General features: G+C 68.4%; 52 protein-coding genes, 2 tRNA genes and 1 pseudogene (1 of these 55 only partly in view). 22 read left to right on the top strand and 33 right to left on the bottom strand.

Annotated elements, in window-relative coordinates:
* The 3 genes in view from ACK4I0_RS04485 to glpK are tightly spaced (each overlapping or abutting the next) and all read right to left on the bottom strand, a layout consistent with a single transcriptional unit that may run on beyond the window.
* Positions 1 to 177, bottom strand: the beginning of a protein-coding gene (locus ACK4I0_RS04485; protein WP_409608402.1) for an esterase-like activity of phytase family protein. It extends 801 nt beyond the left edge of the window; only the first 177 of its 978 coding nucleotides appear in the window; the start codon lies at positions 175 to 177; its stop codon lies beyond the left edge, outside the window.
* Positions 174 to 1,250 carry a phosphotransferase family protein gene (locus ACK4I0_RS04480; protein WP_409608400.1) on the bottom strand — a complete coding sequence of 359 codons (1,077 nt, stop codon included), beginning with the start codon at positions 1,248 to 1,250 and terminating at the stop codon, positions 174 to 176. The genes ACK4I0_RS04485 and ACK4I0_RS04480 overlap by 4 nt, the downstream gene beginning before the upstream one ends.
* Positions 1,247 to 2,752, bottom strand: coding sequence for a glycerol kinase GlpK (gene glpK, locus ACK4I0_RS04475; RefSeq protein WP_409608398.1), 1,506 nt, complete (start codon positions 2,750 to 2,752; stop codon positions 1,247 to 1,249). The genes ACK4I0_RS04480 and glpK overlap by 4 nt, the downstream gene beginning before the upstream one ends.
* Positions 2,753 to 2,797: 45 nt before the next feature.
* Here glpK and ACK4I0_RS04470 point away from each other — a divergent pair, with 45 nt between their 5' ends.
* The 3 genes from ACK4I0_RS04470 (at position 2,798) to ACK4I0_RS04460 (ending at position 6,873) form a co-directional block, all read left to right on the top strand.
* On the top strand, positions 2,798 to 3,790 hold the full coding sequence (locus tag ACK4I0_RS04470) for a threonine/serine dehydratase (RefSeq protein ID WP_409608396.1): 993 nt from the start codon (positions 2,798 to 2,800) through the stop codon (positions 3,788 to 3,790).
* Positions 3,791 to 3,801: 11 nt separating this feature from the next.
* A complete protein-coding gene (locus ACK4I0_RS04465) occupies positions 3,802 to 4,263 on the top strand; it encodes a MaoC family dehydratase (RefSeq protein WP_409608394.1) in 462 nt (153 codons plus the stop codon).
* 99 nt (positions 4,264 to 4,362) lie between these two features.
* Complete coding sequence (locus tag ACK4I0_RS04460; protein WP_409608392.1) at positions 4,363 to 6,873, top strand: glycosyltransferase; 2,511 nt, start codon at positions 4,363 to 4,365, stop codon at positions 6,871 to 6,873.
* Here ACK4I0_RS04460 and ACK4I0_RS04455 read toward each other — a convergent pair.
* Positions 6,858 to 8,468 (bottom strand): AbgT family transporter, encoded by a 1,611-nt coding sequence (locus ACK4I0_RS04455; RefSeq protein WP_409608390.1) that lies wholly within the window; start codon positions 8,466 to 8,468, stop codon positions 6,858 to 6,860. The two genes, ACK4I0_RS04460 and ACK4I0_RS04455, sit on opposite strands and share 16 nt — an antisense overlap.
* Positions 8,469 to 8,652: 184 nt before the next feature.
* Here ACK4I0_RS04455 and ACK4I0_RS04450 point away from each other — a divergent pair, with 184 nt between their 5' ends.
* A complete protein-coding gene (locus ACK4I0_RS04450; RefSeq protein ID WP_409608388.1) occupies positions 8,653 to 9,291 on the top strand; it encodes a Crp/Fnr family transcriptional regulator in 639 nt (212 codons plus the stop codon).
* Between the two features lie 7 nt (positions 9,292 to 9,298).
* Here the strand turns inward: ACK4I0_RS04450 and ACK4I0_RS04445 are convergent, their stop codons facing one another.
* Positions 9,299 to 9,994 carry a Crp/Fnr family transcriptional regulator gene (locus tag ACK4I0_RS04445; protein WP_409608386.1) on the bottom strand — a complete coding sequence of 232 codons (696 nt, stop codon included), beginning with the start codon at positions 9,992 to 9,994 and terminating at the stop codon, positions 9,299 to 9,301.
* Positions 9,995 to 10,227: 233 nt separating this feature from the next.
* Positions 10,228 to 10,419, bottom strand: coding sequence for a hypothetical protein (locus tag ACK4I0_RS04440; RefSeq protein WP_409608384.1), 192 nt, complete (start codon positions 10,417 to 10,419; stop codon positions 10,228 to 10,230).
* A 335-nt stretch (positions 10,420 to 10,754) separates the two neighbouring features.
* Between ACK4I0_RS04440 and ACK4I0_RS04435 the strand changes: the two genes are divergently transcribed.
* Positions 10,755 to 11,228 carry a hypothetical protein gene (locus ACK4I0_RS04435; RefSeq protein WP_409608382.1) on the top strand — a complete coding sequence of 158 codons (474 nt, stop codon included), beginning with the start codon at positions 10,755 to 10,757 and terminating at the stop codon, positions 11,226 to 11,228.
* A 475-nt stretch (positions 11,229 to 11,703) separates the two neighbouring features.
* On the opposite strand, the gene ACK4I0_RS04430 is transcribed toward ACK4I0_RS04435, so the two are convergent.
* Positions 11,704 to 12,027 (bottom strand): hypothetical protein, encoded by a 324-nt coding sequence (locus tag ACK4I0_RS04430; RefSeq protein ID WP_409608380.1) that lies wholly within the window; start codon positions 12,025 to 12,027, stop codon positions 11,704 to 11,706.
* 266 nt (positions 12,028 to 12,293) lie between these two features.
* On the opposite strand from ACK4I0_RS04430, the gene ACK4I0_RS04425 reads away from it, so the two are divergent.
* Entirely contained in the window at positions 12,294 to 15,146 is a 2,853-nt protein-coding gene (locus tag ACK4I0_RS04425; RefSeq protein ID WP_409608378.1) for a TonB-dependent receptor, read from the top strand.
* Positions 15,147 to 15,169: 23 nt separating this feature from the next.
* Entirely contained in the window at positions 15,170 to 16,624 is a 1,455-nt protein-coding gene (locus ACK4I0_RS04420; protein WP_409608376.1) for a fibronectin type III domain-containing protein, read from the top strand.
* Positions 16,625 to 16,872: 248 nt separating this feature from the next.
* Here ACK4I0_RS04420 and ACK4I0_RS04415 read toward each other — a convergent pair.
* From ACK4I0_RS04415 to hemC, 3 genes are all read right to left on the bottom strand, one after another.
* A tRNA-Thr gene (locus ACK4I0_RS04415) sits at positions 16,873 to 16,948 on the bottom strand.
* 38 nt (positions 16,949 to 16,986) lie between these two features.
* The gene (locus tag ACK4I0_RS04410) at positions 16,987 to 17,649 is read right to left on the bottom strand and encodes a uroporphyrinogen-III synthase (RefSeq protein WP_409608466.1); all 663 of its coding nucleotides are present in this window, start codon (positions 17,647 to 17,649) and stop codon (positions 16,987 to 16,989) included.
* A 20-nt stretch (positions 17,650 to 17,669) separates the two neighbouring features.
* Positions 17,670 to 18,611 (bottom strand): hydroxymethylbilane synthase, encoded by a 942-nt coding sequence (gene hemC / locus ACK4I0_RS04405; protein WP_409608374.1) that lies wholly within the window; start codon positions 18,609 to 18,611, stop codon positions 17,670 to 17,672.
* 55 nt (positions 18,612 to 18,666) lie between these two features.
* On the opposite strand from hemC, the gene tsaD reads away from it, so the two are divergent.
* Genes tsaD through ACK4I0_RS04390 form a run of 3 tightly spaced genes read left to right on the top strand, consistent with a single transcriptional unit; the run spans position 18,667 to position 21,187 of the window.
* Positions 18,667 to 19,803: a tRNA (adenosine(37)-N6)-threonylcarbamoyltransferase complex transferase subunit TsaD gene (gene tsaD / locus ACK4I0_RS04400; protein ID WP_409608464.1), complete on the top strand. Its 1,137-nt coding sequence runs from the start codon at positions 18,667 to 18,669 to the stop codon at positions 19,801 to 19,803.
* 11 nt (positions 19,804 to 19,814) lie between these two features.
* A complete protein-coding gene (locus ACK4I0_RS04395; protein WP_409608462.1) occupies positions 19,815 to 20,813 on the top strand; it encodes an NAD(P)H-dependent glycerol-3-phosphate dehydrogenase in 999 nt (332 codons plus the stop codon).
* Positions 20,810 to 21,187 carry a Rieske (2Fe-2S) protein gene (locus ACK4I0_RS04390; RefSeq protein WP_409608372.1) on the top strand — a complete coding sequence of 126 codons (378 nt, stop codon included), beginning with the start codon at positions 20,810 to 20,812 and terminating at the stop codon, positions 21,185 to 21,187. Before ACK4I0_RS04395 ends, ACK4I0_RS04390 begins: the two co-directional genes overlap by 4 nt.
* On the opposite strand, the gene ACK4I0_RS04385 is transcribed toward ACK4I0_RS04390, so the two are convergent.
* Complete coding sequence (locus ACK4I0_RS04385; RefSeq protein WP_409608370.1) at positions 21,184 to 21,687, bottom strand: phasin family protein; 504 nt, start codon at positions 21,685 to 21,687, stop codon at positions 21,184 to 21,186. The genes ACK4I0_RS04390 and ACK4I0_RS04385 overlap by 4 nt on opposite strands.
* Before the next feature lie 20 nt (positions 21,688 to 21,707).
* Positions 21,708 to 22,475 carry a creatininase family protein gene (locus ACK4I0_RS04380; RefSeq protein WP_409608368.1) on the bottom strand — a complete coding sequence of 256 codons (768 nt, stop codon included), beginning with the start codon at positions 22,473 to 22,475 and terminating at the stop codon, positions 21,708 to 21,710.
* Between the two features lie 96 nt (positions 22,476 to 22,571).
* Here ACK4I0_RS04380 and ACK4I0_RS04375 point away from each other — a divergent pair, with 96 nt between their 5' ends.
* A complete protein-coding gene (locus tag ACK4I0_RS04375; protein ID WP_409608366.1) occupies positions 22,572 to 23,306 on the top strand; it encodes a glycosyltransferase family 2 protein in 735 nt (244 codons plus the stop codon).
* A 41-nt stretch (positions 23,307 to 23,347) separates the two neighbouring features.
* Positions 23,348 to 23,779 (top strand): hypothetical protein, encoded by a 432-nt coding sequence (locus ACK4I0_RS04370; RefSeq protein ID WP_409608364.1) that lies wholly within the window; start codon positions 23,348 to 23,350, stop codon positions 23,777 to 23,779.
* Positions 23,780 to 23,930: 151 nt separating this feature from the next.
* Here the strand turns inward: ACK4I0_RS04370 and ACK4I0_RS04365 are convergent, their stop codons facing one another.
* From ACK4I0_RS04365 to trhA, 3 genes are all read right to left on the bottom strand, one after another.
* A complete protein-coding gene (locus tag ACK4I0_RS04365) occupies positions 23,931 to 24,242 on the bottom strand; it encodes a hypothetical protein (RefSeq protein ID WP_409608362.1) in 312 nt (103 codons plus the stop codon).
* Complete coding sequence (phaR, locus tag ACK4I0_RS04360) at positions 24,239 to 24,850, bottom strand: polyhydroxyalkanoate synthesis repressor PhaR (protein ID WP_409608360.1); 612 nt, start codon at positions 24,848 to 24,850, stop codon at positions 24,239 to 24,241. Before phaR ends, ACK4I0_RS04365 begins: the two co-directional genes overlap by 4 nt.
* 69 nt (positions 24,851 to 24,919) lie before the next feature.
* Positions 24,920 to 25,633, bottom strand: coding sequence for a PAQR family membrane homeostasis protein TrhA (trhA, locus tag ACK4I0_RS04355; protein ID WP_409608358.1), 714 nt, complete (start codon positions 25,631 to 25,633; stop codon positions 24,920 to 24,922).
* A gap of 164 nt (positions 25,634 to 25,797) precedes the next feature.
* Between trhA and ACK4I0_RS04350 the strand changes: the two genes are divergently transcribed.
* Entirely contained in the window at positions 25,798 to 26,973 is a 1,176-nt protein-coding gene (locus ACK4I0_RS04350) for an acetyl-CoA C-acetyltransferase (protein ID WP_409608356.1), read from the top strand.
* A 64-nt stretch (positions 26,974 to 27,037) separates the two neighbouring features.
* Here ACK4I0_RS04350 and ACK4I0_RS04345 read toward each other — a convergent pair whose 3' ends face one another.
* Both ACK4I0_RS04345 and ACK4I0_RS04340 read right to left on the bottom strand, forming a co-directional pair.
* Positions 27,038 to 27,661, bottom strand: a complete 624-nt coding sequence (locus ACK4I0_RS04345) for a DUF4168 domain-containing protein (protein ID WP_409608354.1) — start codon at positions 27,659 to 27,661, stop codon at positions 27,038 to 27,040.
* Between the two features lie 142 nt (positions 27,662 to 27,803).
* Positions 27,804 to 29,849, bottom strand: a complete 2,046-nt coding sequence (locus ACK4I0_RS04340; protein ID WP_409608352.1) for an NAD(+) synthase — start codon at positions 29,847 to 29,849, stop codon at positions 27,804 to 27,806.
* Between the two features lie 157 nt (positions 29,850 to 30,006).
* Here ACK4I0_RS04340 and ACK4I0_RS04335 point away from each other — a divergent pair, with 157 nt between their 5' ends.
* From ACK4I0_RS04335 to arsB, 3 genes are read left to right on the top strand one after another with little or no spacing between them, the layout of a single operon-like run.
* The gene (locus ACK4I0_RS04335) at positions 30,007 to 30,342 is read left to right on the top strand and encodes an ArsR/SmtB family transcription factor (protein WP_409608350.1); all 336 of its coding nucleotides are present in this window, start codon (positions 30,007 to 30,009) and stop codon (positions 30,340 to 30,342) included.
* 7 nt (positions 30,343 to 30,349) lie between these two features.
* Complete coding sequence (arsC, locus tag ACK4I0_RS04330; protein WP_409608348.1) at positions 30,350 to 30,772, top strand: arsenate reductase (glutaredoxin); 423 nt, start codon at positions 30,350 to 30,352, stop codon at positions 30,770 to 30,772.
* The gene (arsB, locus tag ACK4I0_RS04325) at positions 30,772 to 31,863 is read left to right on the top strand and encodes an ACR3 family arsenite efflux transporter (RefSeq protein WP_409608346.1); all 1,092 of its coding nucleotides are present in this window, start codon (positions 30,772 to 30,774) and stop codon (positions 31,861 to 31,863) included. Before arsC ends, arsB begins: the two co-directional genes overlap by 1 nt.
* 47 nt (positions 31,864 to 31,910) lie before the next feature.
* Here arsB and cobT read toward each other — a convergent pair whose 3' ends face one another.
* The gene (cobT, locus tag ACK4I0_RS04320; RefSeq protein ID WP_409608344.1) at positions 31,911 to 33,770 is read right to left on the bottom strand and encodes a cobaltochelatase subunit CobT; all 1,860 of its coding nucleotides are present in this window, start codon (positions 33,768 to 33,770) and stop codon (positions 31,911 to 31,913) included.
* An 82-nt stretch (positions 33,771 to 33,852) separates the two neighbouring features.
* Here cobT and ACK4I0_RS04315 point away from each other — a divergent pair, with 82 nt between their 5' ends.
* The 4 genes from ACK4I0_RS04315 to ACK4I0_RS04300 all read left to right on the top strand — a co-directional run bounded on the left by ACK4I0_RS04315 (position 33,853) and on the right by ACK4I0_RS04300 (position 36,810).
* The gene (locus ACK4I0_RS04315; protein WP_409608342.1) at positions 33,853 to 34,860 is read left to right on the top strand and encodes a fumarylacetoacetate hydrolase family protein; all 1,008 of its coding nucleotides are present in this window, start codon (positions 33,853 to 33,855) and stop codon (positions 34,858 to 34,860) included.
* Positions 34,861 to 34,889: 29 nt separating this feature from the next.
* The gene (locus ACK4I0_RS04310) at positions 34,890 to 35,684 is read left to right on the top strand and encodes a hypothetical protein (RefSeq protein ID WP_409608340.1); all 795 of its coding nucleotides are present in this window, start codon (positions 34,890 to 34,892) and stop codon (positions 35,682 to 35,684) included.
* Between the two features lie 131 nt (positions 35,685 to 35,815).
* Entirely contained in the window at positions 35,816 to 36,679 is an 864-nt protein-coding gene (locus tag ACK4I0_RS04305; protein ID WP_409608338.1) for an energy transducer TonB, read from the top strand.
* A gap of 46 nt (positions 36,680 to 36,725) precedes the next feature.
* A tRNA-Leu gene (locus ACK4I0_RS04300) sits at positions 36,726 to 36,810 on the top strand.
* Between the two features lie 166 nt (positions 36,811 to 36,976).
* Here the strand turns inward: ACK4I0_RS04300 and ACK4I0_RS04295 are convergent.
* A pseudogene (locus ACK4I0_RS04295) lies at positions 36,977 to 37,486 on the bottom strand (hypothetical protein); the annotation flags it as partial.
* Between the two features lie 30 nt (positions 37,487 to 37,516).
* Between ACK4I0_RS04295 and ACK4I0_RS04290 the strand changes: the two are divergent.
* A complete protein-coding gene (locus ACK4I0_RS04290) occupies positions 37,517 to 37,930 on the top strand; it encodes a recombinase family protein (RefSeq protein WP_409608460.1) in 414 nt (137 codons plus the stop codon).
* Positions 37,931 to 38,399: 469 nt separating this feature from the next.
* Here ACK4I0_RS04290 and ACK4I0_RS04285 read toward each other — a convergent pair whose 3' ends face one another.
* From ACK4I0_RS04285 to ACK4I0_RS04240, 10 genes are all read right to left on the bottom strand, one after another.
* Positions 38,400 to 39,089, bottom strand: coding sequence for a response regulator (locus tag ACK4I0_RS04285; protein WP_409608336.1), 690 nt, complete (start codon positions 39,087 to 39,089; stop codon positions 38,400 to 38,402).
* A gap of 6 nt (positions 39,090 to 39,095) precedes the next feature.
* Positions 39,096 to 41,690 (bottom strand): DUF4118 domain-containing protein, encoded by a 2,595-nt coding sequence (locus tag ACK4I0_RS04280; protein ID WP_409608334.1) that lies wholly within the window; start codon positions 41,688 to 41,690, stop codon positions 39,096 to 39,098.
* An 85-nt stretch (positions 41,691 to 41,775) separates the two neighbouring features.
* Positions 41,776 to 42,354, bottom strand: coding sequence for a potassium-transporting ATPase subunit KdpC (gene kdpC / locus ACK4I0_RS04275; protein WP_409608332.1), 579 nt, complete (start codon positions 42,352 to 42,354; stop codon positions 41,776 to 41,778).
* 12 nt (positions 42,355 to 42,366) lie between these two features.
* Positions 42,367 to 43,116, bottom strand: a complete 750-nt coding sequence (locus tag ACK4I0_RS04270) for a TorF family putative porin (RefSeq protein ID WP_409608330.1) — start codon at positions 43,114 to 43,116, stop codon at positions 42,367 to 42,369.
* 26 nt (positions 43,117 to 43,142) lie between these two features.
* Positions 43,143 to 45,212: a potassium-transporting ATPase subunit KdpB gene (gene kdpB / locus ACK4I0_RS04265; RefSeq protein WP_409608328.1), complete on the bottom strand. Its 2,070-nt coding sequence runs from the start codon at positions 45,210 to 45,212 to the stop codon at positions 43,143 to 43,145.
* 15 nt (positions 45,213 to 45,227) lie between these two features.
* A complete protein-coding gene (kdpA, locus tag ACK4I0_RS04260) occupies positions 45,228 to 46,937 on the bottom strand; it encodes a potassium-transporting ATPase subunit KdpA (protein WP_409608326.1) in 1,710 nt (569 codons plus the stop codon).
* A 12-nt stretch (positions 46,938 to 46,949) separates the two neighbouring features.
* A complete protein-coding gene (locus tag ACK4I0_RS04255) occupies positions 46,950 to 47,036 on the bottom strand; it encodes a potassium-transporting ATPase subunit F (protein WP_332640023.1) in 87 nt (28 codons plus the stop codon).
* Between the two features lie 419 nt (positions 47,037 to 47,455).
* Positions 47,456 to 48,031 carry a nucleotidyltransferase family protein gene (locus ACK4I0_RS04250; RefSeq protein WP_409608324.1) on the bottom strand — a complete coding sequence of 192 codons (576 nt, stop codon included), beginning with the start codon at positions 48,029 to 48,031 and terminating at the stop codon, positions 47,456 to 47,458.
* Entirely contained in the window at positions 48,028 to 48,825 is a 798-nt protein-coding gene (gene thiD / locus ACK4I0_RS04245; RefSeq protein ID WP_409608322.1) for a bifunctional hydroxymethylpyrimidine kinase/phosphomethylpyrimidine kinase, read from the bottom strand. Before thiD ends, ACK4I0_RS04250 begins: the two co-directional genes overlap by 4 nt.
* Positions 48,822 to 49,157: a DMT family transporter gene (locus ACK4I0_RS04240; protein ID WP_409608320.1), complete on the bottom strand. Its 336-nt coding sequence runs from the start codon at positions 49,155 to 49,157 to the stop codon at positions 48,822 to 48,824. Before ACK4I0_RS04240 ends, thiD begins: the two co-directional genes overlap by 4 nt.
* Positions 49,158 to 49,429: 272 nt before the next feature.
* Here ACK4I0_RS04240 and ACK4I0_RS04235 point away from each other — a divergent pair, with 272 nt between their 5' ends.
* A complete protein-coding gene (locus ACK4I0_RS04235; RefSeq protein WP_409608318.1) occupies positions 49,430 to 49,654 on the top strand; it encodes a DUF1579 family protein in 225 nt (74 codons plus the stop codon).
* Between the two features lie 24 nt (positions 49,655 to 49,678).
* Here the strand turns inward: ACK4I0_RS04235 and folP are convergent, their stop codons facing one another.
* From folP to ACK4I0_RS04215, 4 genes are all read right to left on the bottom strand, one after another.
* Positions 49,679 to 50,512 carry a dihydropteroate synthase gene (folP, locus tag ACK4I0_RS04230; RefSeq protein ID WP_409608316.1) on the bottom strand — a complete coding sequence of 278 codons (834 nt, stop codon included), beginning with the start codon at positions 50,510 to 50,512 and terminating at the stop codon, positions 49,679 to 49,681.
* Positions 50,513 to 50,516: 4 nt separating this feature from the next.
* On the bottom strand, positions 50,517 to 52,484 hold the full coding sequence (gene ftsH, locus ACK4I0_RS04225) for an ATP-dependent zinc metalloprotease FtsH (protein WP_409608314.1): 1,968 nt from the start codon (positions 52,482 to 52,484) through the stop codon (positions 50,517 to 50,519).
* Between the two features lie 56 nt (positions 52,485 to 52,540).
* Positions 52,541 to 53,734, bottom strand: coding sequence for a tRNA lysidine(34) synthetase TilS (gene tilS / locus ACK4I0_RS04220; RefSeq protein WP_409608458.1), 1,194 nt, complete (start codon positions 53,732 to 53,734; stop codon positions 52,541 to 52,543).
* An 80-nt stretch (positions 53,735 to 53,814) separates the two neighbouring features.
* Positions 53,815 to 54,666, bottom strand: a complete 852-nt coding sequence (locus ACK4I0_RS04215) for a tol-pal system protein (protein WP_409608312.1) — start codon at positions 54,664 to 54,666, stop codon at positions 53,815 to 53,817.
* Positions 54,667 to 54,697: the final 31 nt, after the last annotated feature.

Genomic DNA, 54,697 nt, shown 5'->3' with positions numbered 1-54,697 from the left:
CCCGCCCGCGAAGCTCACCTCCCGCGCCAGCACCGCGCCGCCCGGCAGGCCGAGCGAGATCGGGCGGGTCGAAGCCTGGGCTCCGGTCCAGCCGTCGGGCGTGGCCATGGGCACGGGCGTGGCGCAGGAACCGACGGCTGCGGCCAGCGCAACGGCGATAGCGAGACGACGGATCACGCGCCCGCCTTGATCGCAAACGAAAGAGCGGCGTCGGACAGGGGCTTGACCTGAGCGGCCATGGCCTGGGCGTGGCTGCTGGCGGCGGTGCCGTCACGCATCCGCCCGGCGATGCCCTGACAAATGGCCGCCAGGCGGAACAGGTTATAGGCCAAAAGCCAGTCGACATTGGCCGGAACCGGCAGGCCCGAGGCCTCGGCATAGCGGGCGACCGTCTCGTCCAGCGACGGAATGCCCAGCGCCGTCAGGTCCACCCCGGCCAAACCGTTGCGCAGGCTGGCGGGAATGGCCCAGGCGATCAGCAGATACGAAAGATCGGCCATCGGATCGCCCAGGGTCGAAAGCTCCCAGTCCAGAACAGCGCGAACCTGCGCCCGGTCCGGCGCGATGATCATGTTGTCCAGGCGGAAGTCGCCGTGCACCACCCGCGTCGGTCCCTCGGGCGGCAGGGTGTCGGGCAGGAATTCGATCAGCCGGTCCATGGCGGGGATTGGATCGATCTCTGACGCGCGATACTGCTTGGTCCAGCGCCCGACTTGGCGAGCGAAATAGTTGCCGGGGGGGCCGTAGTCCCCCAGCCCGATGGCCTGGGGGTCAAAGGCGTGCAGACGCGCCAGGGTGTCGGTCTGCGCCTCATAGATGGCGCGGCGCTCGGCCGGCGCGAGGCCAGGCAGCTTCAGGTCCCAGAAGACCCGGCCTTCGACCTTGTCCATGACGTAGAACATCGAGCCGACCACGCTCTCGTCCGTGCAGAGGGCGTGGGGGCGCGCGACGGGGAACCCCTGGGCCGACAAGGCGGAGATCACCTTGAACTCGCGGTCCACCGCGTGCGCGCTGGGCAGCAGGGTTCCCGGCGGTTTGCGGCGAAGCACATAGCCGTGGCCAGGGGTGGTCAGCTCATAGGTCGGGTTGGACTGGCCGCCCTTGAACTGGCGGATCGTCAGGGGGCCGGCGTAGCCTTCGACATGGGCCGCCATCCACGCGTCCAGCGCGGCCTCGTCCAGGCGATACCGGGGATCGACCTCGCGCGTGCCGGCGAAGGCGGCCTGGGGGTCGCTGATGGCGTCGGTCATTCAGGATTTCCTCCGGCCGCGATGATGGCGGCCCGCACGGCGCGGCGCCAGCCTTTCAGCAGAGCCTGGCGCTGTTCGTCATCCATTTTCGGCCGCCAGATCGCCGGCGCCTCGGACGGCGGGGTCGCCAGCCGGTCAGTCAGGCCGCAGCCGAAGGCGGCCAGGCGCGCCGCGCCCAGCGCCGTCATCTCCTGGAAAGCCGGGCGCTCGACCGTCACCTCACAGATGTCGGCCACGAACTGCATGGCGAAGGCGTTGGCCGTGACCCCGCCATCCACGCGCAGCGTCTCCAGCCGGGGGGCCCCGTCGCGGGCCAGGGCGTCTAGAAGGTCGCGGGTCTGATAGGCCAGGCTCTCCAGCGCGGCCCGGACCATGTGCGCCGGGCCGGAATCGCGGGTCAGGCCGATCACGGTTCCGCGCGCTTCCGGTTCCCACCAGGGCGCGCCCAGGCCGGTGAACCCCGGCACGAGGTAGACGCCGCCATTGTCCGCCAGCGACTGCGCCATCGCCTCGGACTGACGGCTTTCGGAGATGACCTTCAGCCCGTCGCGCAGCCACTGGATCGCCGAGCCGGCCGAGAAGATCGACCCTTCCAGCGCATAGGCGACCCGCCCCTCGGCCGCATAGGCCAGCGTCCCCAGCAGCCGGCTGGTCGAGGCCACTGGCTCGGCCCCGACATTGGCGACCAGGAAGGCGCCCGTGCCGTATGTGATCTTGGCCTCGCCGGGCTGCAGCGCGCCGTGGCCCACCAGGGCCGCCTGCTGATCCCCCGCCGCGCCGTGGATCGGCAGGGCGCGACCGAACAGGCTGGCGTCCGTCTCGCCCAGCCGGGAGTCGCAGTCGCGAATCTCGGGCAGGGCCTGGACCGGCACGCCGAACAGCTCGCACAGGTCCGGCCGCCACTGACGGCTGCGCAGGTCCATCAGGCTGGTGCGGCTGGCGTTGGTGGCGTCGGTGACGTGGCTGTCGCCGCCCGTCAGCTTGAAGATCAGCCAGCTTTCGATCGTCCCCAGCCGCACCTCGCCCCGTTCGGCCCGCTCGCGCGCGCCGGGCACGACGCCCAGCAGCCAGGCGAACTTGGACGCCGAAAAATAGGGGTCTAGGATCAGGCCCGTCGCCGCCTGGACCTCCGCCTCGTGCCCCTCAGCGGCCAGGCGGGCGGTGACGTCTGCGGTGCGCCGGTCCTGCCACACGACGGCGCGGTGCAGGGGCTCGCCCGTGGCCGCATTCCACACGACCGAGGTCTCGCGCTGATTGGTGATGCCGATGGCGGCGAAGCGGCCGACGCCGCCGGCCTTGCGGATCGCCTCGCGACAGGTCTGCAGCGTCGCGGTCCAGATCTCGGCCGCGTCATGCTCGACCCAGCCCGAGCGCGGAAAGTGCTGCTGCAACTCGATCTGGCTGACGGCGACGGGCGCAAAGGCGCCATCCGGCGAGACCTCGAAGGCGATGGCCCGCGTCGAGGTGGTGCCCTGGTCGATGGCGAGGATGAGGTTGGACATCCGGCCACCTTACGCAAAGCCCAGCCGCGAGGGTAAGAGGGGGCCATGCACACCGCCTCCTTCGACGGCGTCCTGGACGCCGCCCGCCAGATCGCCCCCGCCGCCGTCCGCACGCCGTTGCTCGAACATCCGGCGCTCAATGAGCGGTTGGGCGGGCGCGTGCTGATGAAGGCCGAGACCGTGCAGGTCGCCGGCGCCTTCAAGTTCCGCGGGGCCTACAACCGCATCAGCCGCCTGACCGAGGACGAAAAGGCGCGCGGGGTGGTGGCCTATTCGTCCGGCAACCACGCCCAGGCCGTGGCCGCCGCCGCCCGCATGGTCGGGACCAGCGCCGTCATCGTCATGCCGGCCGATAGTCCGCGCGTGAAGGTCGAGGGCGTCCTGGCCTTCGGCGGCGAGGTGCGCAGCTATGACCGCTACACCGAAAGCCGCGAGGCGATCGGCGAGGAGATCGCGTCCACGCGCGGCTCCGTCCTGGTCCGCCCGTTCGACGATCCATTTGTCATCGAGGGCCAGGGCACGACGGGGCTGGAGATCGTCGAGGACGCGCGCGCCCGAAAGGTCGAGATCGACCAGCTGCTGTGCGGCGCCTCGGGCGGCGGGCTGATCGCCGGGATAAATCTGTCGATGGCGGCCCTGTCGCCCGACACCCGCGTCATCGGGGTGGAGCCGGCGGCCTATAACGACACGCTGCTGTCGCTTCAGGCCGGAGAGCGGCTGACCCATGCGCCGGTGGCTCATCCCACCATCTGCGACGCCCTGATGACCGACCGTCCGGGCGAGCTGACCTTCCCGATCAACCAGCGTCTGTCCGGCGTCGAAACCGTGACCGACGCCGAGGTGGCCGAGGCCGTGCGCTATGCCTACCGCACGCTCAAACTGGTGGTCGAACCCGGTGGCGCGGTGTCGCTGGCGGCGCTGCTGACCGGCAAGGTCGAGGCGCGGGACCGCACCAGCGCCATCGTCCTGTCGGGCGGCAATGTGGACGCCGCGCTGTTTTCCGCCATCATCGAGGATCGCTTCATCCCCGCGACCTGACGGAGACGACCATGACCAAGCCTTCCGAGCTTCAAGACCTGATCGGCCAGGAGGTCGGCCTCAGCCGCTGGATCACCGTCGACCAGGACCGCATCGACGCCTTCGCCAGGATCACCGAGGACGAGCAGTTCATCCATGTCGATCCCGAGGCCGCCAAGGCCACGCCCTTCGGCGGAACCATCGCCCACGGCTTCCTGACCCTCAGCCTGGCCTCGGCCATGAGCTATGATGCGGTCAAGCCGCTGGAGGGCGTGGTGATGGGCGTCAACTACGGCTTCGACAAGCTGCGCTTCCTGGCCCCCGTGCCCGCCGGCTCGCGCATCCGCGGCCGTTTCAAACTGCTGTCGGCCGAGGACAAGGGCGGCGGGCGGTGGCTGCTCAAGCACGAACTGACCGTCGAGATCGAGGGCGCGGACAAGCCGGCCCTGATCGCCGAGTGGCTGGGCATGCAGATGGTCGCGCCTGGGAGCTGACCCCTGCCCCTGGCCGCCAGGCCTCCTTTTCCTGACACGAGTGACGCCTTGATGCCTGTCGAAACCTGCCTGACGCGACCGCCCGGCAGGGGCGAACCCATGGTCCTGGCGTGCTTTTCCTACCGGCACGACGCGCATCTGGTGCCGGATCTGCTGAAAAACCTGGACCCCATTGTCCATGGCTGGGTGTCACTGAATGATCGGGGCAGCATAAGCTGGCGCAGCTCCGAACCCGAGCGCCGCCGCGCCCTGCTACGCGCCGCCCGCAGGCACGGCGCCGAATGGCTTCTGGTGGTGGACCCCGACGAACGGTTCGAGGACGCCTTCGCCGCTCGCCTGCCCGAGCTGACGCGCTCGCCCGAGCGTCCGATCTGGACGGTCGACCTGCTGGAGATGTTTACGCCGACCCAGTATCGGATCGACGGCCCGTGGCGGGACCGCGTGCGCAAGCGTCTGTTCCCGATCGCGCCTGACATCCGCGTCCCCGCAGATGCTCTGCATGGCGACCCCTTCACCTATGACCATCCGCGCCGCGTGCTGCACTCGGGCGTGGCCTGCTGCCATCTGCGCATGATCGCGCCGGCGCGCCGCACCCTGCGACGCGACCACTACGCCTTGGCGGACCCGGCCCGCCGACATCAGAGCCTGGGCTACGACTACCTCGACATCGAAGCGGGCATGAAGCTGGCCGACCTGCCGGACGAGAAACGGTTCAGCCCGCCGCATCAGGACGACGGCGGCCTGTGGGCGGCCCCCCTGCCCGCCGGTGCTCAGGTCGGCGCCGATCCTCTAGACCGCCGACTGAACGCCATTCAACGCTGCCGCAACACCGCCGGACTGGACCTCGCCGCCGAGATTGCGCGCCGGGCGGCGGCCGATTTTCCGGCTCAGCCTGACCTGCCTTTTCTGCACGCCGCCCTGCTTCTGGAAGCCGGCCGCCCGGCGGAAGCGGAGGCGGCGGCGGCCTTGACCGCCGCGCCGCCCCAGATCGAGGGTGACGCGCTTGCGGCTCTGGTCCTGCAGTCTCGCGCTCGTCGCGAATTGGGCGACGACACGGGTGCGCAGACCCTGGCGGCGCAGGCGCTGACCTTGGCGCCCGACAGCCGTCTGGCGCAACAGGCGTTCGGTGCTGCTCGGGTCGGGTCCGAAGCCCAGACCGGCTCAAACGCCCTGTGGCGGCGTTGGGTGGATGGAGAGGCGACAGTCGTGGAGGGCGCCGAGGTCGCGCGGGACGCCGAAATCTGCGTCATCGTGATCGGCTTTCGCGCTCAGCCCGGACTGAAGGCCGCCGTCGCCTCCATCGTGGATCAGTCGCCGACGGCCGAGGTCGTCGTGGTCAACTCAGGCGGCGGAGACGTCCACGGCCTGCTGGCGGATCATCTGCCCCGCGTGCGTCTTGTCGCACTGGAAGAGCCCCATTTCGTCGGGGCGGCCCGCAATGTCGGCATCGACGCCAGCCGAGCGCCTGTCGTAGCCTTCCTGGCCGGCGACTGTCTGGCCACGCCGACGTGGATCGCTGACCGCCTCGCTCTGCACCGCCAAGGCGCGGCGGCGGTTCCCAGCCGGATCATGCCGGCCGATGCGGACAGCCTGGTCTCGTGGGTCGCCAGCGCCTGCAATCGCGGCGCGCGCTGGCCCGGCCAGCCCAAAATGGCGGCGCCCGGCTATGGTCTGTCGTATGCGCGGCGGCTGTTCGACACCATCGGGCGCTTCCCGATCGGCGTAGGCGGCGGTGAGGACGCCTATCTCAACGACAAGGTCTGCCGCCGGTTCGGCGTTCGGCTGGATGCGGACGTTTCGACCCTGCATCGCGATCCGCGATCGACGCGCGATCTGCGAAGCGACGCCCAGGCCCGTGCCCGTCAACGGACGCTGCGCACAGCACGCTGGCGCGACCCCGCAACCGACGTCGATCGCCGCCTCGAACAGGAGCGCGCCGGCCTTCAGCGCCGCGCGCGCTTTGCGCTCACGACATTGTTCGCGGACGCCCCGGAGATGCGCCCGATGATTGAACGCCTGATTCTTGTCAGCGTCGGCGCCGCCCAGCAGGGAACCCGCGACGCGCTCGCCATGCTTCGGCAAATCCAGCGGCTGTCGTCCGAAGCCGGGGGCCTGGCCAAGGTTGATCCCGACCGGGCTTTGGAACGGCTGAACCGGTGCATCGGACTTGATCCGGAGCACGCCTCGCATCGCCTGGACGCCGCGATGATCCTCGCCCGGCTGACGCGCTGGGACGAGGCGATGGAGATGGCGCGGGGCGGCCTGCGCGTCGCACCCTGGGACATCCGCTTCGTCAAGATTCTGTGCGAGGGTCTGACCGCGCTCGGGCGGCTGGATACAGCGGCGGACACCGCCGAGGACGCTGCATTAGCCTGCCCCGACAGCCTGGATCACTGGGCGCTGGCGTTTCAGCAGGCCAGGCGCGCCGGCTCGCCGATCCGGGCGCTGGCTTGCGCGCGCTTCGGCTTCCTGGCTGCGCCGACCGCCCCGCGTTCCGCCAGGATGATGGCCCAGGCCTATGGGGCCGTGCGGCGCCCGCGAGAGGTTGAAGCCTCCCGCGCCTTGCTCGAACTCCTGGAGCCTTCCGCCGCGCCTCAGCCCACGCTGTAGTAGGTCGGCGACCCCGGCCCGACCGGCAGGCCCAGGCCGAACACCCACAGGAAGAACAGCGCCATCCATACGATGGTGAAGAAGATCGAATAGGGCAGCATCATTGCGATCATGGTGCCGATGCCGACCTTCTTGTCGAAACGCACCGCCCAGGCCAGGATCAGGCCGAAGTAGCTCATCATCGGGGTGATGATGTTGGTGGTGGAATCCCCGATGCGGTAGGCGGCCTGGATGACCTCGGGCGAATAGCCGATCAGCATCAGCATCGGCACGAAGATCGGCGCCGTCATCGCCCACTGCGCCGAGGCCGAACCCAGCATCAGGTTGACGATGCAGCACATCAGGATGAAGCCGATGAACAGGGCGGGTCCGGTCAGCCCAAGGTCCTGAAGCACCTGTGCGCCGTTCACCGCCGTGATGGCGCCCAGATTCGACCAGTTGAAGAAGGCGACGAACTGGGCCGCGAAGAAGACGATGACCATGTACAGGCCCAGCGTGGACATCGCCATCGCCATGCCGTCGATGACGTCGCGGTCGTTCTTCACCGTGCCGACAGCTCGCCCGTAGGCGACGCCGATGGCCAGGAAGAAGATCAGGATCCAGACAGCAAAGCCCGAAAAGAAGGGCGAGCGCAGCTGGTCGCCGGTCTCCGGGTCGCGCAGCACGCCCCATTCCGGAACCAGCGTCAGCGCCATCAGCGCCAGCACCGCCAGCACCGCCAGCCCGGCCCAGCCCAGCCCCTTCTTCTCGATGGGCGTCAGAGGCTCGGCGGCCCCGCCCTTGAGCACTTCGGGATCGGCGCGCGAGGAATCATAGGCGCCCAGCTTGGGCTCGACGATGAAGATGCTGACCAGCGAGCCGACGATGGTCACCATGAACACCGACACCGCCATGAAGTAGTAGTTGGCCGTCGCCGTCACCGCATAGGCCGGATCGATCAGCCGCGCCGCCTCTTCGGTGATGCCGGCCAAGAGCGGGTCGATGGTGCCGATCAGCAGATTGGCGGAATAGCCGCCCGACACCCCGGCGAAGGCCGCCGCCATGCCCGCCAGCGGATGCCGGCCCAGCGAATAGTAGACCGCGCCGGCCAGCGGGATCAGGATGACGTAGCCCAGCTCCGACGCCGTGTTGGACATCACGCCGGCGAAGACGATCGCCACCGTCACCACATTCTTGGACGCGCCCAGCACGATGCCGCGCACCGCCGCCGACAGCACGCCCGACTTCTCGGCCACGCCGATGCCCAGCATGGCGGTCAGCACCACGCCCAGGGGCGCGAAGCTGGTGAAGTTGGTCACCAGGCTGGAGAAGATGCGCCGGATGCCGTCCGCGCTCATCAGACTGACCGCGCGGATCATGCCGTCGTCCGCCCGGCCCGCTGCGCCGACCGGGCGCGGGTCCTCGACCGCCACGCCCATCAGGCCGAACAGGCCCGACAGCAGCACCATGCCCAGCGCCAGAATGGCGAACAGCGTCACCGGGTGCGGCAGCAGATTGCCCAGCCATTCCACCGTATCGAGAAAGCGCGTGAAGGCGTTGCGCTTCGGCGCGGGCGGCGGGGCACCGTCCGGCGTTGCGGGCTGAATATCGGACATGAAGGCAAGGGCTCCGGCTCGGCGACCGACGACGATTGAACACGTCGGCCGCTGGATCAATGCGACCGAATGGACCAGCCCCGACGACAGAGATCAAGCCGGCAAAGTCGGCTTCCGGACCGACGTCCCGCAACGCAGGGCGTAGGGCGCGGACATGCAAAGCGTCACCATATCCAATCGCCTGTTGGCCGATCTCCCGGAAACCGAACGACTTCAGATTCTAGCCATCGCCGCCGCCGTGGACTTCGAACCTGGTCACGTCTTCGCCGAAGCGGGCCACACGCCGCCTCATGTCTGGTTCATCGAAGCCGGCCTGGCGACAGCCCATGTCGTCCTGAGCGACGGACGGATGGTCGGCGTAATGGTGTTCGGCCCCGAGGGGGCGATCAATCTGGCGGCGCCGGCGGCCGGGCGGCCGTCCCCCGTCCGCGTGACGGCCCAGACCTCGGGCCGCGCCCTTCGCGTCGAGCAGGCTCGGTTAAAGGCCCTGACGGGCGCCGGCTCCGCCCTGACCGAACTGATGTTGACGTATGGCGCGACCTTGCAGTCGGATCTGCACAAGGCGGTGGCCTGCAACGCCGTGCACGCCGCGTCTCGACGCCTGGCGACCTGGATACTGCGTTGCCACAGACGGATAGAGGGCGACATCCTTCCGCTGAAACAGGAAGACTTCGCCGGCCTGCTGGGGGCCCAGCGATCGACCATCAACGCCGCCGCCCAGAGCCTCCAGGCCGCCGGGGCCGTTTCCTACTCCTGGGGCCGCGTCAGGGTCTTGAACCGCGAGACGCTTGCCCGTCTGGCCTGCGAATGCGCCCCGCGATGAGGCGGCGTCACAACGTCAGCTTCAATCGCCGCATGCGGTCGCGCTCGGACGCGAAGCAGCCGCAGGCGGCGCGCTCCAGCCCTTCGCGGTCGCTGATCGTGACAACCCCGCGGCTGTAAGCCAGGGCGCCGGCCGCCTTCAGCCCCTGGGCGGCCTCCGTGACAGTGGTGCGCTGAGCTCCCAGCAGCGCGCTGAGCTCTTCCTGGGTCAGATCGACACGCTCATCGCCGCTCAGCTCAGCGGCCGTCAGCAGCCATCGAGCCAATCGCTGCGACACCCGGTGCACGCTGTTGCAGGCCGCCGTCTGAGCCGCCTGGCTCTGGTAATGCGATGTCAGGATCAGCAGCCGCTCGCGGAACGGCTCGCTCTGCCCCAGTCGGCGTTGCAGGGCCACGGCCGGCAGGCTGAGGGCCGAACCGGCCCGGCGCGTCACCACTTCCCAGGAGCAGGGCGTGGACGACATGACCGGCGCCAGGCCCGACACGCCCTCGCGCCCGACGATCGCCGTTTCGACGCTGGCCCCTTCGTCCAGCCGCACGACATTGGCCAACAGAGCCTCGATCGGGAAGTGGACGGTGTCGACCGCGCCGTCCTGTTCGATCAGCACCTGGCCCGCCTCCAGCCTCACGGGCTTCAGGAGCGGCGCACGGGCTGAGGCGTCGTCCGCCGCCAGGGAATCGATGAAATGGTTGCCGGTCGCCATGGGTCAGCGCTTGAAGGTGTCGCCCACCGCACGAGCATCGGGCCCGTCTGGCCCTGCGCGACGCGCGGATTCATGTCCTGTCTCCCTGACCTTCGCGTCGGAAGTCCGGGCGTCGGGCTTGCCTCCGGGCCCCGCGCCATTGGCCTTGCGGCCTTCATCTCTCGTCTTGTCGCTCGCTGTCATGGCTGCGCCTCTCTGGTTCAAGGCCTGAACGCGCAAAGGCTGATTGCGTCTCAGCGTGCCAGGTCAGGCGTCACCGTTCCAATCCGAGCCTCACCCTGGAAGACATGAGCGGCGATGGCGCTGGAATGCCGCCTCATCAGGCTTCGAGCCTCTTCCAGGGCGCTCTCGGCGTCGTCAGCGGCAAGCGGCTCCATGTGCGGCACGCTCAGTATTTCGCATTCAACAAAGCAGAAATAGGTCACGGCCCCGATCCCCCAGTACGACGGCGGGAGCGCGTGCCGCCGGCCGCTCTGTCCAGTCGCAGAATGCCTGACATCCGTCCGCGACGGACGTTTCATACAGCCCAGCCCGCCCCGCGTCTGTCTGATGACCGACATAGGCGGAAAGGGCAGTCAGAACGATGACTGAGAAAGGTGGTGCCGCTTAGGTGACTCGAACACCTGACCCCCGCATTACGAAATCGACGGAAGCGACCAGGCGGAATCCAGGCAGGGCTTGAGTTTCTGACCCATCGGGGTGTGCTCGGAAAGCCCGTCCCACACACTTCGCCACGTAAAAGATCGATCAGGAGAGAGCGATGACGCCGCCAAGAGGCACGAAATCCGCTGCTCATCGCGGCGAACAGCGGCGCGAGTCTCCCAATTCGCCACAGAATGGGCAGGTCCGCATCCGGCCGTTCCGAAAAAACCTACTCTCACGCGTGATTCTGGCGCTGGTGGGCGTGAACGTGGGTGCCTGCGACTCTATTACAGGCCGGGATGATACGGTCGTCAGCCTGACCCTCAGCGCCAGCTTCGTCTATCGCGGGACAGCTCGAACCGAACGGCTCCCGTTCGAGTGTCGCAAGCGTTATGACTTTTCGGGGCCCCATCTTCACACCTACCCGCTTTACCAGGCCGCCCGAATGCGGGACGGGTCGGCGGTCGTCTTCGGTCTGAACGGGCTCTGCGAATACCTCACGAGCCGCGACGGGCCAGATGTCGATCTCGACCGGCGTGAAGGGTCACGCAGATCGTCACCATCGGGGTTGATGCTAGCTAGTCTGGCCTAAGCTCTTTGGGCATCAGCATAGGAACCTGCCTTTGGATGCTCTTCATCGCGCCTTTTGTTTTGTAGTCGTTTCTGCAATGGTCGGATGTGGCGATGACACATCCGATCAGGAGCCCAAAAAGGTTCGCCCGCCCCAAATGAGCGCGATCGGGCTCTCTGCGAGCGAAGATCTAGGATTTCAGCCACCTGAGACAGCCCTTGCGCCGATTATGCACCGCGTTGAACTTCCGTCTCAGAGGCGGAACTCGATGTACTTTGCTGGGACCGTGTCCGGCTGGTTTGAAGACTACCCCGCAACCGGGAGCGGTGTTGCCGGGGCCATCGGCAGCACGGCTATCCGCCGACTGACTGAGGCTGGCTTTCCATCGGAGCGCACTGGCAGCCGACCCCACGCAGTTGTGTTAAATTCTCATCTAGCCGGCGGCCCTGACGGCTACACTCTAAGGGTCACCGTCAAGACCGCGCGGCTGGACAAGTCATTCATTCGCGCCCGATCCGCTGACGAAATCCGGGCTGACCCGCGCAGCAATGCCGACGGCGGAACCTTTGCCGCCAGAGCGAGGGAAGATTTGAACCATGTTGTTAGCGCGCTTGGCGCGGATGTCGGAGACTTTCTTGTTCAGGACACGGCAGCCCGCCGTCACCACTAGCGGCAGCGCATCTATCTTGCTGGTTGCTTGGGGTTGCTCCGGTTTTCGCTGTTTAGACCCGCCTTTGCCTTGAAGGCATGCGGTCCGGGGGGCACGCATCTCCAAACAAGGCAGATCCCCCCCCGCTTCCAGGTTCAGCACCCTAGGCATGGAGCAGGCTCCATTTCCGACCTTACAGCGGACACTCCCAGAGGCCGCAACAGGTCAAAGGCAGCGCTCAGGCCTTCGGGTCTGAGAAGCGCCATCAGCAGAAACTCCTAAATCTCCAAACAGGCGACTTTCGGAGCGGGCGAGTGACATAACGCCTTCGTCCAATCATCGCTGCAGCGTTACAGAAGTCACGAGGAAGGGTCACAACTCATCGCTACCGACCCCGTTGATCGCGCCGCTAGCGCGAATCTTTGGGGAACATCGACATGATCATCAAGCCTGTCGGCGCGCGACACGCAGGTCTTTCGCTCAAGGCTTCGGCCGGCGCGCTTATCGTCGCCGCCGCTTTGGGGGCCGCCGCACCTGTCCTCGCGGATGTCGCTGGCGACGCCGCCGCCGTGCAAAACACGCTGACCGGCCGCGTGTCAGACGCGTCAGGGGCGTCGCTGCCCGGCGCACGAGTGGTCATCCGCGAACTGGGTTTCACGACGTCGACGGATCGTCAGGGGCGCTACATCCTGCCGTCGATGCCGGCGGGACGGTATACGGTCGAGGTCGACTACCTCGGCTATCCGACAATGAGCCGCCAAGTGACCGTCGCTGCCGGCGTCGCCACAGTTGCAGATATCACTGTGTCGGACGTGACCGAGGTGGCTGAGATCGTGGTCGTCGGCTCGCTGAGCGACGGCGTCGCGCGCGCTTTGAACCAGCAGCGGACGGCCGACAACACCAGCAACGTCGTGTCTTCGGACTCGATCGGCCGCTTCCCTGACTCTAACATCGCCGAGGCGCTTCAGCGCGTGCCGGGCATCGGCGTCGAGCGGGACCAGGGCGAAGGCAACTTCGTCAGCCTGCGCGGCTCGCCGGCCGCCTTCACCTCGATCACCGTGGACGGCGTGTCCATTCCCGGCACCAGCCCCGACACCCGCGCGGTGGATCTGGGCGCCCTGCCCTCCGAAGTCGTCAGCTCGCTTGAGATCAACAAGACCCTGCTGCCCAGCCAGGACGCGGACTCCATCGCCGGCTCGATCAATCTGGTGACGCGCTCGGCCTTTGACAGCCGCGGCCGGAACATCCGCCTCAACGCCGGCGGCAGCTATAACGAGATGGGCTCGACCAACGATCGCCGCGCCTCGGTCGTGGCGTCGGACACCTTTGGCCCGGATCGTCAGTTCGGCGCTGTGGTGTCCGCCAGCTACGCCAAGACTGACCGGCGCGTGGACAACATCGAGTCCGCTTGGGATTTGATCGAGGACGCGGACGGCGAGGACATTCTCGGCGTGCCGGTTCAGGAGTTCAAGGACTACGACACCCGCCGCGAGCGCCTCAGCCTCACAGGCGCGCTGGAATATCGGCCCGATGCGCTGAACCGCTACTTCGTCCGCGGGACCTGGGCGCTCCGCACCGACGACGAGTTCCGCAACCTGCTGGCCATCCTGTACGAGGAAGGCGCGATCCAGCCCGGCGCGACCGAACAGTCGGCGAGCTTCACCGCCGGCCGCTTCGCCCGTGAGTTCCGTCACCGCGTCGTGCGCGACGAAAACCTGGCGATCAGCGCCGGCGGCGAGCACGACATCAACACGATGACGCTGGACTACACCGTGTCGTTCGCGCGCGGCGAGCAGACCTATCCGAACCGCCAGCAACTGCTGTTCCGGTCCACGGCGCGGCCGAACCTCAGCTATGACTTCTCGGGCGATTTCGACAATCCGAACCTGTCGCTGTTCACCACTCAGGAGCACCTGAACCCGGCCAACTACGCGTTCCGCGAACACGTCAATCGCTGGCAGAGCACCACCCAGGACGAGACGGCGGCGGAGATCAACCTCAACATCCCGACCACCCTGTTCAACCAGCCCGCGGAGTGGAAGTTCGGCGGTCGCCTTCGCCAGCGCGACATCGAGTCCGACGAGGAAAGCTTCCGAAACAGAGACGCCTCGGCTCGGCCGGCGCTGGGGTTCGCCGATCTGCTGTCGGACACGCCGTCACGCAACTTCGACTACAACCTCGGCTTCAAGTATGACGCCGGCCTGGTGCTGGACTACTTCGGCAGCCAGGGCCCGCTGACGGCGGCTTCGGCCTATCGTCGCATCGCGAACTCGACCACCACTGACTACACCGCTCAGGAAGACATCTACGCCGCCTACGGAATGACCAGGATCCAGTTTGATCGGGCCAACCTGATCCTGGGCCTGCGGGTCGAGCGGACGGACTTCGAAGGCGCCGCGCCGGTGTTCAACGAGGACACTGAAGACTTCACCGTCAGCAGCTTCTCGCGCAGCTACACTGAGGTATTTCCGAACGCGACCCTGCGTTACGCCTTCAGCGACAATCTGGTGGGTCGCGTCGCGCTGACGCGCGGCATCGCCCGCCCCCGCTACCGGGACAACGTCCCGCGCATCAGCGAGAGCGGCGATCGCACGGCCGGCGAAGTGATCGATCTGACGGCCGGCAACCCCGACCTGAAGCCGACCCTGTCGAACAACTTCGACGCCGGCCTGGAGTACTACTATGAGCCGCTGGGCGTGATCTCGGCAGGGGTCTTCTACAAGGACCTCGAGGACTATGTTTTCGAGCTGACGTCGCGCGGAACCTACGCTGGCCTGGCGGCGGACATCACCCGGCCCGAGAACGCCCCTGACGGCTTCATCCGCGGCGTCGAGTTCAACTATCAGCAGCAGTTCACCTTCATGCCGGGCTGGCTGTCGGGTTTCGGCGTGGCCGCGAACTACACCTGGACCGACGCCGAAATGACCCTTCCCTTCGCCGGACCGGGGCGCGGGACCAAGGCGGCGCTGCCGAACCAGTCGGACACCACCGTCAATCTGTCGGCCTTCTATGAGACCGCGCGGTTCAACGCCCGCCTGGCCTGGACCGACCGCAGCGACTTCCTGCAGGAGTTCAACTACGGCGATCCGCGCCTGGACATCTATTGGGAAGGCCGCTCGCAGCTGGATTTCACGGCCGACTTCGATGTCACCGAGCAGGTGAACATCTATCTTGAGGCCAAGAACCTGACCGACTCTGAAGGCGTGCGTTACGCTGGCGTCCGCTCGCGGCCGACCGAGCGGGAACGCTTCGGCCGCCTGTTCTTTGTCGGCGCGCGGGTGAACTTCTGATGCGCATCGGATCGGAGACGTCGATGTCCGGACACCCCCGCAAATCATTGGCTCTGATCGCGACTACAGCGGCGTCCTTGGCGCTGTGGGCCGCATCAGCCCAGGCCCAGGTCGTAGCGCCGCCGGATCCCGACCCAGCGCCGCCGCCCGCCCACGCGCCGAATGGACGCTATGCGGCCAAGGGATGGGCCGACCGCATCGTGCTGTCTCCGGCAGCCAACGCCGCCACCGGCGCCGCCGTCGCCTGGCGCACCGACACGCGTCAGACGTCGGCCGAGGCCCAGATCGCCGAAGAGATCGATGGCCCCCTGCTTGGTTACGCGGCGGTGACGGTGACCGGCGTCAGCACGCCGATCGCCAACGAGAACGGCGACGCGATCTATCACCAGGCGCGCTTCGAAAATCTGAAACCCGCCACCCGCTATGTTTACCGGGTGCGCGCCGCCGATGGCTGGAGCGAGTGGCTGCCGTTCCGAACGGCGGCCGCCGAGGCGGAGCCGTTCCGCATCATCTATCTGGGCGACACCCAAAACGACATCCTGTCGGTCGCCTCGCGCGTCATCCGCTCGGCTTTCAAGGAAGCCGGCCCCGCCGCCGTCGTCCTTCACGCCGGTGACCTGGTCGCACAGCGCGAGACCAAGGTCCACGATGACGAATGGGGTGAATGGACCGAGGCCGGCGGCCGCGCCTTTGCCATGACGCCCCAGCTGCCGGCCACCGGCAACCACGAGTACGTCGACCACATCCTGCCGGATGGCGAGGAAACGCGCCGTCTCGGCCCGCACTGGCCGCTGCAGTTCGCTCTGCCCGGCAATGGAGCGCCCGGCGCTGAGACGACCACCTATTTCGTGGATTATCAGGGCGTGCGTTTCATCGTCCTGGACGGCACGGCCGCTCTCGACCTGGGCGCTGTGGACAGTCAGACGCGCTGGCTGGACCGCGTGCTGGCCGAGAGCCCGGCGCGCTGGAACATCGCGGTGTTCCACCAGCCGCTGTTCACCTGCGCACGGCCCAACGATACAGAGGCGCTGAAGGCCGCCTGGAAGCCCATCTTTGATGCCCGCAACATCGACCTGGTGCTCCAGGGCCATGACCACTGCTACGCCCGCGTGTCCGACCCCGCCGGCGCCGGCGCCTCGCACGCCACCAGCGATGCAGGCCGCCCCCAGGGACCTGTCTACGTCGTGTCGGTCGTCGGCTCCAAGATGTACGGCCTGAACGACCGCGCCGACACCCAGCCGGTGCGCGCCGCCGAGAACACCGAGCTTTATCAGCTGATCGACGTCGACGGCGATCGACTGCTGTTCAGAGCCTTCACCGCCACCGGCCGGCTGTACGACGCCTTCACGCTCGTGCGCGGCGAAGACGGCCGCAATCGTCTGATCGATACGCCCCAGGACGAGCTCGCCGCCCTACGGCGTTGCGATGGCGAACAGGGCCCGGACGATCGTCCGTGTACGGCCGAGATCAAGGACTGACGCGGGGGTCTCCTGCATTTCCCCAAGCATGCAGGAGATACCCCATGATCGCAGCGGCGGGTGACGACGCGGGATAATCACGCCCGAGCGGTTCCACTCGGGACGCCTAGAAGCGGACGCGCTCGACGTCTGCAATGAGTCATTAGCTGCCGAAGACGCTTCCCACCGGATACCTACCTGCATCCCAATGGCAAGCACCTTCCGGCCCAGCCCGGCCTGGCTTCAAAGCTAATGATGCTTTGGAAAAGTGGTGCCGCTTAGGTGACTCGAACACCTGACCCCCGCATTACGAATGCGATGCTCTACCAGCTGAGCTAAAGCGGCTCCGGTCGTCGGCGCAGAGCCGAGCGAAGGTGGGCTCTTTATACGCGCGCGCCGGGATTGCCAAGCGCCGAGATGAGGGCGGCCTCATCGGGGTGGGCGGCGACGCGCACGCCGGCGAACGGCAGGGGCGCGAGCGGCGCCGCGGCGGCGCTCGAGATGGCCACGGCCAGTCGCGATCGGGCGGCGTCGGGCGTCAGGCGGCGCGTCAGTTCCAGCGCGGCGCGGGGCGAATGGATCAGCACGGCGTCGAAGGCCTCGGGCGGCCCGGCCGGCGTGGCGACAGCGCGATAGACGCGCAGGACGCGGATCTCGACGCCGCCCCCGACGCGGGCGGCCAGGTCGCCTGCGGGTGTCTCGGCCAGGCAGGCCAGGACGGGGCCAGCGTCCGGCGTTCTGCGGATGAGGGCGGCGAGGTCGTCCAGCGCGCCCGACGCCGAGGTCACGTCCTGAAAGCCCGCTTGGCGCGCGGCGTCTGCGGTGGCGTCGCCGACGGTCAGGGCGGGACGGTCGCGGCGCTCGCTGAGGGCCGCGAAGGCGGCGACCCCGTTCCGGCTGGTGAAAACCAGGGTCCGCACCCCGTCCAGATCGGGCGCGGGTTGAGGGATCGGCTCTATGGCCAGAAGGGGCGCGACCACAGGCTGGAAGCCGAGGGCGGTCAGGCGGTCGGCGGTTCGCTCGGCGCCGGGCGAGGCGCGCGTGATCCAGACGCGGCGGATCGGCGTCAGAGCGCGATCCTCTGGTCGCCAGCCGCGTCGTGCACCTCGGCGCCCAGACGTTCGCCCAGTTCGCGCGCGGCGTCCTCGCCGGCCTCGGCCTGGATCTCGCCGGACCGACGCCAGCGGGCGGAGCCGTCGGGGCTGAGCATTTCCGTGGTCAGGCGCAGGCGGCCGTCCGTCACGGCGGCGTGGGCGCCGACGGCGGTGCGGCACGAGCCCTCCAGCGCGCGCATGGCCCCGCGCTCGGCGGCGATGCACAGGGCGGTCTCGGCGTGGTTCAGGGCGTCGATCCAGGCGGCGTTGAGGTCCTCGGCGCGGGTCTGCAGCGCCAGGGCGCCCTGGCCAGGCGCCGGCAGGAATCGATCCAGCGACAGATGCTCGCCGATCACCTCGGGCCGGCCAAGGCGGTTCAGGCCCGATACGGCCAGCAGGATGGCGTCAAAGTCGCCGTCGGCCAGACGCCGCAGCCGCGTATCGACATTGCCGCGCAGCATCTCGATCTTCAGGTCCGGACGCGCGGCCAGGGCCTGGGCCTGACGGCGCAGGCTGGCGGTGCCTAGGCGCGCATCGGCAGGCAGATCGTCGAAGGTCGCCCAGGCTTCGCTGATGAAGGCGTCGCGCGCGTCCTCGCGCTCGGGCACGGCGGCGATGCACAGACTCTCGGGCTGGTCGGCGGGCACGTCCTTCATGGAATGGACGGCGACGTCGACGCGGCCGTCCAGCAGGGCCTCCTCGATCTCCTTGGTGAACAGCGCCTTGCCCCCGACCTCGAGCAGGCGGCGGTCCTGGATGCGGTCGCCGGTGGTGACGATCTCGACCAGAGGCACGGCGGCGTCCAGATCGGCCGGGGCGACGCCCAGCGCGGCGCCGATGGCGCGCTGCATCATGCCGGACTGGGCCAGCGCCAGGCGCGAGCGGCGGGTGCCGATACGGACAAGAGCGGACATGACGGCGAAGCGGCCTCGACTTGCGGCGGCGGGACGGGGCCGCTACCTGCGGCCGATGACAGACCGCGCGGACTATAGCAGCACGGCGGCGGCGGCAACCGACGCGCGCCCGCCGTCCCTGACCGTGCTGGGCCTGGAGACCAGCTGCGACGAGACCGCCGCCTCGGTGGTGCGGCTGTCGGACGCGGGCGCCGAGGTGCTGTCCAGCGTGGTCCACAGCCAGATCGACGACCATGCGGCCTATGGCGGCGTGGTGCCCGAGATCGCGGCCCGCAGCCATGTGGAGATGATCGACGGCGTCGCCCGTCGCGCTATGAAGGAGGCGGGGCTCAACTGGGGCGCGCTGGACGGCGTGGCCGCCACCGCCGGGCCGGGCCTGGTCGGCGGGGTCATGGTGGGGCTGAGCTACGGCAAGGCGGCGGCCTTGGCGCGCGGCCTGCCGCTGATCGCCGTCAACCACTTGGAAGGCCATGCGGTGTCGGCGCGGCTGGGGGCGCAGACGCGTTATCCCTTTCTGCTGCTGCTCGTATCGGGCGGCCATTGCCAGCTGCTGGAGGTGCGCGGCATCGGCGACATGACGCGGCTGGGCACAACCATCGACGACGCCGCCGGCGAGGCCTTCGACAAGATCGCCAAGGCCATGGGCCTGGGCTATCCGGGCGGCCCGGCGCTTGAGCGGCTGGCCGCGGGCGGGGACGGCTCGCGCTTCGACCTGCCGCGCGCGCTCTTGGGCCGCAAGGACTGTGACTTCTCCTTTTCGGGGCTCAAGACCGCCGCGTCGCGCTTGGCGGAAACCTGCGAGACCGCGCAGGACCGCGCCGATCTGGCCGATGCGGTTCAGAACGCCATCGCGCGCCAGCTGACCGAACGCACCGAGCGGGCGATGCAGGCCTATGCGGAAACGCACGACCACCGCCTTTTCATTGTCGCTGGCGGCGTGGCGGCCAACCGCACGGTGCGGTCGCGGCTGACCGAGGCGGCGGCGCGGCACGGCTTCGACTTCCTGGCGCCGCCGCTGGCCTACTGCACCGACAACGCCGCCATGATCGCCCTGGCTGGGGCCGAGCGGCTAGAGAAGGGGCTGGTGTCCGACATCGACGTGGCGGCGCGGCCGCGATGGCCGCTGGACGAGGCGCGCGCCATATCCGATCCTGTGCATCTGAAGGCGGGCCGCAAGGGCGCCAAGGCGTGACCGGGGGATCCATGGAGTTTCACAAGGCGGGTGTGATCGGCGCGGGTGCCTGGGGCACGGCCCTGGCGCAGGTCGCGGCGCGGGCGGGCCTTTCGGTCACGCTGCAGGCGCGCGAGGCCGAGGTGGTCGAAAGCATCCGCGCGCGCCGCGTCAACGAGGCCTTCCTGCCGGGCGTGACCCTGGACGAGCGCATCGCCGTGACCAGCGACCTGGCCGATCTAGCGGACTGCGACCTGATCCTGGCCGTGCCGCCGGCCCAGCACATGCGCGCCACGCTTCAAGCCTTCAAACCTTATGCGGGCGCCGGCCTGCCGATCATCCTGTGCTCCAAGGGCGTCGAGCGCGGCTCGCTGAAGCTGATGACCGACGTGCTGGCCGAGACCCTTCCCGACGCCGCGCCGGCGGTGCTGTCGGGCCCCAGCTTCGCCGGAGAGGTCGCGCGCGGCCTGCCCGCCGCCGTCACCCTGGCCTGCAAGGACGTTGACTTGGGCGAGGAACTGATGTGGACCCTGTCGGGGCCGGGCTTCCGGCCCTATCTGGCCGGCGACCTGATCGGGGCCGAGGTCGGCGGAGCGATCAAGAACGTGCTGGCCATCGCTTGCGGCCTCAGCGAAGGCCGGGGCCTGGGCCGCAGCGCCCATGCCGCCATCATCACCCGCGGCTTCGCCGAAATGACCCGCGTCGGCGTGGCTTTGGGCGGCGAGGCTGAGACGGTGGCAGGCCTGTGCGGCCTGGGCGACCTGGTGCTGACCTGCTCCAGCCCGCAGTCGCGCAACATGAGCCTGGGCCTGGCGCTCGGCCAGGGTCAGAGCGTCGAAGAGGCCCTGGCCGGCAAGCGGTCGGTGGCCGAGGGCTATGAGAGCGCGCCGGCCGTGCGTGAACTGTCCGCCCGCCTGGGCGTCGACACGCCCATCTGCGAGGGCGTCGCCGCGCTGCTGAACGGCGAGACCACCGTGGACGAGCTGATCGACAACCTGCTGTCACGCCCGCTGAAGGCCGAGCGGATTTGACGGACGCCGCGCCCGCCGCCCGCCCGCGCGTCTGGAAGACCCCGCCGGGCGTCGCCCTGTGCGCCGAGATCGACATCGCCGAGCCCGGCGCGCGCGGCTTCGTGCTGCAGATCGGCGAAGCCTTCTTTCACGGGTTCGTGGTGCGCAAGGCCGGCCAGGTGGCGGGCTGGATCGACCGCTGCCCGCACGCCGGCTTTCCCATCGCGGTCGAGCTGGATCGCTATCTGACGCCCGACGGCTCGACCATCCTGTGCAGCTGGCACGGCGCGGTGTTCGAACCGCTGACCGGCGAATGCCTGGGCGGCCCCTGCGCCGGCGGCCGCCTCACCCCCTGGCCCGTTAAGGCCGAGGACGGGATTATCCGGACGGCCTAGCGCTTCAGCCGCTTCGCATTGGCGGTGGCGGCGTCGTGGAGAGGCTTCATCGCCTCGGCCTGGGCGCGGATCATTTCGCCGTTCAGCGCCGTCAGGCTGCGCGCCGCGCGGTCCCACCAGCCGAAGGCGTAGTTCATCTGGATCGTGGCGAAGGCTTGGGGCGAGGCCGCGCCAGCCAGGGCGGAAACGGCCTGGCCGGCCAGGCTGGCCTCGCGCGTCGTATCGCGCGCCAGCCGCTGGCCCACGCCGCCCATCCGCGCGCCGAACGCCGAGGCCGAGGCTGACAGGGCCTCGACCTTTTCAGAGCTCATCAGGGCCATTTCGGCCAGGTCCGCCTTGGTCGGATCGGCCAGGCCGGCGGCCAGAATCTCCATCCGCGCGGCGATGACTTCTTGCGAGGCCTGCAGCAGTTCGCCGCCAGCGACCAGCGCCTCGGACGCGTGCCTCGCGTCATTGGCGATGCGTCGTCCGCGCCGGGCGGCCTGTTCAAGTTTTGTCATCGCCGAGCCGTGGGCCTTCTTCATGTCCCCGGCAAGACCTCGGCGGCGAAATCGGCCACGTCCTTCAGAAGGGCGGGCACGGCGGCGTCGATGATGCGCTGGCCCTTTTCCGGGCTGGCCTGAGCCGGATCGGAGCCGATACGGCCGTCGGGGAAGCGCGCGCGATAGTCCAGGGCGTCGCGGATCGGGCCGACGGGCGCGATCCTGGGCTCATAGTCGGCGGTCTTGATCCGGTCCGGATAGGCCGCCTGGGTCACAGCTATCTCGGACGGGGTGGCGTGCATGCCGTGGCCGGTCGGGAAGATGGAGTTGCACAGGCCGGTCACTCCGGCCAAGTCCCACCAGTTGCGCAGCTTCAGGGCGAAGTCTGCCCGATCCTCGGCATAGGACCATTCGGCGTAGATTTCGGCGAAGGCGGCCTCGATGGTGGCGACATTGCCGCCGTGGCCGTTCAGGAAATAGATCCGCTCGAACCCGTGCCGCGTCAGGCTGGCTACCCAGTCGCCGATGGCGGCCATGAAGGTCGAGGGGCGCAGGGTGATGGTGCCGGGAAACGCCAGATGGTGCTGGGCCATGCCGATGTTGAAGGTCGGGGCCACGATCAGCGCCTCTTCGCCCTTCTCGGCGGCGTGGGCGATGATCTCGGGGCATAGCCAGTCGGTGCCCAGCAGACCGGTCGGGCCATGCTGTTCGTTGGAGCCGATCGGCACGATGACGGTGCTGGACAGGGCGTGCCCGCTTTTCAGCGCGGCGTCGATTTCGGGCCAAGACGACAGGTGGATCAGCATGGGGAACTCCGAACAGCGTAGGGTCGGCTTAAGGCGATTGGCGCGCGAGGTCTAATCCGGCTTCGCAGTACCGGATGCGCGCGCTAGATACAGGACATGAACAGCGCCGCCGCCACGCCCGACATCTCCGTCGTCGTGCCCGTCCACGATGAGGAGGGCGCGGCCGGGCCGTTGGCGCGCGAGATCGCTCAGGCCTTCGCCGGCCGATCCTACGAGATGATCTTCGTCGACGACGCCAGCCGCGACGGCACCCTGGCCGAGCTGCGCGCGGTCATGACCGAGCTGCCGGCGCTGCGCGTGCTCAGCCATGGGCAGAATGCGGGCCAGAGCCGGGCGGTGCGCACCGGCGTCCTGGCGGCCCGCGCCCCGGTGGTCGTAACCCTGGACGGCGACGGTCAGAACCCGCCCGTCGACGCCCCGCGTCTGGCGGACGCCCTGATCGCTGCGCCGCCCATCGTGGCCCTGGTCGGCGGCCGACGCGCAAAGCGGCAGGACAGCGAGGCCAAGCGCTTTGCCTCGCGCTGGGCCAACCGCATCCGCAAGCGCCTGCTGCATGACGACGCCGACGACACCGGCTGCGGGCTCAAGGCCTTCCGGCGCGACGTCTTCCTGCGTCTGCCGTACTTCGACCACGTCCACCGCTATCTGCCGGCCCTGGTGATCCGCGAGGGCTACGAGAACCGCTATCTCGACGTTGACCACCGGCACCGGGAGACGGGCCGGTCGAAATACACCAACTGGGGGCGGCTGATGGCCTCGTTCACCGACCTGCTGGGCGTGATGTGGCTCAAGACCCGCTCGCGGCGGGCCGGTGCGGTGACCGAGCTGTGAGCGGGCGCGGCGGACCCATCCGGCCAGCGCGCGGCGAGTCCATGCTGGTCGCCCTTCCGCTATTGGCCATCCCGGTCGTGATCTACAATCTGGTGGTGCTGTTCGGCGGGGGCGGCGGGGTGGACGCCTATGGCGTGGTCACCGGCCCGGAAGGCGTCCTGGGCGAGGTGCTGTTCAACCTGGCCATGACTTCCGGCGCGCAATGGAGCGTGACGGTCGGCGACCTGATCCTGTTCCTGTCGCTGGGCCTGCTGTTCTTCGAACTGCTGAAATCGACGTCCAGCCAGCGCACGGCGATCGTCAATCACGCCCTGTCGATGATCTTGTTTGTGGTCTGCCTGGTGGAGTTCCTGCTGCTGCGCGGCTTCGCCACCTCGGTCTTCTTCCTGATCCTGACCATGGTGATGCTTGACGTGCTGGCCGGCTTCATCGTCACCATCATCGCCGCCAGACGCGACTTCGACATGGGCTAGGTCTTCGCCCCTAGCCGAACGCTAGGAAGATCAGCGCCACGGCGGTCACGTCGAACAGGCGGGCGGCGGCGGAAAAGAGGGTCGGCATAGTCGGCTCCGGAACGTTCGGAGCGTCTCAAGCAAGCGCTGGGCCAAATGCCGGCGAGCCACGTCAGACGTCGGTGACGGCGGTCTTGCCCTTGGGCGGGCGGCGGTCGCGAACGGCGTATTCAGCGCCCAGATAGGCCGCGCGGGCGGCGTTCAGCACCGGAGGGCCGCCCTTCAGGCCGCGCTTGACCTGACCCTGCGCCAGCATCTGGGCGGTGAAGGCGGGATCATCGGGGGCGGCAGGCTTTGCCGGGGGGACGGCGTGATCCACCACCTCGCCTGCCGGGACCAGGGCGCGCGAGCTCGACCCCGCCCGGCGCTCGCCGCGCCGACGTGGCGTCTTGCGCCGATCATCGCCGACGCGGTCGTCGCTCATTTTTTGCCGTCCGTCGCCAGGCGGTCGATCTGTGCGCGCATCTCGTCCATCTGCCGGCGCATTTCCGCCAGCGGATCCGGCGCGGCGTCGTCGGATGCCTTGGCCTGCGCTTCCGGCTTTGCGGCAGCGGGCATGCCGGCGGCGAAGCCGGGGAACATCCGCATGGCGCGCTCGAACATGGCCATGTTCTGCTTGACCGCCTCTTCCATCAGCCCGGCGCCCGGCGTCGATCCGAAGGCGCGGGTGAACTGCCCGCGCAACTGCTCCTGCTGGCGGGTGAAGGAGTCCAGCGACATCTCCAGATAGGACGGCAGCACCGACTGCATCTGCCCGCCATAGAAGCCGATCAGCTGGCGCAGGAACTGCACCGGCAGAAGCGCCTCGCCGCGACTTTCTTCCTCGAAGATGATCTGCGTCAGGATCTGGCGCGTCAGCTCCTCATTGGTCTTGGCGTCATAGACGACGAACTCGACCCCCTCGCGCACCATCTGCGCCAGGTCTTCAAGCGTCACATAGGCCGAGGTCGCGGTGTTATAGAGCCTGCGGTTCGCATACTTCTTGATGACGATCGGATCGTCGATTCCACCCTGAGCTTTCTTGTTCGCCACGCTTGTTCCCGCGTTCTGTTGCAAGGCGTCACTATCGACCGGCTTGGCGCATTGCGCCAGCCCGGCCGGTCAACTGGCCAATCCGGGAGCCAGGACGACCCCGACCAGCACCGCCGCCCAATGGGTCCCCGCCCCCGCCACGACGAAGCCGTGCCAGATGGCGCGGCGGAACTTCACCTTCTGATTGATGAAGACGAAGACGCCGGCGGTGTAGATCAGCCCGCCCGCCACCAGCAGGCCCAGCGCCAGCGGATGAACCGTTTCGATCATCGGCTTCAATGCAATCACGGCCAGCCAGCCGAAGAGCACATAGACCCCGCTCCAGAAGGCGTCGGAGATGCGCGGCGCGAACATCTTGGCGCCCACGCCGGCGAAGGCGATGGCCCAGACCAGCAGGGTGAAGCCGATGGACCAGGCGCCCTCGAACCTCTGGGTAGTAAAGGGGGTGTAGCTGCCGGCGATCATCAGAAAGATGGCCGCCTCGTCCAGTCGCCGCAGCACCGGTCGCGCCGCACAGGGGCGGGTTAGGTTGTAGACCGTCGAGGCCGTCAGCATGGCGACTAGGCAAAGGGCGTAGATGGCCGTCGAAAACGCCGCGCCGACGCCCGAATTGATCGCCGCCAGCAGCGCCAGCGCCACCCCGCCGATCCCCGCCAGCACCAGGCCGACGACGTGGACCCACAGGTCGGCCAGCCGCTCGCCGCGCGTCTGATAGTGCTCGATCATGTCCAGCTCGTCCGGCGTGCAGACGTGGGTGGCCAGGGCTTTCAGTCGCGACAGCATGACACCCTCAATCCAACGGTTCGGCTGATCGTTCCCGCCAGACTGCGCCGACACGGCGCCCAAACCGTGAATGCTCGCGTCGACAGGTGACGCGCGCGCTGCGCTGCGGCATGAAAGCCGCACTTTCGTCGTCCTCCCCAGGTCGTCTTGCTGGAGTCTCCGCCATGACCGACGTCGTCATCGTTTCCGCCGCCCGCACCCCCGTGGGGGCCTTTCTGGGCGCCCTATCCGCCCTGCCCGCCTCCAAGCTCGGCGAGGTCGCCATCAAGGCGGCGCTGGAGCGCGCGGGCGTCGAGCCCCAGGCCGTTGACGAGGTCATCCTGGGTCATGTGCTGCAGGCGGCCGCCGGCCAGGGCCCTGCGCGTCAGGCCTCGATGGGGGCCGGAATTCCCAAGGAGACCCCCGCCTGGAGCCTGAACCAGATCTGCGGTTCGGGCCTGCGCGCCGTGGCCATCGCGGCCCAGCAGATCGCCCTGGGCGACGCGAAGATCGTGGTCGCGGGCGGTCAGGAGAGCATGAGCCAGGCCCCGCACGCCCAGGCCCTGCGCACCGGCCAGAAGATGGGCGACGTCACCCTGATCGACACCATGATCAAGGACGGCCTGTGGGACGCCTTCAACGGCTATCACATGGGCCAGACGGCCGAGAACATCGCCGACAAGTGGTCGATCAGCCGCGCCGATCAGGACGCCTTCGCCGTCGCCTCGCAGAACAAGGCCGAGGCCGCTCAGAAGGCCGGCCGCTTCGCCGACGAGATCGCGCCCGTCACCATCGCCGGCAAGAAGGGGGACACCATCGTCGATCAGGACGAATACATCCGCCATGGCGCGACCCTGGAGGCGATGGAGAAGCTGCGCCCCGCCTTCACCAAGGAGGGCTCGGTCACGGCCGCCAACGCGTCCGGTCTGAACGACGGCGCCGCCGCCCTGGTGCTGATGAGCGCCGACGAGGCGAAGGTCCGCGGGCTCGAGCCCCTGGCCCGCATCGCGTCCTGGGCCACCGCCGGCGTCGATCCGGCGGTGATGGGCACGGGCCCGATTCCGGCATCGAAGAAGGCGCTGGAGAAGGCGGGCTGGAGCGTCGCCGACCTGGACCTGATCGAGTCCAACGAAGCCTTCGCGGCCCAGTCGCTGTGCGTGGCCAAGGAGCTGGGCCTGGACCCGGCCAAGGTGAACGTCAACGGCGGGGCCATCGCCATCGGCCACCCCATTGGCGCCTCGGGCGCGCGCATCCTGACCACCCTGCTGCACGAGATGAAGCGCGCGGGCGCCAAAAAGGGTCTGGCCACCCTGTGCATAGGCGGCGGCATGGGCGTGGCCCTTTGCGTCGAGCGGGCCTGATCCGCGCATGAAAAAGCGGGCCGCCCCGAAGGACGGCCCGCTGATCGGCTTGGCCTAAACGCGATTACTCGCCGCGCTGAGCCGCCGCCAGGGCGATGCGCGCACGCAGGTGCTCGTCCTGAGCCTGGGCGCCGGAAATGGCGTTGAAACGCTCGATGTCGAGGCCCGACGCCTCGATGGCCGACGCCATCTGCGCCTGCTGCTCTTCGTTCGGCTGGGCGCCGTTCAGCTGCTGGGCCAGGTCCGAGATCGAGGCCATGGCGGTGGCGAACTGGGCGGCTTCGGCGTCGGTCACCGAGGCGCCGACCGAACCGTCGGCCGACGGCGTGGCGCCGGCCACAGCCGCGCGGGCCTGAAGCGTCGTGTCGGACGAGACCTTGGCCGAAATGGCGTTGAAGCGCTCGACCTCAAGACCGGAGTTCTCGACGATGGAAGCCATCTCGGCCTGCTGCTCGGTCGTGGGCTGGCCACCCGAAATCTGCTGCTGGATGACGCTAAGGCGCTGCATGGCGCCGGCGAACTGGCTGAGCTCCTGATCGGTCGGCGCGCCCTGCGGCGCGGCGGCTTGAGGGGCGGGCTGAGCGGCCGGAGCGGGGGTCGCGGCCGGGGCGGCGGCGTCCTGAGCCAGGGCGGGGGCCGCGGCGGCGGCGGTCAGGGCGGAAAGGGCGGCGAGAGTCACAAGACGCATGTCGTATCCTTCTTTGCCTCCGGTCCGCCCGACGTCACGCCGGCCCGCATCCACGGGCCCCCGCGCGGCCGGAAGTTGATCAACAACGGGAGGGGCGGGGAGACCTAAAAGGTAGGAAGCCTCGCCGGGTTCCGCAAATAAGTCACGATTCCGGCAGGTTAGCGTCCAGCTCGTCCAGCCACACCTGCGCCGAGGCGTCCGACGGCGCGCGCCAGTCCCCGCGCGGCGACAGCGATCCGCCCGTCACCACTTTCGGCCCGTTGGGCAGGGCCGAACGCTTGAACTGCGCCGTCTGGAAGAAGCGCACGAGGAATTTGCGCAGCCAGTGGCGGATGGTCGCCAGGTCGTAGGCCGCCTTCTCGATGTCCGGCGTGTTGGACGGCCAGGCGCCGGTCGCGGCGTCCTTCCAGGCCTGGTGCGCCAGAAAGGCGACCTTGGACGGCCGCATTCCGAACCGGCTGATGTAGAACAGGAAGAAGTCGTTCAGGGCATAGGGTCCGACCGTCCCCTCGGTCGACTGGATGCGCCCCTCGGCGTCGGCGGGGACCAGCTCGGGGCTGATCTCGGTCGCCAGGATGGCGCGCAGCACCTCGGCGGCGCCGCCTTCCGGCTCGCGCTCTGCGACCCAGCGGATCAGGTGCCGGATCAACGTCTTCGCCACCCCGCCGTTGACGTTGTAATGGCTCATGTGGTCGCCCACGCCATAGGTCGCCCACCCCAACGCCAGCTCCGACAGGTCGCCGGTCCCCAGCACAAAGGCCTTGTGCTGGTTGGCCAGGCGGAACAGATAGTCGGTCCGCAGGCCCGCCTGGACGTTCTCGAAGGTGATGTCGTGCACCGGCTCGCCCATCGCATAGGCGTGGCCGATGTCCCTCAGCATCTGGTCGGCCGCCGGGCGGATGTCGATCTCTCCGCCCGTGACGCCCAGGGCGTTCATCAGGGCCCAGGCGTTCGACTTCGTCCCATCCGAGGTCGCATAGCCCGGCAGGGTGAAGCCCAGGATGTTGGAGCGCGGCAAGCCCAGCCGGTCGAACGCCCGGCACGTCACCAGCAGCGCCTGGGTCGAATCCAGCCCGCCCGACACGCCGATGACGATGCGCTCGCCGTTGGTCGCCGTCAGCCGCCGCATCAGGCCCTGAACCTGGATGTTGAACGCCTCATAGCAGTCCTGATCCAGCCGCGCGGCGTCGTGGGGCACGAAGGGAAAGCGGTCCAGCGGCCGGATCAGATCGTCGGTCCTGTCGTCGCCGCCCAGCTCGAACGGGATGACGGTCGCCGCCTCGCCCTCGGCCCGCGCGCAATCCGCAAAGGTGCCGTTCCTCAGCCGCTCCAGCCCGATGCGGCCCACGTCCACGTCGGCGATAGTCAGATGCGGCTCCAGGGCGAAGCGCTCGCCCGCGGCCAGTTTGGCGCCCAGTTCGTGGATCATCGCCTGGCCGTCCCAGGCCAGGTCGGTGGTCGATTCGCCCCAGCCGGAGGCGGCGAACACATAGGCCGACAGGATCCGCGACGACTGGCTGGCGCACAGCAGTTCGCGCTCCTCGGCCTTGCCGATCACGATGTTGGAGGCCGACAGGTTGCACAGGATCCGCGCCCCGGCCAACGCTGCCCGCGTCGAGGGCGGCTGCGGTGCCCAGAAGTCCTCGCAGATCTCGGCCGAGAAGACGAAGCCCGCCCGGTCCACCGCCTCGAACACCAGGCCCGGCGCGAAATCCACCGTCTCGCCGTTCAGCGTGACCGTGTCGTCCGACCGCGCCGCCGCCGGCGCGAACCAGCGCTTCTCATAATATTCGCGATAGTTCGGCAGATAGGTCTTGGGAACCACGCCCAGCACCCCGCCCGGCCCGACCACCACGCCGCAGTTGAACAGGGCGTCGCCCTGGCGCACCGGCGCACCGAACACCGCGACCAGGTCCAGTTCGTCAGCGACCTCCGCCAGTTCGCCGATCCGCCGCTCCACCTCGGCCAAGAGCGCGTCCTGCATCAGCAGGTCGTCCACCGCATAGGCCGACAGGCTCAGCTCGGGAAACACCAACAGCTGCACGCCCGCCTCGGCGCCGCGCCGCATCAGCTCGACATGGGCCCGCGCATTGGCCGCCGGATCCGCCGTCGCCACGACCGGCGTCGCCGCCCCCACCCGCACGAAGCCGTGGGTCGAGGGACTATAGAAGGGGTGATCCTGCGCCATCGCTCAAATCCGCTCGCCCCGGCCAGAGCCGGTGGAGGTCATCATATAGGCGGGAATGGCGAGAGGGGTGAATGGGCGGGACGATAGCGGCGGTTCGCGCTCTGGCCCACAGCCGGCCAAGGGTTGTTTCGTGATTCATTTCTATTATGCTGGAAATATGGAATCTGAAGCCGCCATCTTGGCCCTTGCCGCCTTTGCCCAGCCCACGCGGCTGGAGGCGTTTCGCCTGCTGGTTCGGCACGAGCCGGAGGGTTTGCCAGCCGGCGAGATCGCCGACACCCTGGCTGTTCCCGCCAACACCATGTCGGCGCACCTGGGCGTTCTGGCCCGCGCCGGCCTGATTTCTTCCGAGCGTCGGAGCCGGTCGATCATCTATCGCGCCGACCTGGATCGCCTGCAGGCGCTGGTCGTCTTTTTGCTGAAGGACTGCTGCCAGGGGCGAGCCGAGCTTTGCGAGCCTCTACTGTCCGAACTGGCGCTGTGTCGCATCTGAGGATCTCATGGACGTCGTCATCTATCACAACCCCGCCTGCGGGACGTCGCGCAACACCCTGGCGCTGATCCGACACGTCGGCATCGAGCCGCACGTCATCGAGTATCTGAAGACGCCGCCCAGCCGCGCGATGATCCAAAGCCTGGTCGAGCGCATGGGCGCGCCGCTGCGCAGTCTTCTGCGAGAGAAGGGCACGCCCTTTGCGGAGCTGGGGCTCGACGAGCCCGGCCTGACAGATGAACACCTGCTGGACGCCATCGAAGCCCACCCCGTCCTGTTGAACCGCCCTATCGTGGTCTCACCCCGGGGCGTGAAGCTGTGCCGGCCGTCCGAGACGGTGCTCGACCTCCTGCCAACTGAGGGGCTGAAGCCCTTCGTCAAGGAGGATGGCGAAGTCGTCATCGACGCTGAGGGGCGCAGGGTCCGCTGATGGCCGACGCCGCTCTGTCCGCCCCGCGCCGACGCCGGCTGTCGTTTCTGGACCGCTGGCTGACGCTGTGGATTTTCGCCGCCATGGCTCTGGGCGTCTTGCTGGGAACCGTCGTGCCGGGGCTGCCGGCTTGGGTGGAGGGTCTGTCAGTCGGCACGACGAACATTCCGATCGCCATCGGCCTGATCCTGATGATGTATCCGCCATTGGCGCGGGTGAAGTACGAAGCCCTGCCCCAGGTGTTCGCCGACAAACGGGTCTTGCTACTCTCCCTGTTTCAGAACTGGGTGCTGGGTCCGGTGCTCATGTTCGCTCTGGCCGTGATCTTCCTGCGCGATCAGCCGGAATATATGACCGGGGTCATTCTGATCGGTCTGGCCCGCTGCATCGCCATGGTGCTGGTCTGGAACCAGCTGGCGCGCGGCGACAACCAGTATGTGGCCGGTCTGGTCGCCTTCAACTCCCTCTTCCAGATCGCCTTCTTCAGCCTCTACGCCTGGCTGTTCCTGACCGTGCTGCCGCCGCTGTTCGGCTTGCAGGGCAGCGTCATCGACGTCAGCGTGTGGACTATCGCCGCAGCGGTCCTTGTCTATCTCGGCCTGCCCTTCCTCGGCGGCTTCCTGACCCGGCGGACGCTCGTCGCACGCAAAGGGACCGACTGGTATGAGACGCGCTTTCTGCCGCGCATCGCGCCGATCACCCTGATCGCGCTGCTGTTCACCATCGTCGCCATGTTCAGCTTGAAAGGCGGCGAGGTGGTCGCCCTGCCGCTGGACGCCCTGCGGATCGCCATTCCGCTGACGATCTACTTCTTCGTCATGTTCGTGGTCAGCTTCCTGATGGGCCGGCTGATCGAGGCGGATTATCCGCGCACGACGGCCCTGGCCTTCACCGCTGCGTCCAACAACTTCGAGCTGGCGATCGCCGTCGCCATCGCCGCCTTCGGCCTGGCGTCGCCCGTCGCCTTCGCCGCCGTCATCGGCCCCCTGGTCGAGGTCCCGGTCTTGATCCTGCTGGTGTCCGTCGCCCTTTGGCTGGGCCGACGCTGGTTTCCCGATACGGCGCCGCAAGTTGGCCGGACCGCTGGATGACCATGAAACGCTGAGGCTTCGACCTCAAACAGGCCGCTTTGAAATCCTCAAGCCGCGCGCCTTCGGCGTGGGCTGGGCGTTTCGGCGTCGAACAGTTCGGCCAGCTTCTCGATCATGGCGCCGGCCAGTTGTTCGACATCGACCAGGGTGACGGCGCGGCGGTACCAGCGGGTCACGTCATGGCCGATGCCGATGGCCAGAAGTTCGACCGGCGAGCCGTCCTCGATCCTGGCGATGACCTGGCGCAGGTGCTTGTCCAGATACAGGGCGGCGTTCGCCGACTGGGTGGAATCGTCGACCGGCGAGCCGTCGGAAATGACCATCAGAATGCGCCGCGCCTCGCTGCGGGCCATCAGCCGACCGTGCGCCCACTCCAGCGCCTCGCCGTCGATGTTCTCCTTCAGCAGGCCCTCGCGCATCATCAGGCCCAGGTTCTTCTTGGCCCGGCGCCAGGGTGCGTCGGCGGACTTGTAGATGATGTGGCGGATGTCGTTCAGGCGGCCGGGCGCGGCGGGCTTGCCGGCGCTGATCCACGCCTCGCGCGACTGGCCGCCCTTCCAGGCGCGGGTGGTGAAGCCCAGGATCTCGACCTTGACCCCACACCGCTCCAGCGTGCGCGCCAGGATGTCGGCGCAGACCGCCGCCACCATGATCGGCCGGCCGCGCATCGAGCCCGAATTGTCGAGCAGCAGGGTCACCACCGTGTCGCGGAACGGGCTCTCGCTCTCGGCCTTGAATGACAGGGGGCTGGCGGGGTCGGTGACGACGCGGGTCAGCCGCGCAGTGTCCAGCACGCCCTCCTCCAGGTCGAAGATCCAGCTGCGGTTCTGCTGGGCCATCAAGCGGCGCTGAAGCCGGTTAGCCAGGCGCGACACCACGCTGGAGAGGACCGTCAGCTGCTGATCCAGCAGGGCGCGCAGACGGTCCAGCTCGACGGGGTCGCACAGATCCGCAGCGTCGATCACCTCGTCGAAGGCGGTGGTGAAAGCGTGATAGGTGCTGACGGCGCGGCCGTCGTCGGCGTTCTGGGTTCGATTGGGGCGCTCGCCCTCGCCCAGCTCCGGGTCGTCGGGACCGGGCTCGCCGTTCGGGTCTGCCGGCGCGCCATCGGGGCGAGCCTCGCGCTCCTGATCGGCGCCCTCGTCGTCGGCCGAGCCTTCCAGAGACTGGCCGTCGCCGGCGTCAGGCAGCTGTTCGTCCTCGTCGTCCTGATCCGAGGCTTCGGGCTCCTGGGGCTCGGGCTGATCCTCGCCCAGGTCGTCGGACGCATCGTCGCCGCGCCCGTCGCCGGGATCCATGTCCAGAGCGCGCAGCACGTCGCGGAACTTCTCCGCAAACGCCGATTGATCGTCGGCGGCCTGGGCCAGGGCGTCGAGCGCGGCGCCGGCCTTGCCCTCAAGATCGTCGCGCACGCGGTCCAGCATCGTCCCCGCGCCGTCGGGCGCGCGGTGGCCGGTCAGCCGCTCGCGCACCAGGAGCCCCACGGCCTCGGCCACGGGCACCCGCTCGGCCTCGGCGCGCAGGGCGCCGGTCCGTTCCAGCCGGGTCAGCAGGGCTGCGTCCAAATTGGCCCGAACCCCCGCAAGCGACCGCGCGCCCAGGGATTCCACCCGCGCCTGCTCCGCCGCCTCGAACACCTCGGCCGCCTGACTGTCGGCCGGACGCAGCCGCCCGCCCAGAGCCTCGTCGTGATTGGCCAGGCGCAGGGCCAGACGGTCGGCCTGGCCGCGCAGGGTCGCGCTCTCGGGGCCGGCCGGATCGCGCGGCGGATGCGGCAGGGTCAGGACGCCGTTCGCTAGCTTAGGCCCATCCGAGCCGAAGGCGACCTCCAGCTCGGCCTGTTCGGCCAGGGCGCGGGCGGCATGCGCCAGGGCGCGCTTGAAGGTCTCGGCGGGCGTATCGGCCATGGCAGGGAGTTAGAACCAAATGGCCGCGTCCGAAAGAGCGATGCGGTTTGCACCACGCCGGAAACCGCCTAATCAGAAGGGCATGAAACTCGCCTCGCTCAAGCACGGCCGCGACGGCCGCCTCGTGGTCGTCTCGCAGGACCTGAACTGGTTCACCGACGCCTTCCTGATCGCCCCGACCCTGCAGGCCGCGCTGGACGACTGGGACCGCTGTGAGCCCGAACTGCGCGCCCTGGCCGAAAGCCTGGAGCACGAGGCCGTGCCGCGCGGCCGCTTCCACGAGCGCGAGGCCGCCGCTCCCCTGCCCCGCGCCTATCAGTGGGCCGACGGCTCGGCCTATGTGAACCACGTCCAGCTGGTGCGTCAGGCGCGCGGCGCGGAAATGCCCGAGAGCTTCTGGACCGATCCGCTGATGTATCAGGGTGGTTCGGACTCCATGCTCGGGCCGCGCGACCCGATCCCGCTGGCCGACGAAGCCTGGGGCTGTGACCTAGAGGCCGAGATCGTGGTCGTCACCGGCGATGTGCCTCAGGGCGTGTCGCGCGAGGAGGCGCTGAACCACATCCGCCTGGTCGGCCTGGTCAACGACGTCTCGCTGCGCAACCTGATCCCGGCGGAGCTGGGCAAGGGCTTCGGCTTCGTCCAGTCCAAGCCCGCCAGCGCCCTGTCGCCCGTCTTCGTGACGACCGACGCCTTGGGCGATCGCTGGAAGGACGGCAAGCTGCACGGCGCGCTTGAGGTCCAGCTGAACGGCGCCGACTTCGGCCGGGCCGACGCCGGCGTGGACATGACCTTCGATTTCGGGACCCTGATCGCCCACCTGGCCAAGACCCGCTCGCTCGGCGCCGGATCGATCATCGGTTCGGGCACTGTGTCCAACCGTGACGCCGACGGCGGACCGGGCAAGCCGGTCGCCGAGGGCGGCCTGGGCTACTCGTGCCTGGCGGAGGTCCGCACGGTCGAGACCATCCTGCGCGGCAAGCCCGAAACGCCTTTCCTCAAGGCCGGCGACACGGTGCGGATCGAAATGCTGGACGAGCGCCGCCACTCGATCTTCGGCGCCATTGAACAGACGGTTAAGAGCGTCTGACCCTTCAAGAGTTGCGCGGGGAGCGCCCGATGTCGGATCGATCTGTCGCAGCAGGGTTCTTCACCTTGGGCATCGCAGTCTTTTTGTCCGACGGCGCCGCGGCCCAAGCCGCGACGGACTGGGACATTCACCGAGAGCCTCGCGGCCGGACAGTGATGGCCTATGCGCAATATGACTCCGGGCTCGGCATCGGCTTTCGCTGCGTCGATGGAGCCTTCGGTGCGGTGATCAGCGGCCTGCCGCTGGCCCGAGCCGAGCGACGCAATCTGATGATCCGGTTTGATGCGGATCACGCGCATTCCACCGGCTGGACCGCCACGACGGATCGAACCGTCGTGGTAGCCGACCTTCCGGCCCCGCTGGCGCGGCAGTTTCGCCAGGGCGGGCCGCTGCGGATCACCGTGCCGGGCGAAGCGTCGAACGGCGCCGATGTCGTGTTCGAGGTTGATCTGCCGCCGTCGAACCAATCCATAGATCAGGTGCTGACGGAGTGCGGCCGCCCCGTCGTCGATCCGCGCGACGCCATTTTGGAAGCCGTCAGCGAAGATGGCGGACCCGGCGGGGGCGTGATCTGGGCGCGCGCGCCCCGTCCGAGCTTTCCCCGCACCCAATACGCCGCCGGCTTCGTCGTCACGACCTGCCTGACGACGCCCGACGGTCGCCTGTCCGACTGTCTCAATGAGATGGAGCACCCGCCGGCAAGCCGTTTCGGCGACGCCGTGCTCAGGGCGTCACGCGATGCCCGTGTTGTCAGCCGCCAAGGCGTGGACAGCCCGATCCCTGTCCGACGCATCGCCTTCCGAACCCGCTTCGCCACGCGGTAAAAAAACAGGCTCAAGCTAGTATCGGGCTGGACAGCGAAGCTCTAGCGCAGTTCAACTTGCGGTGCTGTTAAGGGGGAGTTCCAATGCATCGGATCATGGGGGCAGCGGCTTTTGCAGGCCTGGCTTTTGCCGTGTTGACCACCGCCGCCCACGCTCAGACTCAGGGCGACGACGACTGGGACTATTCGACTGATCCCTCTCGACGCCTGACCATGGCTTCGGCCTCCTTCGACAGCGGAACGGCCGTGGCGGTACGCTGCACGGACGGAGCGCTGGACGTGCTGGTGACAGGCCTGCCCCCGGCTGCGGGCATGACGCGCACTCTGCTCGTGGGGCGCGTCGGCGAAGCTCAAGAGCGCGAGAGCTGGACCGTGGGCAGCAGCGCGACGGTCGCCTTCAGCCAGGTTCCGGCTCGCTTCGCACGGGCTCTTAGAGGCGGCGGGCGCCTTGAAGTTGTCGCCCAAGACGAAACCGGGCAGCCAGACCGGCGCCTTGTCTACGACCTCCCGACCGAATGGGCGAATATCGACCGCACGCTTCAGGCCTGCGACCGCCCCCTGCAGGATGAGCGCGACGCCTTGGGCGGCTGGGTGATCCCCGCCAGCGCCACAAACGTCTGGTCGACCCCTCCGCGACCGCAATACAGCAAACAGGCCTTGGATGCGGGCGTGGCGCGTGGATTCGCCGTCCTCAGCTGCGTCGTGAGGCCTCGCGGGGTCGTTCGCGATTGTCGGGTGGAAAGCGAAAGCCCGACGGGATACCGCCTGGGCCGATCCGCCGTCACGGCGGTTCACAACGCCAGACTGAACTATGATCGTGCGGATCCTGAGGCAGGAGCGGGCTCGACCTTCGTCATGCGTTTCGACTTCTGGATCGACGATCGGCTCATGGGCGGCGACCAGGCCAGCCGCCTGGACCGCAACTACGACGGCACGGCGCGGAACCCCGGAAACGACGATAACGAGAACCCGCCGTTGCCGAACCGCCCCCGATGATTGACCCGGTCAGGGACGGCGGCTACGAAGCCGCCCTTCCTGGCGCGCGGGCGTGGTGGAATTGGTAGACGCGCCGGACTCAAAATCCGGTTCCGAAAGGAGTGTCGGTTCGAGCCCGACCGCCCGCACCAAAAACGGTTTCAATGACTTAGCCCGGCTTCGGCCGGGCTTTGGCGTCTCTGGGGGCGCGGAAGTGGTTGCGCTGATTTTCAGGGTTTTTCACCCTTTACGTCATGCTCCGCCAAACTCCGAGCGCCGCGTGAGCGCCGCAAGGTTCCGGACCTGTTCTCGCGCGGCCTAGCGCATCGCCATGAGGAGCTTGTCTCGATCTGCTTGGATCGGCTCAAGCGCTCTCACGGCGTCCGACATTCCGAAAAATCGTGCGTAGGCGCTCAGGCCCCAATCCTGAGCGTTGATGGCATTCATCAAAGAGAATGGGATTCCGTTGTCGTCAGGGCCTGCCCTCAGTCCTAGCGTGCCGTCGTCGTTCGGTTCGATAAGCTTATCCAGAGGCGACATGGATGGGTGTACTGAGACGGCGCAGAGGGTTCTGTAATAGGCGTAGGTATCGCCAAGGCCCGAGCGCGCCGCGAGTTCTTCCATGCGAAGCTTCTTCGGTCCTAGCCGATATTCGGCGTCTGCTTTCTGAGATATCAGCCGAAAGGGTTCGGCCGCCGCAGGTTCGAGCAGATCGGCCAGAAGCTTGGCTCGCGCGGCGCTAGATGAGTGCTCATCGGCCATGAACAGGCGTGCGGCTTCGTCGGGCTCTCGTTCTAGGAAGCCGATCCAGAAAGCGATCTCCAAGCAAGTGCGGGCGCGGCCACGTCTCGGCTAGGTCTGGACAAGGCCCTCGCCGCGCTGACCACGGGCGACGTGCTTGTGGTCTGGCGTCTCGACCGCTTGGGCAGGTCCCTGTCGCATCTGATCACTCTCGTCCACGACCTGGGCGAGCGGGGCATCGGATTTCGCTCGTTGACCGAGGGCATCGACACGACCACCGCCCAAGGCAAGCTCGTCTTTCACATGATGGGGGCGCTCGCGGAGTTCGAGCGGGCGTTGATCAGCGAGCGCACGCGTGCCGGATTGCAGGCGGCGAAAGCGCGAGGCGAGCGGCTCGGCCGAAAGCCTGCGCTGATCTCATCGCAGGTCGAGCATGCCAGGAAGCTCATTCAATCCGGGGAGCGCCCTGCCGACGTGGCGCGCACTCTGCAGGTTGGGCGGGCGACACTTTATCGAGCACTGCGGGCGTAGGCGGTTTCGCTTCTTAAATCTCACGTGGTTTCTAGCTACGCAGGTGAGGTTCGGAAGGGGACCATGTACCTGACCAGCAAGTCGCCCAAACAAGCGTGAGACAGGAGAACGGAGCCGCCCTCGGATCAGCCAACCCATGCCCTCCGCAGCCAGCAAAGCCTTTGTGTTACCTCATAACGCCGGATGGGGCCCGTCGCTGGGCTGCCCCTTGAAAAGCCATACAAGTTGACGCGTTTGGAGAGCTGGAGCGTTTCCCGGATAGCTGTTCCGCTGAGCTTTGGCACCCTCCCGTAAACAGGCTGGGCGGCGGGCTGGCCCTAAAACGTCCCGCCATCTAACTTTCTCCAAATCGACCAGCCAATACATACGGTTCCTTGGGGCACGGTCGGCCCGGCGGGTCCATGAAGGTCCGCGTTTCGCCAGAAGCTGACATTGATCCCTCTGCTCTGAGCGGACCTCCAATGCGCAGTCAAGCGTGGAGCCGGTAGCCCACGCCGGGTTCGGTAAGGATTAGGGTCGGCTGCGCCGGGTCGGTCTCCAGCTTGTGTCGCAGTTGGCCGATGACGACGCGCAGATACTGGGTATCGGCTGCATGGGCGGCGCCCCAGACCGCGGTGAGAAGATCGACGTGTCCAATCAGCTTGCCGGCATGGCGGGCGAGATGGGCGAACAGGTCGTATTCCTTGGGGGTCAGCCGCACGGGCCGGCCCTCGCGGGTCACCAGCCGGTGATCCAGGTCAATCGCCACATCGCCGACGACAATGGGCCCCTTGTGGACCTTGGGGTCGGAGGTCTGGCGAAGGCTCGCGCGAATACGAGCCAACAGTTCGCCGACGCCGAAAGGCTTTTCGACATAGTCGTTGGCGCCGAGGTCGAGGGCCTCGATCTTTTCGGCCTCGCGGTCACGGGCGGACAAGATGATGATCGGGCCGGTGTAGAACTCGCGGGCCCGGATAAGCACATCCTTCCCATCCATGTCGGGAAGGCCGAGGTCGAGCACGACGGCGTCGGGGCTCCACAAGGCGATGCCGCGCAGGCCTTCCTGACCGCTGTCGGCCCGCTTCGGCTCGTAGCCGGCGGCGTCTAGCGCGGGCGACAGGAAGCGGTGGATTTGCGGTTCGTCGTCGATGACGAGGATGCGGGGTCTGGCGGCCGACATGGGGCTCTATAGCAGGTCCGGATGGGTAGGGATGGACTTGGGCACGCTGATCAGGATGCGGGTGCCGTGGTCGTCCAGGATCGGGCTGGCGGCGGCGATCCGGCCGTTCATGGCTTCGACGAAACCCTTGGCGATGGCGAGACCAAGGCCCGCGCCATTGGAACGATCCGGCTGTTCCTCCATGCGGCGGAACTTGTCGAACACCAACTCAAGTTCGGCGGTGGGAATACCCTTGCCCTCGTCCTCGATGCTGATGACCACCGAGCCCCGGTCCTCATAGGCCGCCAGTTCGATGGCGGAACCGTCGGGACTGTAGGCGATGGCGTTCTCAAGGATATTGACCAACGCCTGTTCCAGCAGCCCCTGGTCCAGCCTCACCATGCTGAGTTGGGCGGGAAAGTCACGGGTCAGCCGACGCGCGCCGAGTCGGCGCGACACCCGCTCGGCGGCCGCGTTCAGGACATCGCGGACGTCGGTCCAGTCGGCCTTGATATTGAGCGCCCCGCCTTCGAGCCGGGTCATGTCCAGTAGGTCGCCGACGTAGCGGCTGAGGCGTTCGGCCTCCTCACGGATGCTGAGAAGGAGGTCCCTGCGCACTTCGGGCTTCATGGTCGGGCCAAAGTCGATCAGGGTGGTGGCGGCCCCGAGCACGGTGGAGAGCGGCGTGCGCAGATCGTGGCTGACTGAGTTCATTAAGGCCCCGCGAAAGCGATCGGTGCGGCGCAGGGTCTCGGACTCGACGGCGTCGCCAGCCAGTTGGGCCCGCTCCAAGGCCACTGCGCCCTGGTCGAGCAGAGCCAGCGCCAGCCGCTCCTCATCCGATCCAGGCGCCACGGCGTCGGCTTCGACGCCCGCCACGCCGGCGCGCGAGCGCACACCTTGGAGAGGGCGGAACGTCCAGCCGGTCTGCGGCAAGGTTCCCGTGCCGAACCCCGCCGGCTCGCCGCGCTCCCAGGCCCAGCGCGCGGCGGCCAGGGTGGCGGCGTCCAACTGGTCCAGTGTCGGCGCGCCCGCGACGGGGGTCAGGTCCTCGCCCATCGGCAGGAGGACCATCGCCTTGCCTCCGGCTGCGGCGGCGGTCTGCTCCGCAAGCACCTGGGCGGTTTCCAGGCGATCCTCGGCATCGGCCAGCGCCTGGCTGGCGGCGAGCAGGGCCGAGACGGCGGAGGCGCGCCGCTGAGCCCGTTGGGCCTGGTCGCGGACCCGACCCGCCAATCCGCCAGTGACCGAAGCCACAGCCCAGAACACGATCAGGGTCAGGATGTCCGTCGGTGACCCGATCAGGAAGGTGTAGCGCGGCTCCAGGAACAGGAAGTTGTAGGTCAGGAAGGCGACGGTCGCCGCCGCCAGCGCCGGTCTCAAGCCGTAAAGCACCCCGGCGGCCAAAACGGCGGACAGGTATAGAACGCCGAGATCGACCCGCTCAAACACCTGGTCGAGCCCATAGGCGAGAGCCGTCGCGGCGCCGATAAAGGCTGCGCCGAATGCGTAACCCCGCCAGCGCCTGGGCTGCTGGATTGCGGCGATCCTGGCCGGGCGATCCTTGGAGTCGGCGGCCGGTTCAGTGACGACATGCAGCGCGACACCTCGCGCCGAGCGTAACAGTTCGGCCGCCAGCGATCGTCCCAGAACTTCGCTGATGCGGCTGTCTCGCCCCTTGGCGATCACGATCTGGGTGACGTTGTTGCGATCGGCGTAGTCCATCACCGTGCCGACGACGTCGTCGCCGGTCAGGATGATCGTGCGCCCGCCCAGCTGCTCGGCCAGTGCGAAGGCCTCGCCCACCCTTGCGCGGCCTTCAGGCTTCGCAACCGGCTGATTGGGACGTTCGACATGGGCCACGGTCCAGGGGGCATCCATGGTCATGTCGGAAAGCCGTCGACCGGCGCGAACCAGAGACGAAGCGATCGGATCGCCGCCGACCAGGACCAGAATGCGCTCGCCCGCCGCCCAGGGGCCTTCAACGCCGCGCTCCCGCAGGGTGGCCAGAAGCTGATCGTCGATGGTCTGGGCCGCGCGCCGCAGCGCCATCTCGCGGAGCGCAGTCAGGTTCTCGACCTTGAAGAAATTTTCCGAGGCCAGTCGCGCGGTCTCGGGCACATAGACCTTTCCCTCGGCCAGGCGCTTACGCAGCTCCTCGGGGGTGATGTCCACGACCTCGATGTCGTCGGCCCCGCTCAGAGCGCTGTCGGGCAGGGCCTCGCGCTGGCGCACGCCGGTGATGCGCAGCACCACGTCGGACAGGCTTTCCAGATGCTGGACGTTCAGCGTGGTCCAGACGTCGATGCCGGCAGACAGGATCTCCTCGACGTCCTGCCACCGCTTCGGATGCCGCGACCCTGGGACATTGGAATGGGCGTATTCGTCGACGAGCAGGAGGCCGGGCTTGCGCGCCAGCGCCGCGTCGATGTCGAACTCCATCAGGGCGCGGCCCCTGTAGTCGATCGGGGCCCGCGGCATCACCTCCATCCCGCGCAGCAGGCTTTCGGTCTCGCGGCGGCCATGGGTCTCGACCACTCCGACGACGACATCGCCGCCCTCGGCCTTTCGGCGTCGGGCGGCGCGCAGCATTTCATAGGTCTTGCCGACCCCCGGCGACATGCCGAGGAACACCTTCAGCCGCCCGCGTTTCGGTCGCGTGAGACCGACCGGCGAGGGCTTCGGACCGGGCGGCGCGGCAGGCAAGTCAGGTCGCGGCGGAGAGGCGGGCGTCGAGCGCCCGGTTGGTCAGCAGCACATTGACGCGCCGCTGGCCGATGAAGCCAAGCAGGGCGCCCTCGGTGTTTGCGTCGATCACCTGCTGCACCGTCGTCACATCGACCCCTCTAGCCTGCGCCACGCGCGCCGCCTGAAGCCGAGCGTAGGCCGGAGAGATGTGGGGGTCGAGGCCCGAGGCCGAGGTGGTCACGGCGTCGGCCGGGATGACCGTCGCGCCGGTGTCGGCCCGGATAGCTTCGGCGTCGGTCTTGATGCGCTCGGCCAGGTCCGTGTTGAGCGGGCCCAGGTTCGACCCCGAGGAGGCAGAGGCGTCATAGCCGTCGCCGGCGGCCGAGGGGCGCGGGTGCAGATAGCGTGCCTCGGCGAACGGCTGGCCGATCAGGGCCGAGCCGACCACCTGACCCTCGGCGTCGCGGATAAGGCTGCCGTTGGCCTGCGACGGAAAGGCGACCTGAGCGACGCCGGTGACGGCCAACGGATAGGCCACGCCGAGCAGAAGGGTGAAAAGGGCGATCATGACGATCGCGGGGCGGAGTTGGCGGAGCATTGGCGTCGTCCTTTAGAAGGCCGCCTTCAGCGAGGCCACGGCGCGGCTGCCGTAGATGTCGCCGAAGTCGTGCTCGTCGGTGTCGTGATAGCGGACGTCGAGAGCGAGTTTGTCGGTCAGCTGCCGGGCCACGCCCAGGTTCCAGGTTGTGTAGTCGAAGTCCGAGGACAGGAACTGGCGTCCGATGGCGCCTGAAACCGTCCATCTGTCGGCCGGAGAGAAGCTCGCAGTGGCCTCGACATAGGTCGCCTCATCCTCGGCGGCGCCGAAGAAGTCGGGCGACCAGTAGACAGCAGCGCCTACGGTGGCCGGGCCGATGGCGCGCGAAGCGGCGACCTTGGCCTCGACGTAGTCATAGTCGGCGCCGTCGGGCTGGCCGGTGTAGAAATAGCCCACGGCGCCAAAGTCCCAGACCCAGCCCGCGAACTCGGGGCGGAGACCGGCATAGACGTCCATCTCGGCGTTGGTGTCCGGATCCCTGGGGAAGGCGACGTTGGAGACCCAGGCGCCGGCGTAGAAGCTGCCGCTGGTCAGATCGACGCCGCCCGAGATCGCGGCGTCCTCCTCGGTCTGGCTGACGCCCCGGAAGACGTAGTCGGAACCGACGGCGACGTTCCAGGCGATCGAAGGATTGGCGGGTTCGGCGACGGTCTGGGCGTCGGCCTCGGAGGCGATGCCCCAGACGACAAGGGCGATGAGGCCGGCGCCCGAGAGCCAGATGTAGGGGCGGTTGGACGCCCTGACGCGGGATTTGCGGGTCATGGAAATCACTCTGTGATTGGAAGAGGTCACGCCAGGCCGAGGCTGGAGATGACCACGTCGATGAGTTTGATGCCGACGAACGGGGCGATCAGGCCGCCGAGGCCGTAGATCAGCAGGTTGCGGGACAGCAGCGCCCCGGCCCCGATGGCGCGGTATTTGACGCCGCGCAGGGCCAGCGGGATCAGCGCCACGATCACCAGGGCGTTGAAGATCACCGCCGACAGGATGGCGCTCTCGGGGCTGTGCAGCCCCATGACGTTGAGCGCGCCGAGCGCCGGCAGGGCGACCACGAACATCGCCGGGATGATGGCGAAATACTTGGCCACGTCGTTGGCGATCGAGAAGGTCGTCAGGGCTCCTCGCGTGATCAGCAGTTGTTTGCCGACCTCGACGATCTCGATGACCTTGGTCGGATCGCTGTCGAGGTCGACCATATTGCCGGCCTCGCGCGCAGCCTGGGCCCCGGTCTGCATAGCCACGCCGACGTCGGCCTGGGCCAGCGCGGGGGCATCGTTGGCCCCGTCGCCGCACATGGCGACCAACCGGCCCTTGGCCTGCTCCGCCTTGATGAGGCGCATCTTGTCCTCGGGCGTAGCCTCGGCGAGGTAGTCGTCGACCCCCGCTTCAGACGCGATGGCGGCGGCGGTGACCGGGTTGTCGCCGGTGATCATCACCGTGCGCAGGCCCATGCGGCGAAGGTCGGCGAACCGCGCCTTCATGCCGGGCTTGATCACATCCTTCAGGTGGATGATGCCGACGAGGACGCCGCTCTCGACCACCGCCAGCGGCGTGCCGCCCGAGCGGGCGATGCGGTCCACCGCCTGACGGAACTCGGCCGGAGCGTCCTTTTCGTCCAGGTTCAGAGACTTGAGCACGGCGTCGACCGCGCCCTTTCGCCAGGACTTGCCGTCCGCGTCCACACCCGACTGTCGGGTCGTGGCAGAGAACGGGATAGCCTTAGCGCCTTCGGGCAGATCGACAGACAGACCCGCGTTGCGGCCCAGTTCGATGATCGAGCGGCCCTCGGGCGTCTCGTCGGCGAGGGACGCCATGACGGCGGCGCGCATCGCCGCTTCCGGCCGGACTCCCGGCACATGGATGACTTCGGTGGCCATGCGGTTGCCGAAGGTGATGGTGCCGGTCTTGTCGAGCAGCAGGGTGTCTACGTCGCCGGCGGCCTCGACCGCGCGACCCGAGGTCGCCAGAACATTGACCTTCAGCAGCCGGTCCATGCCGGCGATGCCGACGGCGGACAGCAGGCCGCCAATGGTCGTCGGAATGAGGGTGATGAACAGGGCGCCGAGCACGATCGGGTCCAGCGCAATGCCGGAGTAGGCGCCCAGACCCAGCAGCGTCACCACCGCGATCAGGAACACCAGGGTCAGACCCGCGAGCAGCACGGACAGCGCCAGTTCGTTCGGAGTCTTCCGTCGGTTGGCGCCCTCGACCATGGAGATCATGCGGTCGAGGAAGGTCGAGCCCGGGGCCGAGGTGATGCGCACCTTGATCCAGTCGGACACCACCGTGGTGCCGCCGGTGACGGCCGACCGGTCGCCGCCGCTTTCGCGGATCACGGGCGCGCTCTCGCCGGTGATGGCGGCCTCGTTGACCGAGGCGATCCCTTCGACGATCTCGCCGTCCGAGGGGATGACGTCGCCCGCCTCGACCAGCACGATCGAACCGATCTCCAGCTCGTGCGCGGGCGTCGGGACCGTCAGGCCGGTCTTCGGGTCGACGATCAGCTTGGCCTTGGTGGTGACGCGTGTCGCCCGCAGGGAGTCCGCCGCCGCCTTGCCGCGCCCTTCGGCGACGCTCTCGGCGACGTTGGCGAACAGCACGGTCGCCCACAGCCAGACCGCCAGCTGGATGGCGAAGCCGGCGGTCTCGCCGGCGACGACGGCGGCGATGGCCGACACCGTCGCCAGCAGGGCCACGATCCAGGTGGTGAAGATCACCGGGTTTCGAAGCAGGCGACGCGGGTCCAGCTTGACGAAGGCGTCGCCAAGCGCCCGGCCCAGCATCGGGCCGGACAGGCCGCCGGCCAGGGGAGCGGCCCGGCGGGTTTCGCCCAGGTGCTCGGGGTTTGCGAAGGTCATTTCAGGGATCCCGGATCAGAGCCCGGCCACCACGTCCAGCACCTGGAAGTGCTCGACGAGGGGGCCAAGGGCGAGGGCGGGGAAGAACTGCAACCCGCCGAGGATGAGGATGACGCCGATCACCAGCCCGATGAACAGCGGCCCGTGGGTCGGCAGCGTGCCGGTGCTGGGCGCCAGCTTGGGCTTGACGACCAGGCTGCCGGCGATGGCCAGCACGGCGATGGCGGGCACGAACCGGCCGAACAGCATCCCCAGACCCTGGGTCGTGTTCCACCACGGCGAGTTCGCAGTCAGGCCGGCGAAGGCCGAGCCGTTATTGGCGGCCGCCGAGGTGTAGCCGTAGAGGATCTCCGACAGGCCGTGCGGCCCGTCGTTCAGCAGACCTTCCAGCGCCGTCGGAAGAACCGCCGCCACGGCCGAGAAGCCGAGAATGGCCAGAGGCAGGACCAGGACCGCCACCATGGCATACTGGATTTCGCGGGCCTCAATCTTCTTGCCCAGATACTCCGGTGTCCGCCCGACCATCAGCCCGGCGACAAAGACCGCCAGCAGGGCCATAACCACCATGACGGCGATCCCGGACCCGACCCCGCCGGGCAGGATTTCGCCGAGTTGCATCAGGAAAATCTGCAGCCCGCCGCCCAGCGGCATGTAGCTGGCGTGCATGGAGTTGACCGAGCCGTTCGAGGCCCCGGTGGTCATGGTCGCCCAGGCGACCGAGGCCGGGACGCCGAAGCGGACTTCCTTGCCTTCCATGTTGGCGGAGGCATCGACCCCGGCCGCGACGAGCGCCGGCGCTGGTTGGGTCTCGATCGCATACATCGCCGCACCCGAGAGGCTGAGCAGGACCAGGGCCGCGACGGCGAGCGCCCGCACGTCTTTCCGGGCCAGCACGCTGCGGCCGAAGGCGAAGAAGGCGGCCCAGCCGAGCACATTGATCGAGATGGCGGTGATCAGATTGGTCAGCGGCGTCGGGTTCTCGAACGGATGGGCCGAGTTGACGTTGAAGATGCCGCCGCCGTTGATGCCGAGCTGCTTGATCGCCAGCTGGCTGGCGGTGGGCGCCAGCGACAGCGTCTGCGATCCGCCCTCCAGTCCCGTCGCGGTCGCGGAGGCGTCCAGCGTCTGGGTCACGCCCAGACCGACCAGGACGATCGCGAGGACCACCGACAGGGGCAGAAGCACCCAGAGCGTCGTCCGTGTCATGTCGGCCCAGAAGTTGCCGACCCCCTCGCCGCGATTGGCGACGAAGGCGCGCGCCAGCGCCGCCGCGATGGTCGCGCCGGTCGCGGCCGACAGAAAGTTCTGCACCGTCAGGCCCGCCATCTGGCTGAAGTGCGACATCGTCGTCTCGCCGCCGTAGGACTGCCAGTTGGTGTTGGTGACGAAGCTGACGGCGACGTTGAACGCCTGATCCGGCGTCAGGCCGCCGAAGTCCTGGGGGTTGATGGGCAGCACGCCCTGCAAGCGCAGCAGGGCAAAGAGCAGAACGAAACCGGCAGCGTTGAACGCCAGCAGCGCGCCCGCATAGCCGAGCCAACCCTGGCTGTGCGCCGGGTTCACGCCGGCAGCGCGGTAGAACAGCCCTTCAACCGGCTTCATCACCGGGTCGAGCCAGGTCCGCTCGCCGTTCCAGACGCGCGACATGTAGAGGCCGATCGGCCAGCCGATCAGGGCGGCCAGACCGATCGTCAGGGCGATCTCCGCCCCTCCTTGAATGTTCATGGCGGCGGCTCCCTAGAACCGCTCGGGGCGCAGCAGCGCCGCGACCATGTAGACGGCGACGACGACCGCGCCGACGCCCCAGAGTATGGCGACCAGCATCGTCACACCCGCTTCAGGACAGCGGCGAGAACGGCGAAGGCGACAAACGCCCCGCCGCCGATCGCCAGAAAAATAAGATCGGCCATGCCGACACCTCCAGCTCAGTTCAGAGCCACAGAAGACGCCTCAAGCCCGTAAGCGGGCCATCGGAATTGGGCCGCTTGGCATAAGGTCGGCGTAAGGGAGACGACGGCGCACTGGATAAGCCCCTCAGCTCCAGGAGCGTCCGCCCGTCGCCGTGCTCCAAGCAGACCTTCCGAACGTCTTCGATGTGTCAGCAGCGGACACGCGAGAAAATGCCACGAGCGCCTCGACAGCGCCGCTCGCTAAGTAAGAGCCTGAATTCCTTGACAAGCCTCCGGACTCAAAATCCGGTTCCGAAAGGAGTGTCGGTTCGAGCCCGACCGCCCGCACCACCTTTAATCGACGCCGACCACCGTCAGTTCGGGCCAGCGTGTTCGGGCGCGGTCGATAATGCGATCCCAGTCCTTCGCCAGCGGACGGTTCGGATTGGGTTGGATTGTTAGGGCGAAGACATCCTCCAGCCCGAAGGGCGCTGCGACGCTGACGCCGTCGTCGGCCTCCAGCCGCACCGCCACGGCGAAACACGGCGCCACGAACCGCTCCAGCGCCTCGTCCGTGCCGTGGATCGGCGGATAGGGTTCGCCGAACTTCTGCGGAAACCAAAGGGGGACGCGGGCTTGGTTCCTGACCTCGACACGGTCACGCAGCGGCGGCTCGAAGGCGGCGGCGACGCGACGGATGATGCCGTCCTCGGTGTCCCACGAGGTGTCGGGATCAAAGTAGCCCAGGTCGAAGTCCTTGACGCCATAGCCCGCCGGACGCCCGGTCAGGGCGTTCCAGACTGACTGATAGACGGCGCCCGAGAACAGCCGCCAGTCCGGCAGGTTCAGGTCGCGCACATCCGTCAGCACGGTCATCAGGTCGGGATCCGCGCGGACGATCTCGACAAGTCGGCGCTCGAGGTCGCTCATCGGCGCACGGGCCAGGCGTGGTCCAGGGGGCCGTGGCCGCCGCCCAGGCCGGGCGCGCGGCGGATGGCCTCGGCGACATAGGCCCAGGCCTCGGCCACAGCGATGGGCAGGGGCAGGCCTTTGGCCAGGCCGGCCGCGCACGCACTGGCCAATGTGCAGCCGGTCCCGTGGGTGTGGCGCGTCTCGACCCGCTCGCCCTCGAACAGGGTCTCGCCGTCTGGGGTCATCAGCACGTCGATCAGCCGCTCGCCCGGCACATGTCCGCCCTTCATCAGCACGGCGCGCGCGCCGAGTTCGAGCAGGGCCTCGCCGGCGCGCCGCTGGCCGTCCAGGTCGGCCACGGTCAGGCCGGTCAGGGCCTCGGCCTCCGGCGCATTGGGGGTCAGAAGGGCGGCGCGCGGGATCATCAGCGCCTTCACCGCCGCGACGGCCTGGTCCGGCAGCAGGGCCGCGCCGCCCTTGGCCACCATGACGGGGTCGACCACGGCGGGCGCCTCGGCCTGGTCGATCAGGGCGGCCACGGTCTCAACCACCTCGACCGACCCCAGCATGCCTGTCTTGAGCGCATCGGCGCCGATGTCGTCCAGCACCGCCTCGGCCTGGGCGCGGATCAGTTCGATGGGCAGGGGGTGCACGCCGTGGACGCCCAGGGTGTTCTGGACGGTGACGGCCGTGATCGCCGTCGCCGCGAAGCCGCCCAGCATTGTCACCGCCTTGATGTCGGCCTGGATCCCTGCGCCGCCGCCCGAGTCCGAGCCGGCCAGGATCAGCACGCGTCCCTTGAAATCGCTCATGGATGGGCCGCCGAGAACAGCTTCAGTCCCACGATCCCGGCGACGATCAGGACGATGCAGACGATGCGCAGCGCCGTCGCCGGCTCGTTGTAGATCGCCATGCCGACGGTCGCCGCGCCCACCGCCCCGATGCCGGTCCAGATGGCGTAGGCGGTGCCGATCGGAATGCGCTGGGTCGCCATCCACAGGAACCAGAAGCTCAAGCCCATGGCGGCGATCACGACCAGCGAGGTCACGGGCCGCTGCGGACCCACAAATTTGAAGCCAGAGGCCCAGCCGACTTCCAGCAGGCCGGCGATGACCAGGGCGATCCACGGATTGATGGCGATCATGACCCCTGATGCGGGCTTTGGGCCGAAGGAGCAAGCGGCTGTATGCTGTCGTGAGACTGTGACGGAGAGCATCGGATGGCAGACTGGCTGGAGCAGATGGTCGGAACCTGGACCTTCGAAGGGCGCGCGGTTCCTGACGACCCGGGGCAAGTCCAGACCGGGCGCGAAAGCGTGACGAAGCGGGACGCCTGGATCGTGATCGAGGGCGAGGGCTACCGTTTCCAGCTGGCGCATGACCCTGAGACAGGACGGATCACGGGGGACTTCGTCCATTGGCTCATCCCCAGCTTTGGACCTATGACGGCGCTGTCGAAGCGGACGGCCGACTGCATCTGCGAAGCCGCGGGCCCGACATGGAGGGCAAGGGAGGTCAGGCCGAGTACGACGACGTGTTCGAGATCGTCAGTCACGACGAGCGCCGCTCGGTTGGGCGCGTGCGAGAGGCGGATGGAAGCTGGCGCGACTTCAGCCGCACCGTTTATCGGCGCACGCCCTGAGCGCGGGCGCACATCCTCGATGGGTCAGGAGCGGTCTGGAGCAGCCGGCTGGTTGAGCGCCACCTGAAGGGTCAGGGCCTGCACCGTCTCGCGCACGTCATGGACGCGAACCATGGCCGCGCCGCGTCGCGAGGCCTCCAGCGCCAGGACCAGCGAACCGCCCAGACGGTCCAGCGGGTCGGTCGCGGTCGGATCGACGGCCTGGATCGTGCGCTTGCGGCTGGCGCCGTACAGCACCGGAAAGCCAAGGGCCGCGAGCCGATCCAGATGCGCTGTCAGGGCCAAATTATGGGCCGCCGTCTTGCCGAAGCCCAGGCCCGGATCCAGCCAGATCGCCGACCGCGCCACCCCCGCCGCCATTGCCGCCTCGGCGCGCGCGGCCAGGGCGTCGATGACCTCGGCGAGCACGTCTTCATAGGCGGGCGCGTCCTGCATGGTGCGCGGCTCGCCCTTCATGTGCATCAGGCAGACGGCGCAGCCCAGTTCGGCCGCCGTCGCCAGGCTGTCGGGCGAACTGTTCAGGGCCGAGACGTCGTTCCACATGGATGCGCCGGCGCCGACGGCCGCGCGCGCGACGCCGGGTTTCAGCGTGTCGATGCTGATCGGCCCGTCCCAGCGCGCGACCAGGCCCTGGATCACCGGCATGACCCGCGCCAGCTCTTCGGCTTCGGCCACCGGCGTCGCGCGCGGCCGGGTGCTTTCGCCTCCCACGTCCAGCCAGTCGGCGCCCTGTTCGACCAGCTTCAGCCCATGAGCGATCGCCGCCTCGGCCGTCGTCAGCCGCCCGCCGTCCGAAAAACTGTCCGGCGTGACGTTGACGATGCCCATGACCAGGGGCCGGCCGCCGGAACCCGGCATGAGGTCAGTGGACCGTCGGCACGCTGGTGGTCGGCGCGGCGGGCGCGCCGGCCTGCGAAGGCTCGACTTCGGTCCCATCCGACACCGGCGTGACCGGCACCGAAACCGAGGGGCCGGCGTTGGGGAAGTTGCTCTCGTCGCGGTTGGGAGCGACGCCCTTTTCCAGCAGGTCCTTGATCTCTTCGCCCGACAGGGTCTCGTATTCCAGCAGCGCCTGGGACAGCTTCTCGTGGTCCTCGGCCTTTTCGGTCAAGATCTTGCGGGCCTCGGCCCAGCCCGAGTTGACGATGCGCTTGACCTCTTCGTCGATAATGCGGGCGGTCTCTTCCGAGACGTTCTGGCTGCGCGCCACCGAATGGCCCAGGAAAACCTCTTCCTGGTTCTCACCATAGGCGACAGTGCCCAGCTTCTCGGAGAAGCCCCAGCGGGTGACCATCGCGCGGGCCAGCTTGGTCGCCTGTTCGATGTCGGAACTGGCGCCCGAGGTGATGTTCTCCGGCCCGAAGATGATCTCTTCGGCGACGCGGCCGCCGGCCATGATGGCGATTCGGTCGATCATCTGCTGGTACTTCATCGAATAGCGGTCGCCCTCGGGCAGCTGCATGACCATGCCGAGGGCGCGGCCGCGCGGCACGATGGTCGCCTTGTGCACCGGGTCGGCCATCTTGACGTTCATGGCGACGATGGCGTGGCCAGCCTCGTGATAGGCGGTCAGACGCTTTTCTTCCTCGTTCATCGCCATGGACTTGCGCTCGGAGCCCATCAGGACCTTGTCCTTGGCGTCCTCGAAGTCGCGCTGGGTGACCATCTTGCGGTCCTTACGGGCCGCCGTCAGGGCCGCTTCATTGACCAGGTTGGCAAGATCGGCGCCGGAGAAGCCTGGTGTGCCACGCGCGATGGTGCGCACATTGACGTCCGGCCCCAGCGGCACGTCCTTCATGTGGACGCGCAGAATGTGCTCGCGGCCCGAGACGTCGGGGTTGGGCACCACCACCTGGCGGTCGAACCGGCCAGGGCGCAGCAGGGCCGGGTCCAGCACGTCGGGACGGTTGGTGGCGGCGATCAGGATGATGTTCTCGGACGCCTCGAAGCCGTCCATCTCGACCAGAAGCTGGTTCAGCGTCTGCTCGCGCTCGTCATTGCCGCCGCCCAGGCCGGCGCCGCGGTGACGGCCGACGGCGTCGATTTCGTCGATGAAGATGATGCAGGGCGCGTTCTTCTTGCCCTGCTCGAACATGTCGCGCACGCGGCTGGCGCCGACGCCGACGAACATCTCCACGAAGTCCGAACCCGAGATGGAGAAAAACGGAACGCCCGCCTCGCCCGCGACGGCGCGCGCCAGCAGCGTCTTGCCGGTGCCGGGAGGGCCGACCAGCAGGGCGCCCTTGGGAATCTTGCCGCCCAGGCGCTGGAACTTGCCGGGGTCCTTCAGGAACTCGACCACTTCGGTCAGCTCTTCCTTGGCCTCGTCCACGCCGGCGACGTCGTCGAAGGTCTTGCGGCTCTTGTGCTCGGTCAGCAGCTTGGCCTTGGACTTGCCGAAGCCCATGGCGCCCTTCGCCCCGCCCTGCATCCGGTTCATGATGAAGAGCCAGAAGCCGATGATCAGGACGACCGGCAACAGCAGGCCAAGGATGCCCGACCACCACGGCGCCCGCGAGGTCTTGGCGTCGACCTCGACGCCATTGGCCAGCATTGAGGAGACCAGCTCCTCGTTCGGATAGGGGGTGGTGGCGGTGAACTTGGTCTCATTCTTGTACTCGCCGGTCACCTGGTCGCCCTTGACCACGGCCGACTTGACCTCGCCCGCCTCGGTCTGGCGCACCAGCTGGGAGTAGGTGATCGTTTCGGGACGGCCGGCCGAGCCGGCCTTGCCGGGCATGCCGGCCGGGCCGCCCTGAGACATCATGGCGTAGACGGCCAGAAGGCCCATCAGCATCAGCGCGCCAAAGGCGAGATTGCGCAGGTTCATTCGGATCCTCGGTGGTCCGGCGCCGACCAGCGGCGTCGATCAGGAAAGCGTCGCGTTCAAAATAGGTGGTTCCAAGGCGTCGCGCCATGCACGGCTTGGGCCAGCTCGGCCTCGTGCGGCGTTTCGCCTCCGACTGAGCGTGCCCAGAGGCCGAACCGGGGGCCGACGAGCCCCCTCATCCGCGCCCGGCGGAAGGCCAGAACGGACGCGTCGTCATCGGCCAGAAGCACTGGAAACGCCGAGCGCGCCTGGACTGGGAGGCGGGACAGCCAAGCCCGATCCGCGGCACTCAGCCTCGCCAACCGGCCGAAGGCGGGCGCGACGCGGAGGCCTTGCTCTTCGCTTTCAATCTCGAACCGCCCGTCCCAGACCTGCGGCGCACCCGACGAAAGTGGGACGGGCGCCACGGCCTGCGGGTCGCGGCTGCGCATCTGACGCAGGACGCGCACCTCGCCGCCGTCCAGCTCCAGCCGGGCGCCCGACAGGGTCGCGACGGCGTCAGCCGGTTCAGCCAGGCGGCGCCTGAGCCGTTCCAGCACCCGACCGCGCGGCGTGGTCCGAACCCCCGCCACGCAGGCGACGGCGGCGGCGAAGGCGGCCAGAGGCGCGGTTCGGGGCAGGGTCAGCACCCCCGCGTCGGCCAGCGGTTGGTCGGGCGGTGCCCAGTCCAATGCGGGTGATTGAGGCAGGAGGGGCTCCTCGCCCTTCAGAGCCGCGCGGGCGCGAGGGCGGGCGAAGTGGGCGTCGGCGTTTGCGGGGTCTTCGATCCAGTCCAGGCCCCGGGCGTGCAACAGGCCGCGCAGATCGGCGCGACGCTCTTCCAGCAGGGGCCGAAGCAGCATCAGGCCGCGCCCCTCGGGCCAGGCCGGAGACGGCGCGGCGTCGCGCAGCCGGCCGATGGGCGTGCCCCGCGCGCGCATCCAGTCGGCCTCGGCCGCATCCTCTCGGGTGTGGGCGAACAGGATGACCCTCGCGCCTGCCTCGCGCGCTGCGTCGCCGATCAAGGCGTGTCGCGCCTGTCGCGCGGCGGCCGGCAGGCCGGCGGTCGGCTTGGGGCCGGTCCAGGCCAGGCCGCGCCAGTCGGCGCCGAGCGCCCTCGCCTGATCTCCGGCGCGACGGGTCCAGTCGCGGCTGTCGGAATTCAGCCCGTGATCGACGGTCAGAGCCAGCAGGGCGCGGCCGCGCCGACGCGCCCAGTCGGAGGTCATGGCGAGCAGGGCCAGGGAGTCCCCGCCGCCCGAAAGGGCCAGGCCGACGGGCCGATCAGCCTGAGCATCCAGGCTCCGATCCAGCCGCGCGTGAACGCGGCCGGTCAGGGCGTCGAGGTTGCTCAGCTGCAGTCCGCGCGGCTGCGGATCTGGGTAGCGCGGGTGCGCAGAGTGGCGGCCGCGCCCTCGGCGTAGCGACGACCGAACTCGGCCAGCGCCGCGCAGGCCTGCGGCTTCTGATCGGTCATGACCAGATTGTCGGCCAGCTTCAGCGTCGTCTCGCCCGCCCAGGCGACGCGCGGCCAGCCGCGCAGGGCGGCGGCGTAGGCCTGGACCGCGCCCGGCCGATCGCCCGTCGAGACGCGCAGGTCGCCCAGCCGCGAGTTGGCCTCGCGCGCCTGGGGCGTGTCAGGCCAGGTGACGATGACGGTCTCCAGGGCGCGGGCGCCCCGCACCGGATCGCCGGCGGCCAGGCGGGCGGCCGCGGCCAGATCCTGGGCCGGGTCGTTGGTGGCCGAGTTGGCCGTGATCGGCGCATTCAGCTCGGCGTCGGCTTCCAGCTTCTGGATGCGGGCCTCGGCGTCCTGAAGCCGGGTGCGCAGGGCGGTGTTGTCGCGCGTGGCCTCGTCGGCTTGGAAGGTCAGGCGCTCTGAATCGCTGTTCACCCGCTGGAAGGTCTGCTCCAGGTCGCGCAGCCGCCGATCCATGTTGGCCAGGCGGTCCTGCAGAGCGATGACCTCGGGATCGGGCTCGACCAGCACCGGCTGGCCGGCGGCGTTGCGCTGGGTCAGGGCGCGTTCCAGGCGACGCACATTCCGGTCCAGCTGATCCAGGCGGCGGTTGTCCCACTGGACCGGCTGCATCGGCTGGGTCTGAGCCACGGCGAAGCCGGCGCCCAGCGTCAGGGCGACGCCGCCGGCGGCCAGGATCAGACGCGCGCGGCGCGAGCGGGGAAGAAGGGTCTTGGTCGTCATGGGGCGGACGGTCCCACCAATCTGCGGCGGC

The sequence above is a fragment of the Brevundimonas sp. genome, assembly GCF_046295775.1.
GTDB lineage: Bacteria > Pseudomonadota > Alphaproteobacteria > Caulobacterales > Caulobacteraceae > Brevundimonas.
Note: the sequence above shows the minus strand (reverse complement) of the source record. Positions and strands in the feature narration are given on the sequence as shown.

What these genes read in the sequence shown, in the direction of transcription:
- ACK4I0_RS04480 (WP_409608400.1), bottom strand. Translation starts at nt 1,250, where the DNA reads ATGACCGACGCCATCAGCGACCCCCAGGCCGCCTTCGCCGGCACGCGC.
- glpK (WP_409608398.1), bottom strand. Translation starts at nt 2,752, where the DNA reads ATGTCCAACCTCATCCTCGCCATCGACCAGGGCACCACCTCGACGCGG.
- ACK4I0_RS04470 (WP_409608396.1), top strand. Translation starts at nt 2,798, where the DNA reads ATGCACACCGCCTCCTTCGACGGCGTCCTGGACGCCGCCCGCCAGATC.
- ACK4I0_RS04465 (WP_409608394.1), top strand. Translation starts at nt 3,802, where the DNA reads ATGACCAAGCCTTCCGAGCTTCAAGACCTGATCGGCCAGGAGGTCGGC.
- ACK4I0_RS04460 (WP_409608392.1), top strand. Translation starts at nt 4,363, where the DNA reads ATGGTCCTGGCGTGCTTTTCCTACCGGCACGACGCGCATCTGGTGCCG.
- ACK4I0_RS04455 (WP_409608390.1), bottom strand. Translation starts at nt 8,468, where the DNA reads ATGTCCGATATTCAGCCCGCAACGCCGGACGGTGCCCCGCCGCCCGCG.
- ACK4I0_RS04445 (WP_409608386.1), bottom strand. Translation starts at nt 9,994, where the DNA reads ATGGCGACCGGCAACCATTTCATCGATTCCCTGGCGGCGGACGACGCC.
- ACK4I0_RS04435 (WP_409608382.1), top strand. Translation starts at nt 10,755, where the DNA reads ATGACGCCGCCAAGAGGCACGAAATCCGCTGCTCATCGCGGCGAACAG.
- ACK4I0_RS04430 (WP_409608380.1), bottom strand. Translation starts at nt 12,027, where the DNA reads ATGCCTAGGGTGCTGAACCTGGAAGCGGGGGGGGATCTGCCTTGTTTG.
- ACK4I0_RS04425 (WP_409608378.1), top strand. Translation starts at nt 12,294, where the DNA reads ATGATCATCAAGCCTGTCGGCGCGCGACACGCAGGTCTTTCGCTCAAG.
- ACK4I0_RS04420 (WP_409608376.1), top strand. Translation starts at nt 15,170, where the DNA reads ATGTCCGGACACCCCCGCAAATCATTGGCTCTGATCGCGACTACAGCG.
- hemC (WP_409608374.1), bottom strand. Translation starts at nt 18,611, where the DNA reads ATGTCCGCTCTTGTCCGTATCGGCACCCGCCGCTCGCGCCTGGCGCTG.
- tsaD (WP_409608464.1), top strand. Translation starts at nt 18,667, where the DNA reads ATGACAGACCGCGCGGACTATAGCAGCACGGCGGCGGCGGCAACCGAC.
- ACK4I0_RS04395 (WP_409608462.1), top strand. Translation starts at nt 19,815, where the DNA reads ATGGAGTTTCACAAGGCGGGTGTGATCGGCGCGGGTGCCTGGGGCACG.
- ACK4I0_RS04385 (WP_409608370.1), bottom strand. Translation starts at nt 21,687, where the DNA reads ATGACAAAACTTGAACAGGCCGCCCGGCGCGGACGACGCATCGCCAAT.
- ACK4I0_RS04380 (WP_409608368.1), bottom strand. Translation starts at nt 22,475, where the DNA reads ATGCTGATCCACCTGTCGTCTTGGCCCGAAATCGACGCCGCGCTGAAA.
- ACK4I0_RS04375 (WP_409608366.1), top strand. Translation starts at nt 22,572, where the DNA reads ATGAACAGCGCCGCCGCCACGCCCGACATCTCCGTCGTCGTGCCCGTC.
- ACK4I0_RS04370 (WP_409608364.1), top strand. Translation starts at nt 23,348, where the DNA reads ATGCTGGTCGCCCTTCCGCTATTGGCCATCCCGGTCGTGATCTACAAT.
- ACK4I0_RS04365 (WP_409608362.1), bottom strand. Translation starts at nt 24,242, where the DNA reads ATGAGCGACGACCGCGTCGGCGATGATCGGCGCAAGACGCCACGTCGG.
- trhA (WP_409608358.1), bottom strand. Translation starts at nt 25,633, where the DNA reads ATGCTGTCGCGACTGAAAGCCCTGGCCACCCACGTCTGCACGCCGGAC.
- ACK4I0_RS04350 (WP_409608356.1), top strand. Translation starts at nt 25,798, where the DNA reads ATGACCGACGTCGTCATCGTTTCCGCCGCCCGCACCCCCGTGGGGGCC.
- ACK4I0_RS04345 (WP_409608354.1), bottom strand. Translation starts at nt 27,661, where the DNA reads ATGCGTCTTGTGACTCTCGCCGCCCTTTCCGCCCTGACCGCCGCCGCC.
- ACK4I0_RS04340 (WP_409608352.1), bottom strand. Translation starts at nt 29,849, where the DNA reads ATGGCGCAGGATCACCCCTTCTATAGTCCCTCGACCCACGGCTTCGTG.
- ACK4I0_RS04335 (WP_409608350.1), top strand. Translation starts at nt 30,007, where the DNA reads ATGGAATCTGAAGCCGCCATCTTGGCCCTTGCCGCCTTTGCCCAGCCC.
- arsC (WP_409608348.1), top strand. Translation starts at nt 30,350, where the DNA reads ATGGACGTCGTCATCTATCACAACCCCGCCTGCGGGACGTCGCGCAAC.
- arsB (WP_409608346.1), top strand. Translation starts at nt 30,772, where the DNA reads ATGGCCGACGCCGCTCTGTCCGCCCCGCGCCGACGCCGGCTGTCGTTT.
- cobT (WP_409608344.1), bottom strand. Translation starts at nt 33,770, where the DNA reads ATGGCCGATACGCCCGCCGAGACCTTCAAGCGCGCCCTGGCGCATGCC.
- ACK4I0_RS04315 (WP_409608342.1), top strand. Translation starts at nt 33,853, where the DNA reads ATGAAACTCGCCTCGCTCAAGCACGGCCGCGACGGCCGCCTCGTGGTC.
- ACK4I0_RS04310 (WP_409608340.1), top strand. Translation starts at nt 34,890, where the DNA reads ATGTCGGATCGATCTGTCGCAGCAGGGTTCTTCACCTTGGGCATCGCA.
- ACK4I0_RS04285 (WP_409608336.1), bottom strand. Translation starts at nt 39,089, where the DNA reads ATGTCGGCCGCCAGACCCCGCATCCTCGTCATCGACGACGAACCGCAA.
- ACK4I0_RS04280 (WP_409608334.1), bottom strand. Translation starts at nt 41,690, where the DNA reads ATGTCGCCGGGGGTCGGCAAGACCTATGAAATGCTGCGCGCCGCCCGA.
- kdpC (WP_409608332.1), bottom strand. Translation starts at nt 42,354, where the DNA reads ATGCTCCGCCAACTCCGCCCCGCGATCGTCATGATCGCCCTTTTCACC.
- ACK4I0_RS04270 (WP_409608330.1), bottom strand. Translation starts at nt 43,116, where the DNA reads ATGACCCGCAAATCCCGCGTCAGGGCGTCCAACCGCCCCTACATCTGG.
- kdpB (WP_409608328.1), bottom strand. Translation starts at nt 45,212, where the DNA reads ATGACCTTCGCAAACCCCGAGCACCTGGGCGAAACCCGCCGGGCCGCT.
- kdpA (WP_409608326.1), bottom strand. Translation starts at nt 46,937, where the DNA reads ATGAACATTCAAGGAGGGGCGGAGATCGCCCTGACGATCGGTCTGGCC.
- ACK4I0_RS04255 (WP_332640023.1), bottom strand. Translation starts at nt 47,036, where the DNA reads ATGCTGGTCGCCATACTCTGGGGCGTCGGCGCGGTCGTCGTCGCCGTC.
- ACK4I0_RS04250 (WP_409608324.1), bottom strand. Translation starts at nt 48,031, where the DNA reads ATGAGCGACCTCGAGCGCCGACTTGTCGAGATCGTCCGCGCGGATCCC.
- thiD (WP_409608322.1), bottom strand. Translation starts at nt 48,825, where the DNA reads ATGAGCGATTTCAAGGGACGCGTGCTGATCCTGGCCGGCTCGGACTCG.
- ACK4I0_RS04240 (WP_409608320.1), bottom strand. Translation starts at nt 49,157, where the DNA reads ATGATCGCCATCAATCCGTGGATCGCCCTGGTCATCGCCGGCCTGCTG.
- folP (WP_409608316.1), bottom strand. Translation starts at nt 50,512, where the DNA reads ATGCCGGGTTCCGGCGGCCGGCCCCTGGTCATGGGCATCGTCAACGTC.
- ftsH (WP_409608314.1), bottom strand. Translation starts at nt 52,484, where the DNA reads ATGAACCTGCGCAATCTCGCCTTTGGCGCGCTGATGCTGATGGGCCTT.
- ACK4I0_RS04215 (WP_409608312.1), bottom strand. Translation starts at nt 54,666, where the DNA reads ATGACGACCAAGACCCTTCTTCCCCGCTCGCGCCGCGCGCGTCTGATC.